This is a genomic window from Kitasatospora arboriphila, assembly GCF_039528095.1.
Taxonomy (GTDB): Bacteria; Actinomycetota; Actinomycetes; order Streptomycetales; family Streptomycetaceae; genus Kitasatospora; species Kitasatospora arboriphila.
The window spans coordinates 56,920-112,696 of record NZ_BAAALD010000009.1 but is presented as its reverse complement, the minus strand read 5'-3'; the positions used below and the strand labels follow the sequence as shown (position 1 = coordinate 112,696).

Genomic DNA, 55,777 nt, shown 5'->3' with positions numbered 1-55,777 from the left:
AACGTCCGCTCAGTCCGCCGCCGCCTCCCGCTCGGCACGGAACCGCGCAACCGCGGCCTCCGTCCTCGGCAGCCCTGCCAGCGGCTCGCCGACCACCCGGCCGGCCAGCTGCACCGCCGACACCACCACGTCCTCGCGCAGCTCGGCCTCGGCGATCACCCGGCTCGCCGCCAGCTGCACCTGCGCCGCGACGACGAGCTCCTCGCGCTCCCGCAGTGCCTGTGCCCGGGCGGCCGCGACCAGGGCCGCGCCCTCCTCGGCGGCCTCCTGCCGGATGCGGGCCGCCTCGTGGCGGGCGGCGTCCAGCTGCGCGCGGCGCTCCTCGTCGAGCTCCAGGGCCTCGTGGCGGATCCGTTCGGCCTCGGCGAGCCGCCCGCCGGTGGCCGCCTCGCGCTCCGCGAGGGTCCGTTCGATCCGCGGCAGCACGCGCCGGCCGAGTATCCCGAACAGGACGAAGAAGCAGATCAGACCAATGACGAATTCCACCGGGTTCGGCTCTAGAGGTCCCATGCCCCCAGACCTACCCATGTCCCGCACGGGCATGCGGTTGACCGCCCGTCAGGAACGGCCGGCCGCCGCTGCGGGAGGCCCGGCCCGGGGCCGCCGGCACCGCCCCGGCCGGGACCTGCCCGACCGCCGGTGTCCGGCGTGCGTGGCCTGACCTGCGTCCGGCCGGTTCCGGGGCATCATGTCCCCAGGCGAAGGGAGAGCCCCGTGTCGCAGCAGACCGACGCCCCCGACCCGTGGTGGCACCGCATCGTACCCGCCGCCCCGGGCCTCCCCGTGCTCCGGCACTACCGGCGCGACTGGATCCGGGGCGACCTGCTGGCCGGTGCCACCGTGGCGGCGTACCTGGTGCCCCAGGTGATGGCCTACGCCAGTGTCGCGGGCCTGCCGCCGGTGGCGGGCCTGTGGGCGATCCTCCCGGCGATCCTGGCGTACGCCGTCCTCGGCTCCTCCCGCCTGCTCTCCGTAGGCCCGGAGTCCACCACCGCGCTGATGACCGCCACCGCGATCGGGCCCCTCGCCGCCGGGGACAGCTCCCGGTACGCCGTCCTCGCCGCGGCCCTCGCCGTGGTCGTCGGTCTGCTCTGCGTGGTGGCGTGGGTGGCGCGGCTCGGCTTCGTCGCCGACCTGCTGTCCCGGCCCGTCCTGATCGGCTACCTGGCGGGCGTCGCCCTGATCATGATGGTGGACCAGCTGACCAAGCTCACCGGCGTGGAGACCGAGGGCGAGGGCTTCTTCCCCCAGCTGGTGTCGTTCTTCGAGAACATCTCCGACCTCCACGCGGCCACCGTGGTGTTCAGCGCGGCCGCGCTGCTCTTCCTCTTCGTCGCGGGCCGGTTCCGCGGCGTCCCGGGCCCGCTGCTGGCACTGCTGCTGGGGACGGCCGTGGTGGCGGCCTTCGGCCTGGAGGAGCACGGCATCAAGGTGATCGGCGCCATCCCTCCCGGCCTGCCCAGCCCGGACTTCCCCAGCCTCTCCGACCTGTCCCAGCTGGTGCTGCCCGCCCTGGGCGTGCTGCTGGTCGGCTACACGGACGTGATCCTCACGGCCCGCGCCTTCGCCACCCCGGGCGACGGCACCCGGCTGGACGCCGACCAGGAGCTGCTGGCGCTCGGCGCGGCGAACGTCGGCGCCGGTGTGCTGCACGGCTTCCCGGTGAGCAGCAGCGCCAGCCGCACCGCGCTCGCCCAGTCCGCGGGCGGCCGCACCCAGGCGTACGCGCTCACCGCGGGGCTGGCCGTGGTGGCGGTGCTGCTGTTCTTCAGCTCACTGCTCAGCCACACCCCGACGGCCGTCCTCGGCGCCCTGGTCGTCTACGCGGCCGTCCGCATGATCGACGTGTCGGGGTTCCGCCGGCTGCTCTCCTTCCGCCGCGGGGAGTTCCTGCTGGCACTCGGCTGCCTGGCGGGCGTCCTCGCGCTGGACATCCTCTACGGCGTGCTGGTCGCGGTGGGCCTGTCCATCGCCGAACTGCTGGCCCGGGTGGCCCGCCCGCACGACGCCGTCCTCGGCACGGTGCCGGGGGTCGCCGGCATGCACGACGTCGACGACTACCCGGCCGCGCAGACCGTGCCCGGCCTGGTGGTCTACCGCTACGACTCGCCGCTCTTCTTCGCCAACGCCGAGGACTTCCGCCGCCGCGCGCTGGCCGCCGTCGACGACCAGCACGAGCCGGTGCACTGGTTCGTCCTCAACGCCGAGGCCAACGTTGAGGTGGACATCACCGCCCTGGACTCCGTGGACTCGCTCCGCCGGGAACTCGCCGACCGCGGCATCGTCTTCGCCCTCGCCCGGGTCAAGCAGGACCTCCGCGAGGAACTCGACGCCTACGGCCTCAGCGACTCCGTCGGCGAGGACCGCATCTTCCCCACCCTCGCGACCGCCGTCGCCGCCTACCGCACCCGGTTCGGCACCGCCGAAGACTAGGGCCGGGGCCATGCCGGTCGGCCGCTCCCGCCGCGCTACCGGGGCGATACGTCGATCATGAAAGCCTGGGGCGGTGGGAGTGCGCCGACGTGCCGGTGTCCCGGCCGGTGGCCGGGACACCGGCACGTCCTCCCGTCCTGACCGCGGCAGCCTCGCCCACCGTGGTCGTCGGCCTGTGGGCTCCCGGCCGCGGTCATCGTTCCTCGTTCCCGGCCTCGGGGCTCCGCGGTCCCGCCCTGCGCTGCCGGCCGCGCTGGACCGCGCCGACGATGACCTTGATGCCCAGGCCGAGGACCACCAGATCGGCCAGCATCTGGACGGTGACGACCAGCCGCGCGGTGTCGGTCCTGGCGGTGATGTCGCCGAATCCGACGGTGGAGAACACGGTCACCGTGAAGTAGATCCCGTCGGAGTGGGACAGGGGCTCGCCGAAGCTGTCGGGGGACAGCGCGGCCAGCGCGACGTAGGTGGCGGAGAAGAGCAGCAGGAAGAACGGGACGCAGATGGACAGCGCCTCGGCGGCCCGCAGTCCCGGGTGCCGGGAGCGGATGATCGAGCGGACCTGGAGGGCGACCAGCACGATGAACCCCGCCAGTCCGACGAGGAGCATGGTGACGGTGGCCGACGTGGACGAGTGGTCCAGCGGCAGCCCGTAGTACAGGGCCCCCAGGGCGACGACCGAGCCGACCACGCGGAGCAGCGTCCAGGCGATCCTCCTGGCCGAGGGCCGGCCCTGGGTCTCGCCGCCGGGCGCCGTCCCGGTGCCGGCGGTCATGACGGGCTCCGCGGTCCGGTGACCGTGCCGCAGAGGACGAAGAAGTGGAAGACGATCAGCATGCCGGCCGCGACCGCGCACAGCAGCGACCTACGCCGGGCGGCCCGTCGGGTCGGCGGGAACCACATCGCGAACCGCCGGAAGGCCGTGCACACGAGGATGCCGAAGGCACCACCGCGATCGGCCGGCACAGCGCCCTCGACCCGTCCCGTGCGCCGGGCACCGCGCTCAACTGCCTTCCGGCTCGGGCGTCTTACCCCCGCCGCGCCACGGGCCCGTGTCTCCCGCCCGTCCCGCGGCCTTCCCGGTGTCCTGTCCGTCGCCCGCATGGCACATCCTCCAGGGGCCGATCGCCCGGATCGGCTGCGGCCCGTCGCGCGGCGACCGCGCACGTGCTCCGGGCTGCGGTCCCGCATCCACCACCGTCGCACGACACCCGGCCCGTGTCAGGGCCGGGCGGCGGTCGGTGCGCCGCCGGTGTCGGATCCGGATGCCGAAAAGCCCCGGACCGGGAAGGGTTCGGGGCTTTCGTGGTGTTCACTGCCGGTGGGCGCAGACGGTTTCGAACCGCCGACATCCGCCTTGTAAGGGCGGCGCTCTACCGCTGAGCTATGCGCCCGTGCCGCGGCACACGGGGTCCCCGGGTGCACGACGGAGGCCTAGCGTACCTGGTCCGGGGGTTGCCCGCCGCCACCGTCCGGATGGCGTCGGACGGCGGGTCCCGGGCGGTGGGGGCGATCGGGAAGAATGGGCCTGGATCAGGCGTACGAGCAGCAGGGAGCGCGTGGTGAGGGTGGCCGGCGGTGGCGGCGGGCGGGGCGGCTGGTGGCGTCGGGGCGAGGGAGCGCGGGCCGAGGCGGTGGCCGCCCGGGATGCGGCGCAGCAGACCTTCTACGAACTCGACTCGGCGCAGCGCGACGCCCAGCTCGCCCTGGAGACGATCCGTTCCGCGGAGGACAGTGCCGCGGCGGGCCGGGCGCAGGCCGATTTCCAGGCGCTGACGGGACGGATCAACGAGGTGACCGTCGGCTACCTGTCGGCGCTGGACGCGTACGACCTGGAGGATCCGGAGCTGGACTCCTCCGCGGCCGGCCGGGCCCGCCGGCAGCTGGACCAGGCCAAGCGGGACCTGGAGGCGCAGCGGTCGGAGCTGGACTCCTTCGTCCAGCGGCTGCAGCCGCTGGTGCAGCACGCGGAGTCGCAGCTGATCCGGGTGACGCCGGCGGTGGAGAAGGCCCGGCAGGCGCTGCTGGCGGCGACGACGGCGCTGGAGCAGGTGCGGGCGGCCGGGCTGAAGGCGGACGACCTGGCGGCGCGGCTGGCGGAGCTCGGCCCGGAGCTGACCCGGATGAACGAGGGTGTGGCCCGGCACGGGGTGCAGGCGACCCTGCAGCGGGCGGAGGAGATGGCGCGGCGGGCCGGGGTCGTCCGCGACCAGGCGGAGCAACTGCCGCAGCGGGCGAAGGAGATCGACCGCCGGGTGGCGAGCCTGCGGACGCGGGTGCAGGCGCTGGAGACGCGCGGGGGCACGGTGGAGCCGGCGCTGAGCGAGCTGCGGCGGCGGTTCTCGGTCTCCTGCTGGCAGGACCTGCAGCGGGTGCCGGCGCAGACGGCGGAGGCGGTGGCGACGGCCTCGCGGAAGCTGGACGAGGCGGCGCGGGCCCGCGACGAGCAGCGCTGGGCGGACGCGACCGGCGCGATCGGGACGGTGCGCGCGGTGCTGGAGACGGCGGAGGGTTCGGTGACGGCGGTCAACGACCGGCTGCGGCAGCTGAACGAGGTGTCGCACGACCCGCACAAGGAGATCGAGCGGACGCGGTTCGCCCTGCGGGACGCCCAGCGCCTGGCCATGACGGGACGTCAGACCCCGGACCCGCGGCACGCGGCGCCGCTGGACGCGGCGGTGGCACGGCTGGACCGGGCGGTCGCGGCACTGGAGGAGGCGGGCCGGCACCCGGACTACTGGCACTTCCTGACCGAGCTGGCGGCGGTGCGGGAGACCGCGGCCGGGGTGGTGGCGATGATCCGGGGGCCGCGCTGACGGACCCGCCGAGGGCGTGACCCAGGACACATTACCGGCCAGTAACTTAGTGCTAGAGTCGCGCTCATGGCACGCAAGCGCACGCTCTCCGCAGCCACCTTCCGGCGCGGCATCAACCTCTGGCCGCCGTTCCTGTTCGCCGGCATCAAGGTGCTGGCGGTCGACGACGCCTTCCGCAGCGCGAAGGTCCGGCTGCGGCTCGGGCGGCTGAACCGCAACTGGGTCGGCACCCACTTCGGCGGCTCCATCTTCGCGATGACCGACCCGTTCTGGATGCTGCTGGTGATGCAGAACCTCGGCCCGGACTACTACGTGTGGGACAGCGCCGCGGAGATCGACTTCGTCTCCCCCGGCCGCGGCGACATCACCGCCGAGTTCGTGCTCACCGACGAGCGCCTGGCGGAGATCCGCGAGCTGACGGCCGACGGCAGCAAGGCGCTGGTCTGGTTCGACACCGAGGTGCTGGCACAGGACGGCTCGGTGGTCGCCCGGGTCCGCAAGCAGGTCTACGTCCGGCCCAAGCCGGAGCGGGCCCGGCCGGAAACCACCGGGCGGACCGGGCAGGACGAGCGGGGCGGGCGGCCCGAACCGGTCGCTACTGCCGTCTGAGCTGCCGCCTCGGTACCCTGCCGCTATGCCTCGCTACGACTTCCGCTGCCGCTCCTGCGGAGCCACCTTCGAACTCCGCCGCACGATGGCCCAGGCCAACGACCCGGCCGTCTGCCCGGAGGGCCACGCCGACACGGTGAAGCTGCTCTCCGCCGTCGCCGTGACCGGCACCGCGGGCGGCGGCGCCGCCGCGGCTCCCGCCCCGAGCGGTGGCGGCGGCGGGTGCTGCGGCGGCGGCTGCTGCGGCTGACCCCCCCGGAACGGAACAAGACCGGACCGGAACAAGACCGGAACGGAACGGGGCCCGGCACACGGCCGGGCCCCGGGCACGATGCTCAGGCGCGGACGGCCGCCCCGGCCCGCACCCGCTCCAGCATCCGCCGGACGATCTCCTCGCCCGCCGCGACACCGACCTGGGTGAGCGCGGTGACGCCGGGCGCCGCCCAGCCGGTGTCGGCGAGTTCGCCGTGGCCGGGCCGCCAGCCCGCGTCGGCGGCGAGCAGCAGCTCGGCGTCGAGCAGCGAGTCGCCGGCGGTCAGCACGGTGGCCGCACCCGTCCGGCGCTCGACCTCGGCGAGGGCCTCGCTCTTGGTGAGCGGGGCCGGCACCGCGTACACCTTGCGGCCCTGCAGCGAGACCGTCCAGCCGCGCTCGGCGCACCAGCCGGTGAGCTCCTCCAGCCAGCCCTCGGGCAGGTCGGCGCGCTCGACGACGAGGTAGGCGAAGAGGTCCTCGGCGACCCGCCGCTTGTGCGTCCACTCCGGGTCGGCCGAGATGGCCAGGTGCTCGACGACCTCGGCGAGCGGGGCGCTGGCGGCGGCGAGCCGCGAGCGCACCTCGGCGTGCCAGTCGCGGTCCCAGACGCCGTCGACCAGCACGTGGCCGCCGTTGGCGCAGATCGCGTACTTCGGGATCCACCCCGGCGTCGGGCCGGGCAGGTTGACCCGCTCGTACTGGGCCCGGGTGCGGGTGGTGGCGGGCACGAACACGGCGAGCCGGGTCAGTTCGACGAGCAGCTCGGCGGCCTGCTCGGTCATGAACGAGAGCGCCCGGCCGTCGTTGACCTCCACCGAGAGCAGCCGGGGGGCGAGCCGGTCCGGCACGTCCAGGGCGAGCGCCCGGTTGGAGTAGATCAGGGTGCGGTCGAGGTCGCTCGCGACCAGGAACTGACTCGGCTGCTGATTCGGCATCAACTTTCCTTCGTGAGAACTTCGCCGCCCTCGGCGGTGTGCACCGCCGTGCCGTCGGCGCCGGTCGCCCCGCGGGTGTAGCGGGGGTGGATCAGGCCCACGCAGGAGTACGGCAGGTCGTCCACCTCCTCCACCGGGACGCCGCGCTGTGCGGCGAGCAGCCTGACGTGGTCGAGGTCGGCTCCGGCACCGCGCCGGGCCAGCACTCGCCAGGGCACCCGGCGGAGCATGACGCGGGTGGTCTCGCCCACCCCCGGCTTCACCAGGTTGACGTTGTCGATGCCGTACTCGGCGCTGATCCGCTCGACGGCCGCCCAGCCCTCCCAGGTGGGGGTGCGGTCCTCGGCGGCGAGGGCGTCGGCGGCCGCGACGGCCGCGGCCCGGACGGCCGGGAAGTGCGCGGCGACGGCGGTGAGGAAGTCGTTCGAGACGTCGGCGACGGCGAGCTCGCGGTAGAACTTGGCGCCGTGGAAGTCGTCCGGGCCGATCAGGTCGGGGCGCAGCACGGTGCGCGAGATCAGGCCGGAGACGGTGGAGTTGAGGCAGGCGGACGGGATGAGGAAGTCGTCCCGGGTGCCGTAGGTGCGCACGCAGCGGCCGGGGTCGGCGAGCACCGCGAGGTCGGGGTCGAAACCGCTGCCCTGCAGCGCCTCGGAGAGTTCGCGGGTGATGGCGCCCTTGCCCGTCCAGCCGTCGACGAAGACCACCGAGCCGGCGTCGTGGTGGGCGGCGAGGTGGCGCAGCGCCACCGGGTCGATGCCGCGCCCGCGCACGATGGAGACGGTGTAGTGCGGGACGTCGAGGCCGTGGGCGAAGCCGAGCCAGCGGCGGATCAGCACGCCGACCGGGGTGCCGGCCCGGGCCAGCGAGGCGAGCACCAGGCCGCGGCCGCGCTCGCGCAGCAGCGTCTCGGCGACGGTGCCGACGGCCAGCGCGATCCGCTCGCCGGAGGCGGCGAGCGCCTGCTTGTACAGCTCCTGGTACTCGGGGCTGGGCTGGTACTCGATCGGCAGCGACTCGGCGTAGTGGGCGCCGCCGGACTGCACGGCCTCCTCGCGCTCCTCGGTCGGCGCCTCCAGTGCCACCCCGGAGAGGTCCTTGAGCAGCCAGATCACGTCCTCGGCCGAGTACGAGGAGAACGCGGGGCCGAACAGCGGCGCGGGCAGGGTGGTCGTCATGGTCGCCTTACGTGGGGAGGTGCGCTGTCGATGGTGGGGGACGGAGGCGTCAGCGGGGTGACCCGGGCCGGTACGCGGGGAGAACGGCGAGCACCACCTGGTCGGTGACGGCCCGCAGCTGGCGCAGCAGGGCCTCGTCGCCCTCGTGCAGGGCGGCGGTGTCGCCGGGGGTGTCGACCACCAGGACGATCGCGTCGAAGCGGCGGGCGGGGTCGCTGCCGGGGGCGACGTTGTAGGCGTACCGCTCGGTGGAGCGGTCGGCGGGGTCGTCGTGGGCCGGGAAGGCCAGCCGGGTGCGGATCGCGTAGCCCGGGTCGTCCACGGCGAGCACCGGCGAGCGGGTCGTCGTGGAGAAGCGTACGCGGTCGCCGCCGAGCCGGTCGGCGAGCGCCCCGGCGAGGCGCAGCGGCGCGTACATCAGCTCCTCGAAGCCGAGGACGAGGACGCGGCGGCGGTCGGCGAGCTGCTCGGCGAGCGGGGCGGCGAGGTCGGGCAGGGCGGCGTCGAGGCGGCGGCGGTGGTCGGCGGTGAAGCCGTGCCGGCCGCCGTCGGGCAGGTCGGCGGGCCAGTCGAGCTCGGCCCGGTGGACGGGGGCGAGCGGAGCGTCGGGCAGCGGTGCGGGCGCGGGCTGCGCGTCGACGATCTCCTGCGCGCGGGCCAGCACGTCGGCGGGCAGCCGGACGCCCCCGACCGCGCCGGCGACCAGGTCGAGGCGGGCGCCGAGCTCGGCGGCGGCCTTGTCGAGGCGCTCCCGGTCGGCCCCGGTGCGCAGGTCGACCAGGGCGACCACCACGTAGCGGTCCCGGGGGTGCGCGGCGTGCAGCGCGCGGACGGTGTTGAGCACGGTGTTGCCGGTGGAGAACTCGTCGTCGACCAGGACCAGCGGCCCGTCGCCGGCGAGCAGCGCCGGGTCCTCGGGCAGCAGCAGGTGCGAGGTGGCGTGCGAGTGCTCCTCCTCGAAGCCGCCGACCGGCTCGACGCCGTCGACCGGGCGGCGGGTGGAGTGCAGGTACGGGGCGTCCAGGCCGTCGGCGACGCTGTGGCCGAGCGCGGTGGCGGTCTCCGCGTAGCCGAGGACGACCGCCCGGGCGGCGTCCTCGGGGCCGAGCAGCTCGCGGACCCGGCGGCCGAGCTCCAGCCCGGCGCCGTGCACCACGGCGGGGAGCTGCGGCACGTGCTTGCCGAGCACGTGGGAGACCAGCAGGTGGGCGCGGCGCGGGTTGCGGCGCAGGGCGAGCCCGATCAGCTCCCGCAGCTCCGGCGAGCCGGTGAGCCCGATGCCGAGCCGGTCGGTGACCCACTGGCCGGTCCACGGCGCCGGGGCGGGGTGCTGTGCGGTCAAGACTCCTGCTTTCGGTGGTGCGGTCGTGCAGAGGTGCGGTCGTGCGGTCGTGCGGTCGTGCAAAGGTGCCCAGGGTACGCACGGGTGCCCGGGGATGCGGCGGGTCAGCCGCAGAGGCAGGCGCCCAGCAGCTCGGCGAAGCTGACGTCCTCGCGGGCCACCCCGAAGACGTCGGCGCGCAGCAGCACCCGCTCCGCCCAGGCCCGGTGCGGCTTGGCCTCGTTCATCTTGTTGGTGTACGCGGAGCGCAGCACCCCGCCGCCGTCGCGGCTGAGGATGTCCTGCGCGTCGGAGTACTCCTCGTGCGTGACCACCGAGAGGGCGTGCACGGCGGGCACGTGGCTGGGGTGGATACAGGTCTTGCCGAGCAGGCCGTTGGCGCGGTCGAGCTCGATCTCGCGGATCAGCCCGTCCAGGTCGTGCTCGATGATGCGCTGCCGGACGCCGTCGGCCGGCGGGTGCGCCTCGGCGAACGGGGTGCGGCGCAGCTGCGGCTTGAACATGCGCTCCTGCACCGGGAAGTACTCCCAGACCGGGCCGGTCACGGTGAACCCGGTGCCGTCGGCGCGGCCGAGCACGTTGACCACGTCGCCGATGACGCCGGCGACCAGGGCCACGTCGTAGGCGGTGAGGTCGGGCGAGCGGCGCAGTCCGTACGCGGAGCACAGGTCGGTGACACCGAGCCGGACGGCGAGGATGCGCTCGCGGTGCTTGTCGAGCAGCCGGGCGACGGCGAAGAGCTGCTCGCGGCGGGTCTCCAGGTGGGCGAGCTCGGGCGACTCCAGCACCGGCATGGCGAACAGCCGCTGGCCGGAGCGCTCCTCGGCGGCGGTGAGCGCCTCCAGGAAGGCGCCGCCGCTCTCCTCGGTGAACTTGGGCACCACGTAGCCGGCCAGCAGCCGCACCGCGGGGCCGAGCCGTGCGGTGAGGTCGGTGATCTGCGCGGCGGCGCGGACCCGGACGAACAGCAGCGGCAGGCCGGTGGCGCCGGTGGCGGCGAGCTCGCCGAGCTGGGCGACGAGGTTCTCCTCGGCGGCCGGCACCTCGTGGTCGGCGATCGCGTCCTCCAGGCAGAGCACCATGGAGACCACGCCGCGGGCGGCCTGCTTGCGGATGTCGGCGGCCAGCGTGCTGCGGGTGGCGGGGCTGTAGAGGGTCGCGCCGAGCGCGGTGGAGAGCACGGAGGGTGCGCTGCCGAGGTCGAAGTCGACCGGCTGGTGCAGGAAGAGCCGTTCGCGGACGTCGTCGGCGAGGTGGCCGAAGTGGCGCAAGCTGCACTCCCTGCAATCGTGGTGGCGGCCCGGTCACCGGGCGGGATTGGGCTGACGTCCCGACAACAGGGACGAACAGCGGGGCCCGATGGTTTCGCGGGTAAAGGCGGCGCGGTCGCCCTCGCGTCCGCCGCGTCGCGTTCGCCGAGGTGGGTGGTGTACCGGGAGCCGTTGGCCGCTAATCGTACGGTCCTTCAGGGCTTTGCAAAGACCTGAAACATCGAATTCTCGGAAGGTTACCCGGTGCGACACAAAACCCCCCTCCGGGGTGGTGGCGGCCCGCATTGTCCGCGGAGGGCGGGGCCGGGCAGGATTGGGGCATGACGCACGTGATGGCGAAGGGCGCCAACATCCCGCTGACGGCCGCCGCCGTCCGCGCCGTGCTGCGCTGGTCGGCGACGCCCGGCGCACCCGACGTGGACGTCTCCGCGCTGCTGGTCGCCGCCGACGGCAAGGTCCGTTCGGATGCCGACTTCGTCTTCTACAACCAGCCGAGGCATCCTTCGGGCCTGGTGCGCCACCTGCCCAAGCAGCAGGCCGGCGCCGGGGACGAGGTGTCGGACGCGGTCGAGATCGACCTCGGCAGGCTGGCCGAGGACGTCGACCGGGTGGTGATGGCGGGCTCCTCCGAGGAGGGTTCCTTCCCGTCGGTGCCGCGGCTGCGGGTGCTGGTCTTCGACGTCGCGGCCGGCGAGGGCGCCGATCCGCTCGCCGAGTTCCCCGTCACCGACAGCGGCGACGTCACCGCGCTGGTGGCCGGCGAGTTCTACCGGCGGGCGGGCGGGTGGAAGTTCCGGGCGATCGGCCAGGGCTACGCCACCGGCCTGAGCGGGCTGGCCACCGACTACGGCATCGCGGTCGAGGACGGCGAGGAGGTCGCGGACGCGCTGCCGCCCGTGGACGGCCCGCCGGCGCCCGAGCCTGCCGTGCCCGCGGCCGACCTGCCGGAGGAGCCGGACATCTACACGCTGGCACCGGCCGCTCCCCAGGCGGCCCCTGCGCCACCGCCGCCCAGCGCCCCGCCGACGGTGGGCACCCCGGCGGCCCCGGCGCCCGCCGGGTACGGCTACCCGCAGCCGTCCGCCGCGCAGGCCGGCGGGTACGGCTACCCGCCCCAGCAGCCCCAGCCCCAGCAGCAGCCCCAGCAGTCGCCCCAGCCCGGTGGCTACGGCTACCCCCAGCAGCAGCCGGGGTACGGCTACCCGCAACAGCAGCAGCCGGCGCCCGGCTACGGGTACCCGCAGCAGCAGCCCGCCCCGCAGGCCCAGCCGCAGGCCCAGCAGGCCGCCCAGCAGCCGGCCCCGCAGCCGACGGGTGCGCCCGGATTCGCGCTGCCGCCGCAGGGCCCGCAGTTCCAGCCGCGCTGACCGCCGGGGCGCGCCGTCCGCACGGCGCGCCCCCGGAAACGTCCGGCCGGATCAGGCCGGATCAGGCCGCCGGCCCGGCCGGGCCCTTGTAGCCGCGCTGCCACTGCATGCCGAAGCCGTACAGCCGGTCCAGATCCGACTGGAACCCGTGCACGTAGCGCACCTCGCGGCGGACGGTGAGCTGGCCGTCGCCGGAGTTCTCGATCAGCACCACCGCGCAGGAGCGCGCGGCCGGCGCCCGCTCGTCCAGCTTGATCTCGATCCGCGGACCGGTCTGCGGCACGATCGTCACGGTGGCGTGGGTGTGGCCGAACGCGGGCGTGTCGTCGTAGATGTAGACGAAGATCAGCAGCCGCCGGAACTGGTCCTTCTTCTCCAGGTTGACGTACATCGTCTCGCCGGACGGGGCGCCGTAGACGTCGTCGCCGCTCAGCTTGATGTACGGCGGCCGGTTGAGGTCGCCGAAGTAGCCGCCCAGCGGCTGGACGACCCCGCGGCTGCCGTCGGCCAGCTCGTACATGCAGGCCAGGTCCAGGTCGACGCTGACCGGCGCCCGGTCCAGCGACTGCGGCGCCATCGGACGCAGGTTCCGCAGGTCGAACAGGTTGCGCAGACCGCCACCCCCGGACGGACGATCCGCCGAACGGGTGGTCCAGTGCAGGTTGACGTACAGATACCCGGTGGTCGCCGCCGCACCGGTCAGCGCGTGCTGCGGTTGGGACTTGGTCAGCGTGACCTTGAACTGCCCCCCGGAGTCCACTCCCCTGCGGTCCCCCTTGAGGAACTCCCAGACCGAGACCATGGCGTCCGCCCTCCCCCTCTCCCGGCCGTCCGGCCGGTGATCGCCCTCCGTCGTGCACCGTGCTCGTATCGTCCCATCAGAGCCATACCCCACCGACGACGATGAGCCACCGTCAGTCCTCCGCCTGGCGGCCGATCGCCGCCTCCCGTACCATGCCGGGCCGTTGGACGCGATATCGTCGGTGCCGCACAGGAGTCCCCGACGTCCCGTGCGGCGGCGTCCACGACGCCCCGTCAGGATCCCGACCCGCCCGGGCCGCCTCCTGTGCCCGACCGCGTTCCATCCCCCTGTCCTGCGGAAATTCGAGGCCCGACCCACGATGAACCTCTCCTCCATACAGCTGGTATGGGCCGTCATCGGCGGCGCAGCCCTGCTGTTCACCGCCGTCCTGGTGGCCGTGCTGCGCGTCAAGAACAACAAGACCGACGAGAACACCGACTCCTGGGAGCGCAGCGAGGAGCGCCGCCGCCGCAAGGAGGCGGTCTACGGCGGCGCCTCCTACGTGCTGCTGTTCTGCTGCGCCGGTGTCGCGGCCGCGCTCTCCTTCCACGGCCTGGTCGGCTTCGGCCAGGAGAACCTGGGTCTGTCCGGCGGCTGGGAGTACCTCGTCCCGTTCGGCCTCGACGGTGCCGCGATGTTCTGCTCGGTGCTCGCCGTGCGCGAGGCCAGCCACGGTGACGCGGCGCTCGGCTCGCGCCTGCTGGTCTGGCTGTTCGCGGTGGCCTCGGCCTGGTTCAACTGGGTGCACGCCCCGCGCGGCGGTGCCCACGACGGCGCCCCGCAGTTCTTCGCCGGCATGTCGATCTCGGCCGCGGTGCTGTTCGACCGGGCGCTGAAGCAGACCCGCCGGGCGGCGCTGCGCGAGCAGGGCCTGATCCCGCGGCCGCTGCCGCAGATCCGCATCGTCCGCTGGCTGCGGGCGCCCCGCGAGACCTACGCGGCGTGGTCGCTGATGCTGCTGGAGAACGTGCGCAGCCTGGACGAGGCGGTCGACGAGGTCCGCGAGGAGCGGCAGGCCAAGCAGGAGGCGAAGCTGCGGGCCCGCTCGGCGGACCGCCGCGAGCGCGCCGAGCTGAAGGCGATCGCCCGCTCGCAGGGCGGGGTGCTCTCCCGGGCGCGCGGCGGCCGCGAGGTGCCGGCGCTGACCGCGGCCGGTGCGGGCGAGTCCTCCGCTACGGAGCCTGCTCTAGCCGACGAGGACCCGATGGCCAAGGTCGGCCCCTCCGCGCTGGAGCCCGCCGCCCTCACCGCCGGCCGGCGCCCCCGCGCCGCCGTCGGCAGCTCCTCCAGCATCGACCTGACGCTGGACGAGGACACCCTGTCGATGCCGAAGCTGGACTCGCTGGAGCGCAAGCTCCGCGCGATCGAGCAGCAGCTCGGCTGACCCCGGCGACGCCGTCCCCCCGGCGACGCACCGGCGACACGAAGGGGCCCCGCACACCGAGGTGTGCGGGGCCCTTCGCCGTGACCGCGCCCGGATCAGACCGAGGTCGTCTCCGGTTCGGAGGTCTCCAGCGCCTGCTCGCGCCGGTTGCGGACCACCGAGGAGGCGAGCGCCGCACCGATGAAGCCGACGCCGATCAGGCCGGTGACCAGCTCCGGGATGTGGTACTCGATCGAGGCCAGCAGGATCAGCGCCAGCGCGCCGATCGCGTAGTGGGCGCCGTGCTCCAGGTACACGTAGTCGTCCAGGGTGCCCTTGCGGACCAGGAAGACGGTGAGCGAGCGGATGTACATGGCGCCGATGCCCAGACCCAGGGTGATCATGAAGATGTCCTGGGAGATGGCGAAGGCGCCGACCACGCCGTCGAAGGAGAACGACGCGTCCAAGACCTCCAGGTAGAGGAAGAGGAAGAACGCGGCCTTGCCGCCGACCTGGACGATCGACTTGCCGGTCTTCTCGGCCTCCTCCTCGGCCTCCTCCTGCGCCTCCAGGCCGGACTCGAAGACGCCCGAGAGGCCGTTGACGGCGAGGTAGGTGGCGAGGCCCATCAGGCCGGCCAGCAGCACCGTCTCGGCGTGCTCGGCGGCGAAGAGACGGGCGGACACGGCCAGCACGACCAGCGCGATGACCGAGGAGAGGGCGTCCAGCTTGCCGATCTTCTCGAGCGGCTTCTCCAGCCAGCGCAGCCAGTTGAAGTCCTTCTCCTCGAAGATGAAGTCGAGGAAGATCATCAGCAGGAAGATGCCGCCGAAGGCCGCGATGGCCGGGTTGGCCGCCTCGAGGTAGTCGGCGTAGGTCTGGCCGTTGTAGGTCTTGGTGGAGTCCAGGGCCAGCTCGATGACCGTGCCCGGCGCGAGGTGGGCCGTCAGGCCGACCACCAGCAGCGGGAAGATCAGGCGCATGCCGAAGACGGCGATCAGGACGCCGACCGTCAGGAAGATCTTCTGCCAGAAGGCGTTCATCCGCTTCAGGACGGTGGCGTTGACGACGGCATTGTCGAACGAGAGGGAGATCTCGAGGATCGAGAGGATCAGCACGACGCCGAACCCTTCGGCCCCCCAGATCAGGCCGGCTGCGATGAGGCCGACGATCGTGATGGCGAAGGACCATCCGAATGTGCGGAGGAACACGGGGTCAGTTACCTTTCGATTTCATGTCCACGGGCGTGTTTTCGGCGGCGGACTTTACTGGACGTTTACGCCGAAATCCAGGGCGATGCCGCGCAGGCCCGAGGCGTAGCCCTGGCCGACGGCGCGGAACTTCCACTCGCCCTGGTAGCGGTAGAGCTCGCCGAAGATCATCGCGGTCTCCGTGGACGCGTCCTCGGTGAGGTCGTATCGGGCGATCTCGCGCCCGTCCGTCAGGTTGACCACGCGGATGTAGGCGTTGGACACCTGCCCGAAGTTCTGGATCCGGGCCTCGGCGTCGTAGATCGACACCGCGAAGACGACCTTGTCGACCTGGACGGGCACCAGGTCGAGGTTGACCTGAACGACCTCGTCGTCCCCGTCGCCGTCGCCGGTGAGGTTGTCGCCCTGGTGCTCGACCGACCCCTCGGGGCTGCGCAGGTTGTTGTAGAAGACGAAGTACTCGTCGCCGAGCACCCGGCCGCCGCCGCAGAGCAGCGCACTGGCGTCCAGGTCGAACGGCGCGCCGGTGGTCGAACGGGCGTCCCAGCCCAGCCCGATCTGCACCTGCGTCAGGTTGGGCGCGGCCTTGGTCAGCGAGACGTTGCCGCCCTTGGCCAGCGTGACACTCATCTGGATTTCCTCCCAGTCCCCCCGTCCCCGGGGCCTCTCTGCCGGGCCGGCTCGGGCCTGCGACCGGCACGACGGGACGTACCCCAGATCTACGCCCCCGCACCGTCGCGCGATCCCGCACACCGGCCTGAACTTCCTGAACTACCTGCCCGCACCGCCGCGGACACGCAGCGGCCGGGGCCGGTACGGGAATGCACCCGTACCGGCCCCGGCCAAGAGTATGCAGCCGCCCCGGTCAGACGTTCACGCCGAAGTCCTGCGCGATGCCGCGCAGGCCGGAGGCGTAGCCCTGGCCGATGGCGCGGAACTTCCACTCCGCGCCGTTGCGGTAGAGCTCGCCGAAGACCATCGCCGTCTCGGTGGAGGCGTCCTCGGAGAGGTCGTACCGGGCGATCTCGGCGCCGCCGGCCTGGTTGAGCACGCGGATGAAGGCGTTGCGCACCTGGCCGAAGTTCTGCTGGCGGTTCTCGGCGTCGTAGATCGACACCGGGAAGACGATCTTGGCGACCTCGGCCGGAACGCCGGCGAGGTTGACCTTGATCTGCTCGTCGTCGCCCTCGCCCTCGCCGGTGAGGTTGTCGCCGGTGTGCTCGACCGAGCCGTCCTGGCTGGTGAGGTTGTTGAAGAAGACGAAGTCGGCGTCGGAGCGGACCTTGCCCTGGTCGGTGCAGAGCAGGGCGCTGGCGTCCAGGTCGAAATCGGTGCCGGTGGTGGTGCGGACGTCCCAGCCGAGGCCGACGATCACGGCCGCCAGGCCAGGGGCCTCCTTGGTGAGGGAGACGTTGCCGCCCTTGCTCAGGCTGACACCCACTAGTCCTCCAAAGGTGCGGGAGGCACGTGCTGGTGCCCCCGGTGGTGCGGGTCCGGGCCACCCCGTGCGGGGCACCCGTCCTGCCAACGGCCCGATCGTAGTGCCGGGTTCCCCACCGGTCCGCCAGGAAAACCCGGCGCGTCGGACAACCGTCCGAACGCGCCGGGCCCGGGCGGGGCGCCCCCGACGATCAGAGCGCGCCGAGGGCGGCCAGGTATTCCTGCTCGTCGCGGGCGTCCGGCAGCCCGTTGACCACGGACCAGCGGACGGCGCCGGCCTTGTCGATCACGAAGGTGCCGCGGACCGCGCAGCCCTTGTCCTCGGCGAAGACGCCGTAGGCGCGGGAGACCTCGCCGTGCGGCCAGAAGTCGGACAGCAGCGGGTAGTCCAGCCCCTCCTGGTCGGCGAAGACGCGCAGCGTGAACGGCGAGTCGTTGGAGACCGCCAGCACCTGGACGTCGTCGTTCTGCAGGCGCGGCAGCTCCTTCTGGATCGCGCACACCTCGCCGGTGCAGACACCGGTGAAGGCGAACGGGTAGAAGACCAGGACGACGTTCTTCTCGCCCCGGAAGTCGGAGAGCTTCACGAGCTCGCCGTGCTGGTTCTTGAGCTCGAAGTCCGGAGCCTGGGTGCCGACCTCGATGGCCATGGATGGGACCTTCCTCGTCGTGGTGCCGCGGCCGCGGAGCGCGGCCTCGGGACAGGGGCATCCTCGCATCCGTCCGGGTGGTTTCGGCCGTTCGGGTGAGATGGGCGGAGGCCCGGCCCCATGGTTTCGCCCTCGGTGAACATCCGCACCGGCGGCAGCCACAACATGGCGGGGCATGCCGAAGGGCCCCGCTGGAGGATGCTCCAGCGGGGCCCTCGACGGTCGTTCCGTAGGTCAGCGCTTCCCGGAGCGTGCGGCCTTCGGGGTGGCCAGGCGGGTGCCGGCCCAGTCCTTGGCGATCGCGACCGAGCTGGTCTGCGACAGGCCGGCCGTCTTGGCGGCGTCGGCGATCTCGTGCGCCTCGACGTGGCCGTCACGGCCGGTCTTGGGCGTCAGCAGCCAGATCAGACCGCCTTCGGCGAGGTACTCCAGCGCGTCGACGAGGGCGTCGGTGAGATCCCCGTCCTCCTCGCGGTGCCACAGCAGGACGCCGTCGGCGACGTCGTCGTAGTCCTCGTCGACGAGATCGCTGCCAGTGATGGACTCGATGCCCTCGCGGAGCTCCTGGTCACTGTCTTCGTCGTACCCGAGCTCCTGGATGATCTGGCCTTCTTCGAAGCCGAGACGAGCTGCCGGGTTGGACTTGTCCGCGGGGTCCGCGGTCGCGCTCACGGGAATAACCTCCAGTATTCGGCTCGGCGTCCATGCCGAGGCTGTGGGCGTAGTCCACACGTGCGCGGCGGTTCGCGCAAGTACCCGACACCCGATCCCACCCAAAGGTTGACGTGGGGAAGGGGGACACGCCGAGTGATGTGTTGGGAATCACACCCGTTTGCCCTTTTCTGCCCCGACCAATCATGCTTCGACCCCTGGCCCAGGTCCAGCACCGGCCGCACACGTGCCCGAGATGCGAACGGCATTCGGGGTCACCGCTCCGGCGGGCGTAGAGTCTCCTGTTGGCCCTCAGCCCGACCGCCCTTCCGGGCGGGAGGGACCCAGGTCGGACCACCTCTTCGTAACACCACAACCGGGGGTGCGCAGGACGGGCGACGACGCCCCCCGCACCACCCCCCGACCGGCCCGCCCACCAGGCGGAACGGTTACCGATCGGTAGAGATGACGGATCTCCGAGTCGCGGTACACGATGGAGGCGGCGCGACACACCTCAGTTTCGACCGACAGTGAAGGAACAGCGTGGCTTCCGGATCCGATCGCAACCCGATCATCATTGGCGGCCTTCCGAGTCAGGTCCCGGACTTCGATCCCGAGGAGACCGCGGAATGGCTGGAGTCGCTCGACGCGGCCATCGACGAGCGGGGGCGTGAGCGCGCCCGCTACCTGATGCTCCGCCTGATCGAGCGCGCCCGCGAGAAGCGTGTCGCCGTGCCCGAGATGCGCAGCACGGACTACGTCAACACCATCGCGACCAAGGACGAGCCGTTCTTCCCCGGCAACGAGGAGATCGAGCGCAAGATCCTCAACGCGACCCGCTGGAACGCGGCCGTGATGGTCTCCCGGGCGCAGCGCCCGGGCATCGGCGTCGGCGGCCACATCGCCACCTTCGCCTCCTCCGCGTCCCTGTACGACGTGGGCTTCAACTACTTCTTCCGCGGCAAGGACGCCGAGGGCGAGTCCGGCGACCAGATCTTCTTCCAGGGTCACGCCTCCCCCGGCATCTACGCCCGCGCGTTCCTGCTGGACCGACTCACCGAGCAGCAGCTCGACGCGTTCCGCCAGGAGAAGTCGAAGGCCCCCTACGGCCTCTCCAGCTACCCGCACCCGCGGCTGATGCCGGACTTCTGGGAGTTCCCGACCGTGTCGATGGGCCTCGGCCCGCTCGGCGCGATCTACCAGGCCCGGATGAACCGGTACCTGGAGCACCGCGGCATCAAGGACACCTCCGACAGCCACGTCTACGCCTTCCTCGGCGACGGCGAGATGGACGAGCCCGAGTCGCTCGGCCAGCTGTCGCTCGCCGCGCGCGAGGGCCTGGACAACCTGACCTTCGTGGTCAACTGCAACCTGCAGCGCCTCGACGGCCCGGTCCGCGGCAACGGCAAGATCATCCAGGAGCTGGAGTCGCAGTTCCGCGGCGCCGGCTGGAACGTGATCAAGCTGGTCTGGGACCGCAGCTGGGACCCGCTGCTCGCGCAGGACCGCGACGGCGTCCTGGTGAACAAGCTGAACACCACGGTGGACGGCCAGTTCCAGACGTACGCCACCGAGACCGGCGCGTACATCCGCGAGCACTTCTTCGGCGGCGACCTGCGCCTGCGCGCCATGGTCGAGAACATGTCCGACCACGAGATCCAGCACCTGGGCCGCGGCGGCCACGACCACCGCAAGGTCTACGCCGCGTTCAAGGCCGCCCGCGAGCACAAGGGCCAGCCGACGGTCATCCTCGCCCAGACGGTCAAGGGCTGGACGCTCGGCCCGAACTTCGAGGGCCGCAACGCGACGCACCAGATGAAGAAGCTGACGGTCGAGGACCTGAAGCGCTTCCGCGACCGCCTGCACCTGCCGATCACCGACAAGCAGCTGGACGAGGGCTACGCGCCCTACTACCACCCGGGTCGCGACTCGGAGGAGATCCAGTACATGCACGACCGCCGGCGCGAGCTCGGCGGCTACGTGCCGACCCGCAAGGTGCGCCCGCGCAAGCTGGAGCTGCCCGGCGACGACGCGTACAAGGCGGTCAAGAAGGGCTCCGGCAACCAGACCATCGCCACCACCATGGCGTTCGTCCGGCTGCTCAAGGACCTCATGCGGGACAAGGGCATCGGCAACCGCTTCGTGCCGATCGCGCCGGACGAGTACCGCACCTTCGGCATGGACTCGCTCTTCCCGTCCGCCAAGATCTACAACCCGCTCGGCCAGACCTACGAGTCGGTCGACCGCGAGCTGCTGCTGGCGTACAAGGAGTCCCCGACCGGCCAGATGCTGCACGACGGCATCTCCGAGGCGGGCTGCACCGCCTCGCTGATCGCCGCCGGCTCGTCCTACGCGACGCACGGCGAGCCGCTGATCCCGGTGTACGTCTTCTACTCGATGTTCGGGTTCCAGCGCACCGGCGACCAGTTCTGGCAGATGGCCGACCAGCTGGCCCGCGGCTTCGTGCTCGGCGCCACCGCCGGCCGCACCACGCTGACCGGCGAGGGCCTGCAGCACGCCGACGGCCACTCGCACCTGCTGGCCTCGACCAACCCCGCTGTCGTCGCGTACGACCCGGCGTACGGCTACGAGATCGCCCACATCGTGCAGGACGGCCTGCGCCGCATGTACGGCTCCAGCGCGGAGTTCCCGACCGGCGAGGACGTCTTCTACTACCTCACCGTCTACAACGAGCCCATCAAGATGCCGGCCGAGCCGGAGGGCGTCGACACCGACGGCATCCTCAAGGGCCTGTACCGGCTCAAGGGCGGCGAGGCCGGCGCGATCCCGGCGCAGATCCTCGCCTCCGGCGTGGCCGTGCCGTGGGCCCTGGAGGCCCAGCGCATCCTCGCCGAGGAGTGGAACGTCAAGGCCGACGTGTGGTCCGCGACCTCGTGGAACGAGCTGCGCCGCGACGCCGTCGAGGTGGAGGAGTTCAACCTGCTCCACCCGGAGGAGCCGCAGCGCGTCCCGTACGTGACCGCCAAGCTCCAGGGCGCCGAGGGTCCGTTCGTCGCGGTGTCCGACTGGATGCGCGCGGTGCCGGACCAGATCTCCCGCTGGGTGCCGGGCACCTGGCAGTCGCTGGGTGCGGACGGCTTCGGCTTCGCCGACACCCGCGGTGCGGCCCGTCGCTTCTTCCACATCGACGCGCAGTCGGTCGTCCTCGCGGTGCTCACCGAGCTCGCCAAGCAGGGCAAGGTCGAGCGCAGCGTGCTGAAGTCCGCGATCGACCGCTACCAGCTGCTCGACGTGGCCTCGGCCGACCCGGGTGCGGCCGGCGGCGACGCCTGATCCGCTGGATCCGGTCCGGAGGGCCGGCCGCCCCGCAGGGGGTGGCCGGCCCTCCGGCGTTCCCGGCTCACGCCGTCCGGTTCACGCCACGTCGTTCACGTCACGGTGAAGGTGTTCAGGACGGTGGAGAACTGCTGCCGGGCGACCGTCCAGTCCTCCTCGGGCGAGGCCGCGTAGATCGCGTACTCGGTGCCGTCCGGGGCGATGAACGCCTGGTCGATCGCGTGCCGCGGGTTGCCCTGCTGGTCGGTGGAGGTGAACTCCCAGAGCGCGCCCTCGCGGCCCTGGTAGACGTTCGGCTGCAGGACGACCCGGGTGTAGTCGGGCTGGGCGGAGACGGTCTGCTCCAGCTCCAGGAAGTGCGCCTCGGGTGACTGGGCGGCACCCGGTGCGACGCCGAAGCGCAGCAGGTGCAGGCCGCCGTCCGGGGAGTAGTCGATCTGGCCGCCCGACTCGCTGCGGGTCCAGCCCTGCGGCACGGCCACCCGGAATCCCGCCGGGTCGTCGCTCCACCGGAAGCCTGCCGGGGCCGGGGTGCCGGCCGGCGTGGGCGTGGGGGTGGGCGTCGGGCTGGGTGTCGGACTCGGCGTGGGCGTCGGCGTGGGGGTGGGCGTCGGGCTGGGCGTCGGCGTCGCGGTGGGGGCGGCCGTGGTCGGGGAACCGGCGGCCGAGGAGGTGTTGGGCTCGTCCGAGCCGCCGAGCAGGGCGAAGGCCACGCCGCCGGCCAGTGCCGCCGCCACCAGCACGCCCGCGGCGATCAGCCAGGCCCGGCGTCGGCCGCGCGCCGGCCCGGCCCCGTCGGCGGGCTCCTGCGGCGGTTCCGCGGCCGTCGGCTCCCCCGGCGGCGGGGCGGCCGCGGACAGCGCTGCCGGGGCGGGGACGGGCGTCGGCGGCGTCGCCACGGTGGGCACGCCGAGGACGGGAGTGGCCCGCTCGGTGGGCGCCTGCACGGCCCGCGGCCGGCCTCCCGCGAGCTCGTGCAGCATCGCCAGGGCCTCGGGGGCGGTGGGCCGCTCGGCCGGGTCCTTGCGCAGCAGCGCCTCCAGGACGGGCGCCAGCGGGCCTGCGTTGCGCGGCTCCGGCAGCGGGTCGGCGACCACCGCCTGCAGGGTGCTCATGGTGGTCGTCCGGTGGAACGGGGACTGACCCTCGACCGCCGCGTACAGCGTCGCGCCGAGCGACCAGAGGTCCGACTCGGGGCCGGGCCGGTGGCCGGTGACCCGCTCCGGGGCCACGTAGTCGGGCGAGCCGACGATGTCGCCGGTGCGGGTCAGGCCGGGGGCGCCGGCCAGCACGGCGATGCCGAAGTCGGTGAGGACGGCCCGTCCGCCGCGCTCCAGCAGGATGTTGGCGGGCTTGACGTCGCGGTGCAGCACGCCGTTCCGGTGCGCCTCGTCGAGGGCGGCGAGCACCTGCTCGCCGATCCGGGCGGCGTCCTTGGGCAGCAGGGTGCCCTCCTCGGCGACGACCTCGGCGAGCGAGCGGCCGTCGATCAGCTCCATGACGATCCACGGCCGGCCGGCCTCCTCCAGCACGTCGTACACGGTGATCACACCGGGGTGCTTGAGCATCGCGGCCGCGCGGGCCTCCTGCTCCATCCGCGCGCGGACGGCGGCGAGGTCCTCCTCGGGCAGGCCCGCGACGCTCAGCTCCTTGACCGCGACCCGGCGGGCGAGCTTGTCGTCCCGGGCCACCCAGACCGTGCCCATGCCGCCGCGGCCGAGCCGCCGCCCGAGCCGGTAGCGCCCCGCGAGCAGACGGCCGTCGGCGCCGCCCGCGTCACCCGTGCCGTGCGTGCCGTTCGAGTCGTTCGAGTCGTTCGAGTCGTCCGCCCCGCCGTCCGCCGGGGGCCCGCCGCTGTCCGCTGGGTCCATCGCCGTCCCCTGTGCCCCGTCAGAAAGTCCGTCCCGCCGCTCCGGCCGGACGGCCCCGCCCGGCTCCCAGTCTGGGCCCGGTGCCCCGGCCCGGCGACCGGGAGCGGCGGGACGGCGACGCAGCGCACCCGGCCGGGAGCGGACTCCCGACCGGGTGCGTGGGTGGTGCGACGGGCCGTGGTGCGCGGGCTGCGCGGGCGTCAGATGTGGACGGCCGGACCGGCGTCGTTGGCGCCGCGCTTGGTGAGCAGGCCGAGGCCGGCGGCGGCGAGCGCCACCACGGCGGCGACCACGAAGGCGAGCGACATGCCGCTGACGAAGGAGGTGTGGACGGCGTTCGCCATCGCGTCCACCGCCTGCTGCGGGGTACCGGCCGGGGCGGGCGGGGCGATGCCGAGCTGGGCGGCCTGGTTGAGGCCCTCGGCCTGGGCGCCCCGGACGGGCGGCAGACCGGCCTTCGCCCAGTTCTCCGGCAGCACGTCGGTGACCTTGGAGGCCATCACGGCGCCGAGCACGGCGGTGCCGAGGCTGCCGCCGACCTGCATGGCCGCCTGCTGCAGGCCGCCGGCCACGCCGGACAGCTCCAGCGGGGCGTTGCCGACGATCACCTCGGTGGCGCCGACCATGACCGGGCTCAGGCCCAGGCCCATCAGCACGAACCAGAGCGACATCACGCCGGTGCCGGAGTCGGTGGAGAGGGTCGACATGCCGAGCATGGCGGCGGTGGTGAAGAGCATGCCCGCGACGATCGGGATGCGCGGGCCGAGCTTGCCGATCGCGGCACCGGCGACCGGGGCGCCGACGATCATCATGCCGGTCATCGGCAGCAGGTGGACACCGGCGTCGACCGGGGCCATGCCGTGCACGTTCTGCAGGTAGAAGGTGACGAAGAAGACGCCGCCGAAGAAGGCGAAGGCCATCAGCACCATGAGCAGGGTGCCGGCCGACAGCGGCACCGAGCGGAACAGGCTGAGCGGGATCAGCGGCTCCTTCGCCTTCGTCTGCCAGAAGGCGAAGACGGCCATCGCGAGGACGGCGCCGCCGAGGAAGACCAGGGTCGCCGGGTCGCCCCAGCCCCAGACCGGGGCCTTGATGATGCCCCAGACCAGCATGAACATCGCCCCGGAGAGCAGCACGATGCCGGGGATGTCGAAGGACTTCGCGGCGTTCTCGGTCTTCACGTCGCGCAGGATCCACAGGCCGAGCGCCAGGGCGATCAGGCCGACCGGGATGTTGATGAAGAAGACCGACTCCCAGTTGACGTGCTCGACCAGCAGGCCGCCGACGATCGGGCCGGCCGCGGTGGAGGCGCCGATCACGCCGCCCCAGATGCCGATCGCCATGTTCAGCTTCTCGGCCGGGAAGGCGCCGCGCAGCAGGCCGAGCGCGGCGGGCTGCAGCAGCGCGCCGAACAGGCCCTGCAGCACGCGGAACAGGATGACGGTCTGAATGCTGCCGGCGAAGCCGATCGCGGCGGAGGTGGCGGCGAAGCCGGCCGCGCCGACCAGGAAGGTCGACTTGTGGCCGAACCGGTCGCCGATCTTGCCGGCGGTGATCAGGAAGACCGCGAGCGCCAGCAGGTAGCCGCTGGTCACCCACTGGATGTCGGCGGGCGAGGCGCCGAGGTCGGCCTGGATGGCCGGGTTGGCGATGGCGACGACGGTGCCGTCGAGGGCCACCATCATCACGCCGACCGCGACGGTCAGCAGGGTCAGCCAGGGGTGGCCCTGGAGGCCCCGGGAGCCGGTCGGCGGGGTGCCGGCGGACCGCGACGGCGCGTCCGCCTTCCCGGTCTTGACGACGGACGAACTCATGCGTGCCCTCCGGGCTTTCGGACGAGACGAGGGTGACGTGCTGCGGACGTGGCGAGGTGGCGCCGCGGGCCCACCCGTCCCCACGGCTGTCCGGCCCCGGCGGCGCCACTCGCGGGAACATTATGTCAGCTACTGACATTCGGCAATTCATGTCGTACGTCTGGCGCTGACATTTGGCAGAACCGCTATCGTGGTATCCGTCCCGCTCTGCCAGGAAAGGCGCCCTGCATGGCCCTGCCGCTCACCCCCTCCCGCACCGGACAGCCGGCCTCCGACTGCCGGGTCCTCGGACTGCGCGAGCGGAAGAAGCAGCGCACCAGGGACTCCCTCGTGGCGGCCGCCCACGGCCTCTTCCTCCGGCAGGGCTACGCCCGCACCACCGTCGACGAGATCGCCGCCAACGTGGACGTCTCGCAGCGCACCTTCTTCCGGTACTTCGCCAACAAGGAGGAGGTCGCGCTGGCCGTCCTCGCCGACGCCGAGGACTACTTCGTCGAGTGCCTGCGGCGCCGGCCCGCCGAGGAGACGCCGCTGCAGGCCATGCGGGCCTCCATCACCCAGACCTGGCAGGTGATGAGCCGGGACGAGGGCAGCGGACCGGGCGGCGTGCAGGCCGCACTGGAGCTGATCGACCTCATCGAGTCCACGCCGATGCTGCTCGCCGCCCACCTGCGGCGCACCATCGAGCAGGAGGGCGTGGTCACCGCGATCCTCGCCGAACGCGAGGGCCTCGACCCCGCCACCGACGTCCGGCCGCGGGTGCTCGCCGCCGCCTTCGGCGCCGTCATCCGGGTCTCCCACCTGTCGTGGACGGCCGACACCGCCGCCCACGCGGCCGGCCCCGACGGCATGATCGCCATCATCGAGCGCCACCTCGACCAACTCGGCCCCGCCCTCGCCGGCCCCTGGCGCAGCTGAGGAGTCACGAGCACCTCACCCAGGGGCGCGAGGGCCCGAGCAGCGCTCAGGGGCGTGTCACCCGGCACCTCCGGGCTTGCGGCACGGTGACGTTCGATCAGTTCCTGGAGACGGGCCTCGCCCTGCCCTCGGCGACCGAGCGGCTCACCCGGGAGACCGAGGTGACCCTGCGGGTCGGTGAGAAGACCTTCGCCATGGGCACCCCCGACTCCGGCCGGGTCTGCGCCAGGGCGCCCGAGGAGGAGCAGGCGGCCCTGCTCGCCGCCGATCCGGACACCTGTACTGTGGCCCCGTACATGGGCCGGCACGGCTGGTTGCCGGTCGAGCTGGGCCGGGCCGGTGCGGACGAGCCGCGTGAGCTGGTCACCGAGGCCCGGCGCAGCACCGCGCCCGAGCGACCGGTCCGGACGTTCGACGCCGAACGGGCAACCTGACGCCACGCCAGGTCCCTCTCCTGTGTGACTCATCACACGGTTTAGACTCTGCTCACCCCCAGCTCGGGCGTTCTACCCTGGCTGGCACAGCAGTCGTACCACCGTCGGGCCCCGCCCGCTGTCACGGTCACCGGCCCGAGGGAGAGTACGCCTATGCAGCGCAGGCGGGTCAAGCGGATGCTGATAGGCGCCTTCGCCGCCTCCGCCGTCCTGCTGGACGCCGGAGCGGCCGCCGCCCAGGCCGCCGCCTCGAACGAGCAGGTGGCGATCACCACCCCGCCGGCCGGCAGCGCCGCCTGGGTCGAGGACGAGTCGCTCGGCCGCGCCCTGCCCGACCCGGCCACCGCGGACGCGCCCGCCGTCGCCGCCTTCTTCGCCGGCCTGAGCGAGGCCGAGCAGGACCGCCTCGCCGAGGTGTATCCGCTGGTCGTGGGCAACCTCGACGGCGTCCCGGTGGCCCTGCGCTACCGCGCCAACCGGATCGCGGTCAGCGAGGAGGTCGAGCGGGCCCGCGAGCGCGCCGCCGACCACCGCCTCTCCCCGGTCGAGCGCGCGGCCGCCTCCGTCCGCGCCGACGACACCGAGCGGCTGCTCAAGCCGGGCCGGCAGATCCTCGCCTTCGACCCGCGCGGCCGCGGACTGGTCAGCGAGGCGTACGGCGACCTCGCCACCGCCGACCGGATCTCCGTGCTGGTGCCCGGCTCGGACGCGGACCTCGCCCACTTCGACCAGACCACCGACCCGCTGCGCTCGGTGACCGGCATGGCCCGGGCCCTGCTCGCCGAGGAGCACCGGCAGTCCCCCGGCACCCGCACCGCCGTGATCGCCTGGACGGGTTACGTCACCCCCTCGGGGCTCGGCCCGGACGCGGTGACCTCGCGGCTGGCCGAGGCCGCGGCGCCGCGGCTGCTGCGGCTGCTGGCCGGGCTGCGGGAGACCGGCAGCGCCACCCTCCCGCCGACGCTGTTCTGCCACTCCTACGGCTCGGTGGTCTGCGGCACCGCCGCCCCGTCGATCCACGGCTCGGCCCCGGCCGACGTGGTGGTCTTCGGCAGCCCGGGCATGGGCGTGCAGACCTCGGCCGAGCTCGGGCCGGGCGTGCGGGTGTGGGCCACCCGCAACCCCACCGACTGGATCGGCAACGTGCCGTACCTGGAGTTCGGCGGCTTCGGCCACGGCGCGGACCCGACGACGCAGGAGTTCGGCGCCGTGGAGGTCTCCTCGCTGGGCTCCAACGGCCACACCGGCTACTTCGCGGACGGCACCCAGAGCCTCCACAACTTCGGTTCGATCGCCCTCGGCGACTACGGCGACGTCACCCGCCGCCAGCCCTAGCTCGGCGGGTGACGTCCGCGGGCCGGGCTACTCGCGGCCGGCCGAGGTCGAGGACATGTCGGCGTAGCGGTTGCCGGTCACCAGGCCCGCGATCGGCTCCAGCTCGGCGAGCTCCTCGGCGGTGAGCCTCAGTCCGGCCGCGGCCGTGTTCTCGGCGAGCCGGCTGCGCTTGCGGGTGCCGGGGATCGGCACCACCGTCAGCCCGTGGACCTCGGCCCGCTGGTGCACCCAGGCCAGCGCGACCTGCGCGGCCGTGACGCCGCGCTCCGCGGCGATCTTCTGGATCGGCGCCACCAGGGCCGCGTTGCCCGCGGCGTTGGCACCGGAGAACTGCGGGTGGTAACGGCGGTAGTCGTCCGTGCTCAGCTGCTCGGCGGCGGTGAACGCGCCGGTCAGGAAGCCGCGGCCGAGCGGCGAGTACGGCACGAAGGCGACCCCGAGCTCGGCGGCGGCGGGCACCGCGGTGCGCTCGACGTCCCGCGAGAAGATCGACCACTCGGACTGCAGGGCGGCGATCGGGTGCACCGCGTACGCCTCGCGCAGTTCGGCGCCGGTGACCTCGGAGAGTCCGAGGTGGCGGACCTTGCCGGCCTGCACCAGCTCGGCCATCGCGCCCACCGACTCGGCGAGCGGCACCTGCGGGTCGCGGCGGTGCATGTAGTAGAGGTCGATCACGTCGATGCCGAGGCGCTGCAGCGAGGCGTCGACCGCGCTGCGGATGTACGCCGGGTCGTTGCGGACGCCCCGGTACGTCGGGTCGTCCGCGCGCCGCTCGATGGCGAACTTGGTCGCCAGCACCACGCGGTCGCGGTTGGCGCGGACGAAGGGGCCGACCAGTTCCTCGTTGTGGCCGGAGCCGTAGATGTCGGCGGTGTCGAACAGGGTGACGCCCAGGTCGAGGGCGGCGTCGAGGGTGGCCAGCGCCTCCTCGGTGTCGGTCGGACCGTAGAACTCGCTCATTCCCATGCAGCCGAGGCCCTGGATGCCGACGACGGGGCCGTTGGTGCCGAGCGGTGCGGTGGGGAGGGTCATGCGCTCTTCTGCTTCCTGCCGGGCGCGTCCGCGGCCGCGGCGCCGGCCGAGGGGCCGGTCGCGCCGTCGCCGGGGAGGCTGGACGAATAGATGTCGATCTTGTGGTCGAGCACGGCGAGCGTGGCGTGCAGATCGGCGATCCGCTGCCGGACCTCCTCGCGCTGCGCGACGAGGATGTCGTGCCGCTCGCCCATGGTGTGGTCGCCTTCCCGGACCAGCTCCACGTAGCGCAGCATGTCCGCCACCGGCATCCCGGTCAGCCGCAGCCGGCCCAGGAAGGCCAGCCGGGCCAGGTCGGCGCCGTTGTAGCGGCGCTGTCCCGAGTGCGAGCGGTCCACCGGGTCGAGCAGGCCGATCCGCTCGTACCAGCGCAGGGTGTGCGCGGTCAGACCGGTGGTCGCGGAGACCTCGCTGATCGTGTGCCATTCGCTGCGCACGGGCTCGGCCGGCTCGTCCTCGTGCGTGCAGGCGAGCGGATCGGCGAGAACGGACGCGGAGCGGACGGGCGGTGCCACGGAGGCCTCCTCGGTGGTCGGCGACGGCTACGACGCTACTGAGTTGGAGTGCACTCCAAGCAAGCCTGCCACGCGGCGCCGGCCGGCGGGCGGCTATGGTCGGCGCATGCAGAGCTTGCGGATGATCGAGGACTGGCCGGTGCCGAACGCGGCGGCCGCGGTGGTGCGGGGCACGGACGGGGCGGTGCTCGGCGCGCACGGGACGCAGGAGCACCTCTTCCCGCTGGCGTCGGTGACCAAGCTGCTGTCCGCGTACGCCGCGCTGGTCGCCGTCGAGGAGGGCGTCTTCGAACTCGACGACCCGGCGGGGCCCGAGGGCTCGACCGTCCGTCACCTGCTCGCCCACACCTCGGGGCTGGCCTTCGACGAGCACCGGGTGATGGCGCAGCCCGGCACCCGGCGGCTCTACTCCAACGCCGGCTTCGACGTCCTCGCCGACACCCTGGAGAAGGCCTCCGGCATCCCGTTCGCGCAGTACGCGCAGGAGGCCGTCTTCCGGCCGCTCGGGATGCATGCCACGCTGATCAACACCGCGCACCGGGCGCCGGCCGGCGCGGGCGGCCTGTCGACCGTGGCCGACCTCGCCCTGTTCGCCGCGGAGCTCCAGGCCCCGCGGCTGCTCGACCCGACCACCGTGCAGCGGGCCACCCGCGAGGTCGCCTTCCCCGGTCTCGGCGGCGTCCTGCCCGGCTTCGGCCACCGGCGGCCCAACGACTGGGGGCTCGGCTTCGAGATCCGCGGCGCCAAGGACCCGCACTGGACGGGCACCACCAGCTCGCCCGGGACCTTCGGCCACTTCGGCCAGTCCGGCACCTTCCTCTGGGTCGACCCCGCCGCCGGTGTGGCCACCGTCGCCCTGACGGACCGTGACTTCGGCCCCTGGGCCGCCGAGGTCTGGCCGCTCTTCACCGACGCCGTCCTCGCCGAACTCCGGGGCTGACGGGGCCGTTCCGGGCGCGGGGGCACCCGGCCCGGTGCCCGGAACGGGCCTTGCACGGCCGCGCCCGGCTGCGGTAGATCATCGGTCATGCATTCGACGTCCGTGTCGCGGGTGCGGCAGCTGATGACGGTTCAGGGCTACCGCGGGCCCGTCCTGCTCGCCCTGCTCGTCCTCCTCGTCGCGGCCGTGCCGCGGGCGACCGGGATCGTCGCGGTCGGTGGTGCCGTGGTCGCCGTGTGCCTGGTGGCGCTGGGGGCCCTGGGCTGCGTCGCCGCGCTCGTCGCCGCCGCCATGCCCGTCGCCGCCGCGACCGCCCTGTGGCGTCGCCGCGGTCGGCTCCGCAGGCCGGGCAACTCCGTCCTGGCGGGCTGCGCGGTCCTGGCCGCCGCGGCGCTGCTGGCGTTCAGCCTGCCCGCGGCGGACTGGGCGATGGCCTTCGTGGCGCTCGCGGGGGGTGCCGCCACCGTCGTGCTCTGGTTCGGCTGGCTGTTCTCCGACGCACCCGCCGCCGCCGTGCGGCCGGCCGGCAACTGGCGGTGGGCGGTGTCGCCGCTGCTGCTGGCGGCCACCGCGGTGCTGCTGCACTTCCAGGTGCCGCAGCAGGCCCGGTTCGCGCTGGCCCGTCCGGCGCTGAGCTCCTTCGCCGAACGGGCCGAACACGTGGCGGCCGGCGACGGCCGGCTGCCGCAGCCGTCGCACCTCGGCACGTACCCGGTCGACGACGTGACCGCGGTGGGTGTCCGCGGGTTCCGGTTCACCGTGCCGGGCAGCGGTCTGCTCGAACGCACCGGCTTCGCGTACCTGCCGGACGGGCCTCCGGAGGACGAGGTGTCCTACACCCACCGGTCCGGCCCCTGGTACACCTGGTCGGACCACGAGGACCTGTGAGGACCCCGCGGCCTCAGCCGTAGGTCAGCGGTGAGTGCATCTCCCAGAGCAGGAGTTCGGCGCCGTCCGGGCCGGCGGTGGGGTCGGTGAAGGCGTCGCCGGTGATGCGGACGGCGTCGCCGGGTTCGAGGGAGCGGCCGGCGCCGTGCGGTCCGGGGACGGTCCGGTAGCCGAGCGAGCCGGCGGTCAGGTGGACGTACCGGTAGGGCGCCTCGGGGAGCGCGGGCAGCGGCTGCCACGGGCCGGCGGTGACGAGGTACAGGGCGGCGTCGGAGCGGCGCAGCCGCAGGGCGTCCGACGCGGCGTCACGTTCCAGGCCGGAGGCGAGCAGGGTCAGCCCGTCCTCGGCGGGTTCGACCTTCCGCAGGCCGTACGCGGGCGGGGTGCCGAAGGTGTCGGGTTGCAGCCACATCTGGACGAAGCGGACGGGCACGGCGGAGCCGCCGAGGTTGCGTTCGGTGTGGCCGATGCCGGAGCCGGAGCTGAGGTGCTGGACCATGCCGGGGCGGACGACCCCGGCGTGCCCGTCGTCGTCGCGGTGGGCGAGCGCGCCCTCCAGCACCCAGGTGAGGATCTCGGTGTCGCGGTGGCGGTGCTCGTCGAAGCCGGCGCCGGGGGCGAGGGTCTCCTCGTTGCAGGCGAGCAGCGCGCCGAAGTGGGTGTTCTTCGGGTCGTAGTGCCCGGAGAAGGAGAAGGAGTGCCGGGTCTCGATGCCCTCGGCCGGGGTGGAGCGGTAGCGCTCGGGCGCCCGGCGGAGGTCGGCACGGCCGCGGTCTCGGGTCTCGGTCACCCGCTCACGGTAGCCGGTGCGGCGCGGCGGGCGGCCGGTGCGGTCCGGCGCGCCGGGTTCCCACCGGCGGGGGGTGTGCACGAGCACGGCGTGTGGTGAGGCAGTCTTGTTCCTGTGCCAGCCGCATCAGCAAAGCCCGACAGCCCGAAGCCCGACAGCCCGAAGCCCGAGAGCGCGAGGGCCGACGGCGCGAAGGCCGACAAGAAGGCGGCCGCCCGCAAGGCGGCGCCGGCCGGGGAGCCGCCGCGCCCTCCGCGAGGTGGGCGGCTGACCGCGCAGGAGCGCAGACTGGCCGCCGAGCGGGCCGAGTTGCGCTCGGCGACGCTGAAGCGGCTGGAGAAGTCCTCGGGCAAGCTGGCCACCGCGGCGATCGCCCGGATGGACGACCAGCTGTCCTGGTACCGGCGGATGCCGCCGGAGCACCGGTCGTGGATCGGCCTGGTCGCGCAGGCGGGCATCGCGGCGTTCACCGAGTGGTACCGGCATCCGGAGGCGCCGCAGGCGATCTCCACGGACGTCTTCGGGACGGCGCCCCGCGAGCTGACCCGGGCGATCACCCTGCGGCAGACCGTGGAGCTGATCCGCACCACCATCGAGGTGATGGAGGAGGCCATCGAGGAGGTGGCCGCCCCCGGCGACGAGGCCGGGATGCGCGAGTCGGTGCTGGTGTACGCGCGGGAGATCGCCTTCGCGACGGCCCAGGTGTACGCGCAGGCGGCGGAGGCCCGGGGTGCGTGGGACGCGCGCCTGGAGGCGCTGGTGGTGAACTCGCTGCTCTCCGGTGACGCGGACGAGGGCGTGCTGTCGCGGGCGGCGGCGCTGGGCTGGGGTCAGCCGAGCCAGGTGCGGGTGGTGATGGGCAGCGCCCCGGACGGGGACAGCGAGGCCGTGGTCGAGGCGATCCGACGGGCCGCCAGGTACGCCAAGCTGCAGGTGCTGACGGGCGTGCTGGGCCGCCGGCTGGTGGTGGTGGTCGGCGGCGACAAGGAGCCGGTGCACACCGCGAAGGCGTTGATCGGGCAGTTCGCGCCGGGCCCGGTGGTGGTCGGTCCGAGCGTGCCGGACCTGCTGTCGGCGACGCGCTCGGCGCAGGCCGCGGCGGCCGGGCTGCGGGCGTGCGCGGCGTGGCCGGACGCGCCGCGGCCGGTGCTGGCCGACGACCTGCTGCCGGAGCGGGCGCTCGCCGGGGACCGGGCGGCCCGGCGGCAGCTGGTGGAGGAGATCTACACACCGCTGGACGAGGCGGGGTCGGCACTGCTGGAGACGCTGAGTGTCTACCTGGAGCAGGCGTCCTCGTTGGAGGGCGCGGCCCGGATGCTCTTCGTCCACCCCAACACCGTGCGCTACCGGCTGCGTCGTGTGACTGACGTCACGGGCTATGCTCCGTCCGACGTGCGCTCGGCGTTCACCCTGCGCATCGCCCTTGCGCTGGGCCGTCTCGGAGCCGTCGCCGACCAGGGCTGACCGCGCTGTAGGGACTGCACAACCCGGCGTGCTTTTCTTCGTTGTCGTCGCCTACCCGCCCACGGGTGCCTGGCGAGAGAGGGTTGAACCGTGCTCGTAATCGTCGCCCCTGGACAGGGTGCTCAGACCCCCGGATTCCTCAGCCCCTGGCTCGAGCTGGACGGCGCCGCCGACCGCCTCGGACAGTGGTCCGAGGTCGCCGGTCTCGACCTCGTCCGCTACGGCACCGAGGCCTCCGAGGAAGAGATCAAGGACACCGCGGTGGCCCAGCCGCTGCTGGTGGCCGCCGGCCTGGTGACGGCCGGCGTGCTGTTCGCGGACGGTGACTTCCGCTCGCTGGTCGGCGGCGTGGCCGGCCACAGCGTCGGCGAGATCACCGCGGCCGCGCTGGCCGGCGTGCTGAGCGCCGAGGACGCGTTGGCGTTCGTCCGCGAGCGGAGCCTGGGCATGGCCGAGGCGGCCGCGGCGCGGCCGACCGGGATGACCGCCGTCCTCGGCGGCGAGCCGGACGCCGTCGCCGCGAAGCTCGCCGAGCACGGCGTGACCGCGGCCAACAACAACGGCGGCGGCCAGATCGTGGCGGCCGGCACGCTGGAGCAGCTGGAGGCGCTGAAGGCGGACCCGCCGGCCGGCGCCCGGCTGATCCCGCTGAAGGTGGCGGGCGCGTTCCACACCGAGCACATGGCTCCGGGCGTGGAGCGCCTGGAGAAGTTCGCCCCCGGGCTGGCGGTCTCCGACCCGGCCGTGGCGTACGTCTCCAACAAGGACGGCGGCGTGGTGGGCTCCGGTGCCGAGGTGCTGGCCCGCCTGGTGTCGCAGGTCTCCAACCCGGTCCGCTGGGACCTGTGCATGGACGCGATCCAGCAGCTCGGTGCGACGGCCGTGATCGAGCTGTCGCCCGCGGGCACCCTCACCAACCTGGTCAAGCGCAACCTCAAGGGCGTGGCGACGCTGGCCCTCAAGACCCCTGCCGATCTCGACAAGGCCCGCGGGCTGGTCGCCGAGCACGGTGCTCAGGAGAACAACGGATGACAGCGCCCCAGATCAAGCCGGCCACCGGTGCCGCGCACTCGCGCATCCACGGCGTCGGCGGCTACCGCCCCGTCCGGGTGATTCCCAACGCCGAGGTGCTCAACTGGATCGAGTCCTCGGACGAGTGGATCCGCACCCGCAGCGGGATCGCCGAGCGCCGCTGGGCCGGCCCGGAGGAGTCCGTCGCCGAGATGTCGGTGCAGGCCGCCGGCAAGGCGATCGCCCAGGCCGGGATCGTCCCGGAGCAGATCGGCGGCGTGATCGTGGCGACCGTCTCGCACCTGAAGCAGACCCCGGCGATCGCCACCGAGATCGCGGACCGGCTGGGCTGCGGCACCGCCCCGGCCTTCGACATCTCGGCCGCCTGCGCGGGCTTCGGCTACGGCCTGGGCCTGGCCGACGGCATGGTGCGCGGCGGCAGCGCCGAGTACGTGCTGGTCATCGGCGTGGAGCGGCTCAGCGACCTGACCGACACCTCCGACCGTTCGACCGCCTTCATCTTCGGTGACGGCGCGGGCGCGGCGATCGTCGGTCCGTCCGAGACCCCCGGCATCGGCAAGGTGATATGGGGATCGGACGGCTCGCAGCGCGACGTCATCTCGCAGACCCAGGCCTGGGACACCGCGTTCGCCAAGGAGGACGCCGTCAACGGCGCCGGCGACGAGGCCAAGTGGCCGGCCCTGCGGATGGAGGGTCAGACCGTCTTCCGCTGGGCGGTCTGGGAGATGGCGAAGGTGGCCCAGCAGGCGCTGGACGCCGCCGGGATCACCGCCGACCAGCTCGGCGCCTTCATCCCGCACCAGGCGAACATGCGCATCACCGACGCCATGATCAAGGCGCTGAAGCTGCCCGAGTCGGTGCCGGTCGCGCGCGACATCGCCGAGACCGGCAACACCTCCGCGGCCTCCATCCCGCTGGCGATGGAGCGCATGCTGGAGAGCGGTGAGGCCAAGAGCGGCGACCTCGCCCTCATCATCGGCTTCGGGGCGGGTCTCGTGTACGCCGCCGCAGTCGTTACTCTCCCCTAGGCACCCTCCCCGGGCGCCCGCGCCCCCGAAATCCCGCGACGGTCCGCCGGACCGCTCGCTGTCTACACCCGAAGAGGAGCAGCCGCTATGGCTACCAAGGACGAGGTTCTGGAAGGTCTCGCCGAGATCGTCAACGAGATCGCCGGCATCCCGACCGAGGACGTCGAGCTCGACAAGTCCTTCACCGACGACCTGGACGTCGACTCGCTGTCCATGGTCGAGGTCGTCGTGGCCGCCGAGGAGCGCTTCGACGTGAAGATCCCGGACGACGAGGTCAAGAACCTCAAGACCGTCGGCGACGCGGTGGACTACATCCTCGCCAACAGCTGAACCCGCGGCCGGCCCGTCCGGCTGCCTGCGGTCGGCCGGGGCGTACCCAGCCCCGGCCGGCCGTTCCCCCACGGCCCCTCCGCCACCCCTTGCACACGTGAGAGAAGAAGAACCAGTGACCGCTGAAAACCGCACCGTGGTAGTCACGGGTATCGGCGCCTTCACGCCGCTGGGCGGCGACGCCGCCTCGTTCTGGGAGGGCCTGCTGGAGGGCCGTTCCGGCGTGGGCGCGCTGACCGAGGAGTGGGCCGCGGACCTGCCCGTCCGGATCGCCGCGCGCACCGCGGTGGACCCGGGCGAGGTGCTGCCCCGTCCGCTGGCCCGCAAGCTGGACCGCTCGGCGCAGTTCGCGCTGATCGCCGCTCGCGAGGCCTGGGCCGACGCGGGCTTCGAGACCCCGGCCACCGACGAGTCCTCCAAGCTCGCGCCCGAGCGCCTGGGCGCCGTGATCGCCTCCGGCATCGGCGGCGTGACCACCCTGCTCGACCAGTACGACGTGCTGAAGGACAAGGGCGTCCGCAAGGTCTCCCCGCACACCGTCCCGATGCTGATGCCGAACTCCCCCGCGGCCAACGTGGGCCTGGAGGTCGGTGCGCGCGCCGGCGTGCACACCCCCGTCTCCGCCTGTGCCTCCGGCGCCGAGGCGATCGGCTACGCGATCGAGATGATCCGCACCGGCCGCGCCGACGTCGTGGTGGCCGGCGGCACCGAGGCGGCGATCCACCCGCTGCCGATCGCCGCGTTCGCCAACATGATGGCGATGTCCAAGAACAACGACGAGCCGCAGCGCGCCTCGCGTCCGTACGACAAGGCCCGGGACGGCTTCGTCCTCGGCGAGGGCGCGGGCGTCGTGGTGCTGGAGTCGGCCGAGCACGCGGCCGCCCGCGGTGCCCGCGTCTACTGCGAGGCCGTCGGCCAGGGCCTGTCCTCGGACGCCCACCACATCGCCCAGCCGGAGCCGACCGGTGCCGGTGTCGCCCGTGCGATCGCCGACCTGTTCGAGCACAGCGACCTGGACAAGGCCGAGGTCGTGCACGTCAACGCCCACGCCACCTCGACCCCGCAGGGCGACACCGCCGAGGTGAAGGCCCTCTCCAAGGAGCTCGGCGAGCACCTCGGGCACGTGGCCATCTCGGCCACCAAGTCGATGACCGGCCACCTGCTGGGCGGCGCCGGCGGCATCGAGACCGTCGCGACCGTGCTGGCGCTGCACCACCGCACGGCCCCGCCGACCATCAACGTGGACGACCTGGACGACGAGATCGAGGCGGACATCGTCCGCGGCGGTCCGCGCGACCTGCCCGCCGAGGGCCGGATCGCGGCGCTGAACAACTCCTTCGGCTTCGGCGGCCACAACGTGGTCCTCGCCTTCCGCACCGTCTGAGAATCGCTCACTCGGCACCGGTAGCGGTACCAAGGAGGGGCGCGGGGAACCGCGCGACCGGCGGGGCACGGCATCCGCCCCGACGGTCGCGCAGTCCCCGCGCCCCTTTCGCGTGCGCGGGCCCGGCCGGTCAGACCACCTGGTGCAGCCAGCGGACGGGCGCGCCCTCGCCGGCGTAGCGGAAGGGTTCGAGTTCGTCGTCCCAGGGCTTGCCGAGCAGCCGGGCGAGTTCGGCCTCCAGGTCGCCGCCCTCGGTGCGGGCGCGCAGCAGCACCGCGCGGAGCCGGTCCTCGGGGATCAGGATGTCGCCGTGGATGCCGGTGACGGCGTGGAAGATGCCGAGGCTCGGGGTCGAGCTGTAGCGCTCGCCCTCCGCGCTCGCGCAGGGGTCGCTGGTGACCTCGTACCGGATGAGCTGCCAGCCGCGCAGGGCCGAGGCCAGGCGCGAGGCGGTGCCGGGCTCGCCCTGCCAGGAGAGCTCGGCACGCCAGTGCCCGGGCGCGGCGGGCTGGCGGATCCAGTCGAGGCTGACCCGCACGCCGAGCACACCCGCGACCGCCCACTCGACGTGCGGGCACAGCGCGCGGGGCGCGGAGTGGATGTACAGGACACCACGTGTCGTCACCGGGACCTCCAGGCTGTGGACGAGGGTCGCCTTCCCCAGCTGCCTCGTGCCACCTGCCGGCAGGTACTGCCTACCACCGTGACGCTCAACTTACTCGACATTAGGTAATCAAATTGAGCAAAACGGACAAGCTTTCACCCAATGCTAGTCGAATCCCCCATCAGGTCCACCCCCTTGCAAGTGCTCTCCCCCGAACGGACCTATTCCGTCCGCAGGCGCACCGTCACCCGCCGCGGCGACCGGCGCTGACGCCCCGTCGACGCCGCGACCAGGCCGTTCGCCGATCCGCCCGTACGCGGACCACCCCCGCGGGCAGCGGCCCGCGGGGGTGGTGGTGACACGGCGTCAGCAGGTCAGAGCTCGACGACCATCTTGCCGGTGTTGTCGCCGCGGAGCAGGCCGAGGAAGGCCTCGGCGGTGTTCTCGACGCCCTTGACCACGGTCTCGTCGTAGCGCAGGCTGCCGTCCTTCAGCCAGCCGGCCACCTCGGCGACGAACTGCGGCTGCAGGGCGGCGTGGTCGCGCACCAGCATGCCGCGCAGGTTCAGCCGCTTGCCGATGGCGAGGGCGAGGTTGCGCGGGCCGGCCGGCGCGGAGGTCTCGTTGTACTGGGCGATGGCGCCGCACAGGGTGACCCGGCCGTGCGGGTTGAGGGCGCCGATCGCGGCCTCCAGGTGGTCGCCGCCGACGTTGTCGAAGTAGACGTCGATGCCCTCGGGGGCGGCCGCGGCGAGCTGCTCGGCGACCGGGGCGTCCTTGTAGTTGAAGGCGGCGTCGAAGCCGTACGAGCCGGTCAGGGTGGCGACCTTCTCGGCGGAGCCGGCGGAGCCGACGACGCGGGCGGCGCCCTTGAGGCGGGCGATCTGGCCGACCAGCGAGCCGACCGCGCCGGCCGCGCCGGAGACGAAGACGGTGTCGCCCTCCTTGAAGGAGGCGACCTCCAGCAGGCCCGCGTAGGCGGTGAGACCGGGCATGCCGAGCACGCCGAGGTAGTAGGAGAGCGGGGCGAGGGCCGGGTCGACCTTGACGCCCTGCGCGGCGGGCAGGGTCGCGTACTCGCGCCAGCCGAGGCCGTGCAGCACGGCGTCGCCGACCTCGAAGCCCTCCGCGGCGGAGGCGACGACGTAGCCGACCGCGCCGCCGTCCATGGGCGCGCCGATCGCGAACGGCGGGACGTACGACTTGACGTCGTTCATCCGGCCGCGCATGTACGGGTCGACCGAGAGGTAGGCGTTGCGGACCAGGACCTCGCCCGGGCCGGGCTGCCGGACGGGCGCCTCGACCAGTGCGAAGTCGCTCGGAACGGGCCGGCCGACGGGGCGCGCCGCCAGGTGCCACTCGCGGCCGGTGGTGGGGATCGCCTGCTCTGCCATTGCTGCCTCCGTGGTGCATCCACCTGAAAGGTTGAGTTACTGAAGCAATCGTGGACACGAATAGTTCATGTTGTCAAATGTTCAGGTACAGTGGACGGCATGGAGACGCAGCAGCCGCCCACGGACCCGGTCACGCTGGAGGTCACCGACCTCATGGCGAACCTGGTCGGAATCTTCCACCGCGAGTACGAGGAGGCCGCCGCCGCCCGCTCGCTCACCGGCGCCCAGGCCAAGGTGCTCGCCCTGCTGCGGCGCGGACCGATGCCGATGCGCCACATCGCGCAGACCCTGAGCTGCGAGCCGTCCAACATCACCGGCATCGTCGACCGGCTGGAGTCCCGCGGCTTCGTCACCCGCGAGGCCGACCCGCAGGACCGCCGGGTCAAGCTGGTCGCCGCCACCGGCACCGGCACCGCCGCCTCCGTGGAGCTGCGCGAGTCGCTGCACTTCGCCCGCGAGCCGCTCGCCGCCCTCGACCCCGAGGAGCGGATCCAGCTGCGCGACCTGCTCCGCCGGATGCTGGCCGGCGCCGTGCCGCCCGCCTGACCGGCGGAGCGCGACACAGGGGGCGATCGGATCGGATCCGGGCCGGAAGAGCCCGTATCCGATCGGGTCCGCATGTAACCGAACGGCCCGCCGGGCCGTCTTTCTGGTGGGGGCACACAGGAGTGCCGGCCAATTCCCTTCCGGGCCGGGCACGGCCGTACAGAGAGCAACTGTGTGATGACCGACAAGAGCGGGTCCGCCGCGTCCTCCCGCGGGACGGGCCGCCGCCTGGCGCGGATCGCCGGCGCCACCGCCGCCGTCCTGGTGCTGGCGACCGCCGGCGCCGGCGCCTGGTTCTACCACCGCCTCGACCAGAACATCAGCACCTTCTCCGCGGACGGCATCGCCACCAGCCGCCCGCCGGCGGGCCCCACCACCAAGGGCGGCGGCCGTCCGGTCAACATCCTGCTGCTCGGCTCCGACACCCGCTCCGACGGCAACGGCGACCTCGGCGGCGGCGAGGAGGGCGTCGGCCACTCGGACACCGCGATCCTGCTGCACGTCTACGCCGACCACCGGCACGCGGTGGGCGTCTCCATCCCCCGCGACACCCTGGTCACCGTCCCCTCGTGCAAGCTGCCGAACGGCACCTGGACGAGCGAGCGCACCAACCAGATGTTCAACTCGGCCTTCACCGTCGGCCTCTACCCGCAGGGCAACCCGGCCTGCACCCAGAACACCGTGGAGGCGCTCACCGGCCTGCGGGTGGACCACACGATCGTCGTCGACTTCAAGGGCTTCGCGGCCATGACCGACGCGGTGCACGGCGTCGACGTGTGCGTGCCCAACGACGTCGACTCCTACGGCATACGCCTCACCAAGGGCCGCCGGACGCTCAGCGGCCAGCAGGCGCTCGACTACGTCCGGGCCCGGCACGGCTTCGGCGACGGCTCCGACATCGGCCGGATGAAGCGCCAGCAGGCCTTCCTCTCCTCGCTCATCAAGAAGGTCCAGGGGCAGGGCTTCGACCTCACCACCCTGCTGCCGCTCGCCGACGCCGCGACCCGCTCGCTCACCGTCGACGAGGAGCTCGGCAGCGCCATGAAGCTCGCCACCTTCGCCCAGTCGCTGCAGGACATCAAGCTGGCGGACATCTCCTTCGTCACCGTGCCCTGGGAGTACGCGGGCGCCCGGGTCGCGCTCGTCCACCCGGACGTCGACACCCTCTGGGAGCTGCTCCGCCAGGACCGCACCCTGGACGGCCAGGCCACCGCCCCGGCCGGCACCGCGACGCCCTCCGCCCCGGCCGCGCCGACGCCGTCGGGCACCGCCTCGCCGTCCGCCGGGGCCTCGCCCTCCGCCACCCCCGGCCAGACCCGCGCCGCCGAACCGGACGCCACCGCCGTGCCGGTCACCGTGCACAACGCCTCCGGCGCCACCGGCACCGCGGGCCGCGCCGCGACGGCGCTCAAGGCGCACGGCTACCGCGAGGTCGTACTCGGCGCCAACACCAAGGGCCGGAACACCACCACGGTCGGCTACTCCCCCGGCCACAAGGCCGCGGCCGAGCAGCTCGCCGCGCTCTACCCGGGCGCCACCGTCCGGCCCGACGCCGACGCCGACGGACTCGTCCTGACCCTCGGCCAGGACCACGCCTCCGGCGACACCTCCGGCCCGGTCGCGCTGCCGAGCGGCATCCCCACCGGCATCTCCTCGAACACCCGGCCCGCCGACAGCGACCTCTGCGCCGACCTCAGCTACGGCTGAGGCCGGTCCCGGCGGCCCCCGGACCCGCCGGCAGCCCGGTGACCACCAGCGTCACCCGGCTGCCGGGCGGCAGCGCCGCCGTCCCGGCCAGCCCGTACACCGCCTGCAGCGCCTTGGCCACGTACCGGCGCTCCACACCGATCCCGTGCCGCTCGCCGAAGCCGGCCGCGAACTCCTCCAGCGCGGCGGGCACCTTCCCGTAGCCGCCGCCGTGGTGGCCGTGGTCGATCCGCCAGTTCGCGAAGGTGCGTCCGTACGCCGCCCGGTGCAGTGCGGCCACCTCCTCCTCCAGGTAGCCCTCGCCGCGCAGCACCGCGACGCCGAGCGCCCGTGCCCCCGGCGGCAGTCCGGCCGCGATGCCGGCCAGGGTGCCGCCGGTGCCGACCGCGCAGCAGACGGTGTCCCGCCCGTCCAGGTCGCCCAGTTCGGCCGGCAGCGCGGCGGTGCCGCGCACGGCGAGCGCGTTGGAACCTCCCTCGGGGAGCACCAGGCACCGCCCCCAGCGCTGCGCGAGCGGCCGGCCGAGGTCGCGGACGAGCTCGCGGTAGGCGCCGCGGGCGACGAACTCCAGCTGCATGCCGTCGGCCTCGGCCGCCGCCAGCGAGGGGTTGCGCGGCCGGTCGGCGAGCTCCTCGCCGCGGACGACGCCCACCGAGGAGAGCCCGAGCACCCGGGCCGCGGCGGCGGTGGCCCGCAGGTGGGTGGAGTAGGCGCCGCCGAAGGTGACCAGCCGGGTGTGCCCCTCGGCGAGTGCGTGTTCCAGGTTGGGGGTGAGCTTGCGCCACTTGTTGCCCGGCACCGTCGGGTGCAGCAGGTCGTCGCGCTTCAGCCGGAGTTCGACGCCGGCCCGGGACAGCACCGGGTCCTGGATCGGGGTGAGCGGGGTCGGCAGGTCGGCGGGCAGCGGCATCCCGCCATGGTAGGGGCCTGCGTCAGGCCGGCCGGGTGGAGCTGAGGTGGGCGAAGACCACCACGTTGTCGGCGTAGTCGTGGGTGGCCCGGTTGTACTCGCCTGCGCAGGTGATCAGCCGCAGCTGGGCGTCAGGGGTGTCTCCGTAGACCAGCTGGTCGGGGAAGGCGTTCTTGGCGAAGGTCTGCACCGAGTCGACGGTGAAGACGGCGACCGAGCCGTCGGCGCGGGTGACCTCGACGGGGTTGCCGGGGCGCAGCACGTACAGCATGAGGAAGACGGCGGGGCCCTTGGTGGTGTCGACGTGCCCGGCGACGACCGCGGGGCCGCGTTCGCCGGGGGTCGGGCCGTCCTTGTACCAGCCGACGAGGTTGCGGTCGTCGGCCGGCGGGGCGGCGAGGCCGCCGGTCGGGGTGAGGCCGAGCTCGGTGAAGGGGGCCTCGACGAAGAGCTGCGGGATGCGCAGCTTCACCGGCTTGGAGCGGGACATCGCGGGGACGGCCGGGGTGGTCCGGGAGGGCGGTGCGGTGGGCACCGGGCTCGCACTCGCGACGGCCGCCGGGCCGCCGTCGGTGGAGGTGGGGGCGGCCGGGGTGGTCTCCACGGACTGGTACATCACGAAGACCCCGACGGCGGCGAGGCCCATCGCCCAGCGCAGCGGGCTGCGGCCGGGGTCCTTGCCCGCGGGCCGTTCACCGGTGCCGGATGTCTGCTGGCCCATGGCGGCCGCCTCTCACGGGGTGCTGCGGGTCCTGCGGATCCTCTGGGGAAGACGCGTCCGGCCGTGCCCGGCTTCCGGGGCGGGTACGGCCGGACGCGGCCGGTGGGCGGCGCGGTCCCCGGGGACGGGACGGCGCCGCGGGGGTGGTGCCGGCGGGTCGGGATCAGGCCTCGGAGCCGCGGCGGCGGCGCAGCGCGACCGTGCCGACGCCGAGACCGCCGGCGAGCAGCGCCGCGCCGGTGGCCAGGCCGCTGCCGGAGACGGCGATCCCGCCGCCGCCGGTGTGGACGCCGCCGTGCGGGGCCTTGTCCGCCCAGGAGCCCTCGGCCTTGGTCTCCTTGCCGGAGTCCTTGCCCTCGGACTTGCTCTCCGACTTGCTCTCCGACTTGCTCTCGTAGGTCATGTCGGACGTGCTTCCGGACTTGGTGTCCGACTTCGTCCCGGCCTTGTGGTCCTCGGGGGCGGACTTCTGCTCGGCGGTCGAGCCGGGCGCCTTCTCCGGGGCCTTGTCGGCGGGGGCCTGCTCCGTCCACACCCTCTGGTCGTCGCTCCCGGGACCAGTGGGCGGATCGGCGTAGGCGGCCGGGATGGCGATGGCCAGGGCGGCGGCGCCGGCCGCTCCGGCGAAGAGGATGCGCTTGGGCAGCATGGGGGTTTCCTTCCGACGCCTCCGTGCGACAGCCGGCCTCGGTGCCGGCGCAAGGGATCGCGGATGCGCCGTGACCACCGTGGTTCACACCCCGTCAGGCCGCCACCGCAGGTCATCGCCCGTGCGGGGGACGTGGCGGCGGACGGTCCGGGCGTCCCGCCAGCGTGCGTCGGAGTGTCGCGGCCCCGGCCGCGACGGTCCGCCCGGGGCGGGCGCTGGGCCGTTGGAGTGTAGCTGCGGGAATCGGCGCGCCATCGCTGCAGCCTCGGGCATGCATCCGTCATGCTGTCACATCATCAGATCATGTCCCGTCGGCTGTTGCTGAGCGTCGCCGGGATGGGCCTGCTCTCCGCAGCCGGGTGCCAGCTGGCCTCGCACGACGGCGGCGACGGAGCAGCACCGGGCGGCCTCCTGCCCTCCGACCCGGCCTCTCCCCCGGCGTCGTCCGCACCGCCCGCGGCCTCGTCCGCCCCCGCCGCGGCGAGCCCCGCCTCCGGGCCGGTGCCGCCGCAGCCCCGCAAGGTGAGCAACCCGCTCTTCTCGCTCGCCTCCGACGACCGGCTGGTCGCCCTCACCCTCGACGACGGCCCGGACCCGGTGCACACCCCCATAGTCCTGTCCGTCCTGGAGCAGTACCGGCTGCGCGCCACCTTCTTCCTGATCGGCGAGAACGCCGAACGGCAACCCGCCCTCGTCCGCGAGATCGCCGCCCACGGCCACCACATCGCCAACCACACCTGGAGCCACCCGGACCTGCGCGGCATCACCGACGCCAAGGTCCGCGACGAACTGCTCCGCACCTCCGACCTGCTCGGGACCACCACCGGCCGGACCCCCACCTGGTTCCGCGCCCCCGGCGGCGACTGGTCGGACGCCTCCCTGCGGATCTGCGCCGAACTCGGCATGCGCCCCATGGGCTGGTCCGTCGACCCCCAGGACTGGGCCCGCCCCGGCACCTCGCTGATCACCCAGCGCGTGCTGCAGACCATCGGCCCCGGCTCGATCGTCCTCAACCACGACGGCGGCGGCGACCGCTCCCAGACGATCGCCGCCCTGCGCACCTACCTCCCCGTCCTCCTCGACGAGGGCTACCGCTTCACCGCGCCCCAGTAGGCACCCGCGGTCGGTGCCGATCGGTCGCCCACCAGGTACTCCACCGCGGACACCAGGAAGTCGCCGTAGCCGTAGACCGCACCCTGCCTGTCCATCGCCTCGTACACACGGGCGGGGACGGGGTGGTCGGAGCCGAGGAGGCTGCGGACGGCAAGGCGCAGCGCCAGCTCCGGGCAGACGTTCCCGGCGATGTCGTTCCACGCGGCGAGGAACGCGCCCGGTGGAACCCCGGGCCGCACGAAGCCGCCACCCGCTGCCGCTTCCCCGATCCAGCTCGTCACCAGGACCGGGAGCGGATCGTGCCGGCAGTCCGGCGGGGCCCCGGGCTCGGCTCCGGTGCGCTCGACGAGCCGGCTCCGGGCGATGTCGGAGATCCGGAGCAGCCAGTCCCTGCCGTCCTCGCCGAAGAGCCCGGCCGGACCGCCGGAGGGGACACAGGTGTTCCATAGGACTTCCGTCGACGCCGCCGACAGGCCCGATCCGAGAATTCTCCGAGCGTCGTCGAGAAGGCGGGACACCTTTCCGTGCGCGACTCGCCGAGGTCGCCGATCCAGGCGAGGACCAGACCTCCGGGCGTTCTTGCGGAGTTGCGCCAGTCCTGGTGGAACTCGCCTGCCAGTCGGGTGATGCCGAAGTCGAACTCGGCCACTTCGGCCGTCCCGTCAGCCATTTCCCCGGATGCTCCCACTTCGGTACTCGCCGGCACGGCACGGGCGGAGACTCGCGGGTGACGGTCCGCCAGCCGATTCGGATCCCTGTCCGGCAGCGGCCCGGAGCGACCTCCACGGGCGGGTGAATCCCGGCGTGGTGCGCGGCTCGCGGGCCGCGCGGTGCTCTAGAGTGGGAATCACCGGCTTGGGCGTTTTGGCTGGTCAGATGCCCTTCTGGGCTGACAGGCCGTCGGGCCGGAGGTAGGGCGGGTGGGACTCGAACCCACGACCAAGGGATTATGAGTCCCCTGCTCTAACCGGCTGAGCTACCGCCCCCCGATCCGGCCTGCCGCAGCGGCGCGAAGGCCCTTGCAGCAGCAGACGGCCCCTCAGGGCCGTCACCGGCAGCATAGCCGGTCGATCAGTCGGAATGCGCGCCGGGTGCGCATCCGGGTACGCCCGCGCACTCCCGCCGTCGGCGCCCGCCGCCCGTCCCGGCCGCCGGCCGGCCCCGCCGCCATCTCTGGCGCGGCTCCGGAGGGTCCTGATTAGATCTTGCGGGGGCCCGCATCCGCGGCTCGGCGGCGAGGGAAGCGAGACAGGCTGATGGCAGGCAGGCGGCGGACGGGTGCCCTGGCACTGCTGCTGGCGGCCGTCGGCTGGGCGACCGCCTCCTGCGCCTGGCCCGGCGGCGGCCCCGACACCCCCGGCTCCCACCCGGCCCCGCGGAACACCGCGAGCGACCGGATCGGAGCGCTCTTCCTCGGCAGCGCGGACGGCCCGCGGATGTGCACCGCGAGCGTGGTCAGCAGCCCCCGGCACAACCTGCTGGTGACCGCCGCCCACTGCGTGGAGACCCTCGACCGGGGCCGCGAGGAGGGCCTGGTCTTCGCCCCGGGCCTGCGCGACGGCCGGACCCCGTACGGCGTCTGGCCGCTCACCGGGATCACCGTGGACGAGCACTGGACGGACTCCGAGGATCCGGAGTACGACGTGGCCTTCCTCACCGTCGCCGACGTCGACGGGCAGGAGATCGAGGACGTGCTCGGCGGCAACCGGCTCGGCACCGGCCGCGGCTTCGGCCTGCCGGTCTCGGTCACCGGCTACCCGAACGACAGCGAGGAGCCGATCACCTGCGCCACCCGGACGGCCTCGCAGAGCCCCACCCAGGAGAGTTTCCGCTGCACGGGCTACAGCGTGGGCACCAGCGGCAGCCCCTGGCTCACCGCGGACGGCGCGGTGATCGGCGTGATCGGCGGCTACCAGCAGGGCGGCTACGAGGACGAGGTCTCGTACAGCGTGACCTTCGACGACCGGGTGTCCGCGCTCTACCGCCGGGCGACGGCCTGACCCCCGGCCTGCCCGGCCGCCCGACGGCGGCGCAACGGCCCGGGCAACACGAAGGCCCCCCGGCTGTGCCGGAGGGCCTTCGCTCTGCGCTGATCACCCAGTACTCCGGGTGAAGCTCCCCCAATTGGACTCGAACCAATAACCTGCCGATTAACAGTCGGCTGCTCTGCCAATTGAGCTATGGGGGACTGCTGTTACCGCAAACGAACGGGCGGCCACGAGGACCGTCCGGAGCTCCCCCAATTGGACTCGAACCAATAACCTGCCGATTAACAGTCGGCTGCTCTGCCAATTGAGCTATGGGGGATCGAGCTTCCGCCCCGGCTCCCGGTTCTCCCGGGCCCGTGGCGCTCGCTGCGGGACATACATTAGCGCACTGAGGGGGGTGGTCCGCCAATCGCTTTCGCCCGGCCCCCGCGCCCGGCCCCCGCGGCCGGGCCCCGCCGCCCCCGCCCGGCGCGCCCCGCGCGCGGCCGACCGGCCCGCCGGGGATGCTGGTGCCACGGCGGCGCCCCCGCCAGGCGGGCGGCCGCCGCCCGGGCGGTTCGCCGCCGGGCACGACGGGTAGGCGCAACGCGGCAGACGACCGCGTGGAAGGGCGGAGAGCAGAGCATGTGGAAGGTCACGTTCATCGTGGGGGTCGGGGTCGGCTACGTCCTCGGCGCCAAGGCGGGCCGGCAGCGGTACGAGCAGATCGCCCGGACCGCCCGGAAGGTCTCGCAGAACCCGAAGGTCCAGGACGCCGCGGGCAAGGCCAAGCAACAGGCGGGCGCGGTGGCCGGCAAGGCGGCCGGCGCGGTCGCCGACAAGGTCGGCGACAAGCTGCCGAACGCCGTCACCGACCGGGTGTCGGCCTTCCAGCGCAACCACGCGACCGACGACAGTTGGGGCACCGTCCGTCCGTAGCGGAAGGACGCACACCGGACCTCCGCGGGTCCTGTACCGACTGGGCAACACTTGACGCGGCGGGCCACGAACGGGCCGTCCGCTGAGGCATGATCGCATCATGGCCATCGTTGCGGGCATCGACAGCTCCACCACTCGCACCAGGATCGTCGCGTGCGACGCCGAGACCGGCGCCGTCCTCCGGGACGGCAAGGCGCCGCACCCGCTCCCGGAGGGGGCCGATGCCCGCGGCACCGAGGTGGACCCTCAGACCTGGCTGCACTCGCTCGGCGAGGCGGCCACCGGCGGCCTGCTGGAGGGCGTCACCGCGATCGGCGTCTCGGCCCAGCAGCACGGCCTGATCGGACTCGACGCCGGCGGCGTGCTCGTCCGGCCCGCACTGCTGTGGAACGACCCCCGCTCGGCCGGTGCCGCCGCCTCGCTCATCGACGCGCTCGGCGGCCCGGCCCCGTGGGTGGAGGCGATCGGCTCGGTGCCCTCCCCCACGTACACGATCGCCAAGCTGCGCTGGCTGGCCGAGTTCGAGCCGGTCTCGGCCAAGCGGATCGCCGAGGTGCTGCTGCCGCACGACTGGCTGGTCTGGCAGCTGCTCGGCCACCCCCGGCGGCGCACCACCGACCGGGGCGACGCCTCCGGCACCGGCTACTGGTCGCCCGTCACCGGTGAGTACCGGCAGGACCTGATCAAGCTCGCGCTCGGCCACGAACTGCACGTCCCGGACGTGCTCGGCCCGGCCGAGGCCGCCGGGCACACCCCCGAGGGCCTGCTGATCTCGGCCGGCACCGGCGACAACATGGCCGCCGCCCTCGGCCTCGGGCTGCGCCCCGGCGACGCGGTGGTCTCGCTCGGCGGCAACGGCACCATCTTCGCCGTGCACGAGCAGGCCGTGGTCGACGTCACCGGCGCCGTCTCCTCGTTCGCCGACGCCACCGGGCGCCACCTCCCGATGGCCGGCACCCTGAACGCCGCGCAGGTGCTGCGCTCGACCGCCGCGATGCTCGGCTGCGACCTGGAGGCGCTCAGCGACCTCGCCCTGCAGTCCTCCCCAGGCTCGTACGGCCTGGTGATGCTGCCGTACCTGGACGGCGAGCGGACCCCGAAACTGCCGCACGCGGCCGGTACCCTGACGGGCCTTCGGGCCGAGTCGATGGGCCCTCAGCACCTGGCCAGGGCCGCCGTCGAGGGCATGCTGTGCAACGTCGCCGAGGCGCTGGACGTGCTGCGCACGCACGGCGTCCCGGTCGGCCGGGTGTTCCTGCTGGGCGCGGTCGGACGGCTGCCGGCCGTCCGGGAGGTGGCCCGACAGCTGTTCGGGGTGCCGGTGCTGATCCCGCCGCCCGGCGCGCACGCGGCGCGGGGCGCCGCCCGGCAGGCCGCGTGGGCGCTGGCCGGCACCCCGGAGCCCCCGGAGTGGGAGCTGCCGGAGGTGGTCGTGCTGACCCCGGACCCGGACCAGGACCTGCCGATCGGCAACGCGGTGCGCCAGCAGTTCAAGGCCGTCCGCGAGCAGATCCACCCGGAGACGGCGGCCGGCTGAGCGCGGGCCTGCCAGCCGGGGCCACCGGCGGTCAGTCGAGGTAGGCGCGGAGCTGCTCGGCGTAGGCGTGCGCGCGGAGCTTGCCGAGCGCCTTGGACTCGATCTGCCGGATGCGCTCGCGGGTGACGCCGAACAGCGTGCCGATCTCCTCCAGGGTGCGCGGCCGGCCGTCGTCCAGCCCGTAGCGCAGCCGGGCCACCTGGCGCTCCCGCTCGCCGAGGGTGGCGAGCACGGCGTCCAGGTGCTCGCGGAGCAGCAGCAGGGCGGCGCTCTCCGCGGGCGAGGCGGCGTCGGCGTCCTCGATCAGGTCGCCGAGCGCGACGTCGTCCTCCTCGCCGACCGGGGTGTGCAGCGAGACCGGCTCCTGGGCCAGCCGCAGCACCTCGCGGACCCGCTCCTCGGGGAGCTGCACGGCCAGCCCGACCTCCGCCGCGGTGGGCTCCCGGCCGTTCTCCTGCAACATCGTGCGCTGCACCCGCAGCACCCGGTTGATCTGCTCCACCACGTGCACCGGGACGCGGATGGTGCGGGCCTGGTCGGCGAGCGCCCGGCTCATCGCCTGGCGGATCCACCAGGTCGCGTAGGTGGAGAACTTGTAGCCGCGGGCGTAGTCGAACTTCTCGACGGCGCGGATCAGGCCGAGGTTGCCCTCCTGGACGAGGTCCAGCAGGGTCAGGCCGCGGCCGACGTACCGTTTCGCCACGGACACCACCAGGCGGAGATTGGCCTCGATCAGGCGGCGTTTGGCGATCCGTCCGATCACCACCAACCGGTCGAGGTCGCCGGCGAGGGTGCCGTCCAGCGGTTCGCCGTCGGCGGCGGCGCGGTCCAGGGCCTCCTCGGCGAACAGGCCGGCCTCGATCCGGCAGGCCAGCTCGACCTCCTCCGCGGCCGTGAGCAGCCGGACCCGGCCGATCTCCCGCAGGTACTGGCGGAGCAGGTCGGCGGCGGGCCCGGTGGCGTCGTCGAGCGACGGGAGGCGGGCTCCGGGGTCGGACTCCTCGGCGTCGGGCTGCTCGCCATTGGGCTGTACGGCGTCGGGCTGCTGGGCGTCGGGCTGCTCGGCCGGCCCTCCGTCCGCGGCGGCCGGCCCGGGTGCGCGGGGGGCGGCCTCGGCACCGGGCGGGCCGGCCTGCGGGGGCACCCTGTTCCCGGCGTCCGGCGGGCCGGCGGCGCGGTCGTGCACGGTGCCGTCGTCGCGGGCGACGGCCTGGGGCCGGCGGGCTGCTGCTAGCTCCACGGGAATCCCTTCGGGCCGCGCGCGGCAGCTGGGGGACGCCGCGCCACACGGGACTGGGATACCCACGAGTGTGGGCCGCGCCACACGCGGGGCGCCGGCATTCCTGGAGATGTACGGACAGCCGGGCCGTCGGCCCCGCCACGAGGGGCCCGTCCAGGCCCTCTCTTTCGGATCTTGTCGGATCGGCGTGCGGCGGTGGGCGCCCGCCTGGGCGTGCCGGCGGATCGTCCTCGTACCGGACCGTACGTGGACGATTCGCCGGTGCGTCCAGACTGGGGGCACCTCCCGGCCCCCTCGGGGCTGGGGGAGATGCCCGGCGTCGCGCGCCCGGCAAGATCCGAAAGGGAGGGCCTAGAGCGCCGCAGCGCCGCGGGAGCGGAGCTGGTGGCCGTACTGCTGGAGGGCGTACAGCTCGCTCTGCACGGCGTTGAGCTCCTCGGCGGAGGCGCGGCTGCCGAGCCGCTGGAGGTAGCCGCGGGCCTCGGTGACGCGCCGGTCGACCGCCTGCAGGCGGAGCTTGACGAGGAACTCGCCGGCGTAGATCTCGTCGGCCTTCCGGCGGGAGCGGATCGGCTCCACGGTCAGCTCCAGGACGAGGCGGCGCACCTCGTCGTCGGGGCAGGCCTCGCGGACGGCACCGGTGAAGTCGGGCAGCGCGGCGCCGTACGCCGTGCCGCCGGCCTGGCCGATCGCCCGGCGGACGGCCCGGTACGGCGGGGTGGGGAACTCGTCCTCGCCGTACTGGTCGAAGGTGGGGCTGACCAACTCGGGGTGCTGGAGGGCGAGTTTGATCAGCTCGCGCTCGACGAACTGGGCCGGGTCGCGCGGGTTCAGCCGGTAGGCGGGCGCGGCCGGGCGGACGGGCTGGGGGGCGGCCTCGGCGCGGCGGGCGCCCGGCCGGGTCCGGTCGTTCTGCTGGTTCTCGCGCTGCCAGCGGGCGAGCTGGCCGATCCGGCGGACGACGAACTGCTCGTCGAGGATGCCGAGCATGCCGGCCAGTTGGACGGCGTACTCGTGCTGGATGGAGCGGTCCTTGATCCGGACGATGATCCGGGAGGCCTCCTCCAGAGCGGCGGCCCGGCCTTCGGCGGTGTCCACCCGGTGCCGGGCGACGGCCTGGCGGAGGGCGAACTCGAAGAGCGGGACGGGGTTCTCGATCAGCTCGCGGACGGCGTCGTCGCCCTTGGCGAGCCGCAGTTCGCACGGGTCCATGCCGCCGGGGGTGATGGCGATCGAGGTGCGGGCGGCGAACTTCTGGTCGTCCTCGAAGGCGCGCAGCGCGGCCTTCTGCCCGGCGGCGTCGCCGTCGAAGGTGAAGACCGTCTCGCCGCGGTACTGCGAGGTGTCCATCAGGAAGCGGCGGATGACCTTGATGTGCTCCTCGCCGAAGGAGGTGCCGCAGGTGGCCACCGCGGTCTCCACACCGGCGAGGTGACAGGCCATCACATCGGTGTAGCCCTCGACGACCACCGCCCGGCCGGACTTGGCGATCTCCTTGCGGGCCAGGTCGATGCCGTACAGCACCTGGGACTTCTTGTAGAGCGGTGTCTCGGGGGTGTTGAGGTACTTGGGGCCGTTGTCGTCCTCGCGCAGCCGGCGGGCGCCGAAGCCGATGACCTCGCCGGCGGTGTCCCGGATCGGCCAGATCAGCCGGCCGCGGAAGCGGTCGATCAGGCCGCCGCGCTGGCCCTTGGAGGCCAGGCCGCCGAGCAGGATCTCCTTGTCGCTGAAGCCCTTGCCGCGCAGGTACCGGACGAGGTGCTCCCAGCCGGCCGGGGCGTAGCCGACGCCGAAGTGCTTGGCCGCGGCCTCGTCGAAGCCGCGCTCGGCGAGGAAGCGGCGGCCGATCTCGGCCTCCGGGGAGGCGAGCTGCTCCTCGTACCAGGCGGCGGCGGCCTTGTGGGCCTCGACCAGGCGGGTCCGCTCGCCCTGCTGGTGGCGCGGCGAGTAGCCGCCCTCCTCGTAGCGCAGGGTGATGTTGGCCTGGGCGGCCATCCGCTCGACGGCCTCGGCGAACGAGCAGTGCTCGATCTTCATCAGGAAGGAGATGGTGTCGCCGGCCTCGCCGCAGCCGAAGCAGTTGAAGACGCCCTTGCCGGGGTGCACGTAGAACGAGGCGGACTTCTCGTCGTGGAAGGGGCAGACGCCCTTCAGCTGCGCACCGCCACCGTTGACGAGCTGCACGTAGTCGCCGACGACGGCGTCGATCGGCAGTGCGCTGCGCACCGCCTGCACGTCCTCGTCCCTGATCCGCCCGGCCACCCGTGAAGTGTAGGCGACCGGGCGCGACCGGCGGGGTCAGCGGTGCTGGACGAGTCTGGCGTGCAGGGCGAGCGCGGAGGCGTCGGTGAGGGTGGCGATCTGGTCGATCACGGCGCGCAGCGCGGCCCGGTCGTCCTCGGCCTCCTCGTGCACGGCGGCGAAGACCGGGTCGAGGCCGTGCGGGGCGCTGCGGGTGAGGGCGTCGGCGAGCTCGGCGATGACGATCCGCTGCCGGGAGCGGAGCTGGGCCTGCTCGTCGCGCTGCATCACGTAGCGGACGGCGACGGCCTTGAGCACCGCGCACTCCAGCCGGACGGGGCGCGGGACGACCAGCTCGGCGCCGTACCGGGTGAGCCGGCCGGGGCCGTAGCGGGCCCGGGTGGCCTGCTCGGCGGCCAGGCAGAACCGGCCGATGAGCTGGGAGGTGAGGTCCTTCAGTCCGGCCCGGGCGCGGGCGCTGCCGTCGTAGCTGCGCGGCCACCACTCCTGCGCCTGGAGGCGGTCGAGGGCCTCGGCGAGTTCGGCGGGGGCGGCGTCGGGGGCGTACCGCTCGGCGATCTTGAAGAGTTCGGCGCGCTCCTCGGCGGAGCGCAGCGCGTTCGGGTCGATGTGGCCGGCCTGCAGGCCGTCCTCGACGTCGTGGGTGGAGTAGGCGACGTCGTCGGACCAGTCCATCACGGTGGCCTCGAAGCACTTGCGGCCGTCCGGCGCGCCGGCCCGCATCCAGCGGAAGACCGGCAGGTCGTCGCCGTAGACGCCGTACTTGGTGGAGGACGGGTCGGCGGGGTGCCGGCCGCGCGCCCACGGGTACTTGGTGGCGGCGTCGAGGGCGGCGCGGGTGAGGTTGAGGCCGACGCTGCGGCCGGGCCGGGGGGCGAGCCGGGTCGGGCTCTCGTCGGCCGGGGCGAAGCGCTTCGGTTCGAGGCGGGTGAGGATGCGCAGCGACTGGGCGTTGCCCTCGAATCCGCCGCACTCGCGGGCGGCCTGGTCGAGGGCCTCCTCGCCGGTGTGGCCGAACGGCGGGTGGCCGATGTCGTGGGCGAGGCAGCCGGTCTCCACCAGGTCCGGGTCGCAGCCGAGGGCGGCGCCGAGCTCGCGGCCGACCTGGGCGCACTCCAGGGAGTGGGTCAGTCTCGTCCGCGGAAAGTCGCTCTGCAGCGGGGCGACCACCTGGGTGGTGCCGGCGAGCCGGCGGATCGCGGCGGAGTGGAGCACCCGGGCGCGGTCGCGCTGGAAGGCGGTGCGGCCGGGGCGCTTGTCCGGCTCGGGCACCCAGCGGGCCTCGGCGTTGGGGTCGTACGGCGTGGTGTCGTCCATATACCCGCCACGGTACGCCCGCTGACCGACATCCAGGGATGCGCCGCGCTACGGCCGGGCGGCCACCAGACGGCGCCACCGGGGCCGCTCGGTGACCAGGCAGGCGGCGGCGAGCACGGTGACCGGGACGGCGGCCCAGACGGGCCAGGCCGCCCAGGCGCCGGCGACCGCGGCGACGAGCTGGAGCAGCACCAGGCCGACGGTGACGTACCCGGGGACGGGGACGATGGCCTGCTTCTTGTCTCCGGGGGTGGCGAGGACGGTCGGCAGGCCGATCAGCAGCAGGAGCGCGGCGGCGGAGAGCCAGGGCGAGATGCCGGCGAGGGCCCAGGGGGCGGCGACCCAGGCGACGAGCTCGGTGAGGAAGCGCAGCACGTCGGGGAGCCGGACGGGGTCGGCGGGGCTGTCGGGTGTGGCAGGGCTGTCGGGTGTGGCGCTCCGGGGGTCGGCCATGCGGCCAACTCTGGCACAGCGGTGGGGAGTCACGCACCGAAGAATGTTGCAGAGGAGTCTTTGCAGAGACTCCTCTGCACTGTACGGTGGAGCCATGACCGCACCCGAGAACCAGCGTCGGATCGACGCCCGGAGCCTGCGCGCCCTCGCCCACCCGCTGAGGGTCCGCATCCTCGACGCACTCGCCGCCGAGGGCCCCGCCACCTCCGCCCGGCTCTCCGAGCGCCTCGGCGAGAGCACCGGCACCATCAGCTGGCACCTGCGCCTGCTCGCCGAACACGGCTTCATCGAGGAGGACACCGCCCGCGGCACCCGCCGGGAGCGCTGGTGGCGCCGGGTCCGCAGCAGGAACGTGCTCAGCACCACCGACTTCGCCGACGACCCCGAGTCGCGCGACGCCGCCGCGGTCTACCTCCAGGAGATGCTGCGCGGACAGTTCCGGCGGGTCTCCGACTCGCTGGCCGCCGAGTGGACGGGCGCATGGCGCGACTCCGGCTCCGTCAGCGACTGGAACAACCTCGTCCTGACCCCCGACCAGCTCCGCGCCCTCAGCGAGGAGTTGTCGCAGGTGGTGGCACGGCACACCCCCGACCCGGACGCCGAACCCGACCCGTCGGCCCGGCCCGTCGTGGTGCAGATCCAGGCCGTCCCGCGGGCCGAGGGCGGTGCCGCATGAGCACCGCCGACGACCGCCGCCGCGGCGGACTGCTGCGCCGCCACCGCGACTTCCGCCTGCTGTGGGGCGGCGAGACCGCCAACCGCTTCGGCTCCGCCGTCACCGGGCTCGCGATGCCGCTGATCGCCGTCACCGCCCTGCACGCCACGACCTTCCAGGTCGCGCTGCTCGGTGCCGCCGGCTGGCTGCCCTGGCTGGTCCTCGGCCTCCCCGTCGGCGTCTGGGTGGACCGGATGCGGCGACGGCCGGTGATGCTGGCCTCCTCCGCCGTCTCACTGGCCCTGCTGCTCACCGTGCCGGCGGCCGCCGCGGTCGGCGTGCTCACGCTCGCCCAGTTACTCGCCGTC

The 55,777-nt window shown here is 73.5% G+C and carries 51 protein-coding genes, 4 tRNA genes and 1 pseudogene (1 of these 56 cut by a window edge); 25 read left to right on the top strand and 31 right to left on the bottom strand.

The window, feature by feature from the left end; translation table 11 throughout:
* Positions 1-9: 9 nt before the first annotated feature.
* On the bottom strand, positions 10-486 hold the full coding sequence (locus ABD353_RS07610) for a F0F1 ATP synthase subunit B family protein (protein WP_344622703.1): 477 nt from the start codon (positions 484-486) through the stop codon (positions 10-12).
* Positions 487-714: 228 nt separating this feature from the next.
* On the opposite strand from ABD353_RS07610, the gene ABD353_RS07605 reads away from it, so the two are divergent.
* Positions 715-2,433, top strand: a complete 1,719-nt coding sequence (locus ABD353_RS07605; protein WP_344622702.1) for a SulP family inorganic anion transporter — start codon at positions 715-717, stop codon at positions 2,431-2,433.
* A gap of 193 nt (positions 2,434-2,626) precedes the next feature.
* Here the strand turns inward: ABD353_RS07605 and ABD353_RS07600 are convergent, their stop codons facing one another.
* The 3 genes from ABD353_RS07600 to ABD353_RS07590 all read right to left on the bottom strand — a co-directional run bounded on the left by ABD353_RS07600 (position 2,627) and on the right by ABD353_RS07590 (position 3,827).
* Complete coding sequence (locus tag ABD353_RS07600; RefSeq protein WP_344622701.1) at positions 2,627-3,208, bottom strand: potassium channel family protein; 582 nt, start codon at positions 3,206-3,208, stop codon at positions 2,627-2,629.
* Complete coding sequence (locus tag ABD353_RS07595; protein WP_344622700.1) at positions 3,205-3,399, bottom strand: hypothetical protein; 195 nt, start codon at positions 3,397-3,399, stop codon at positions 3,205-3,207. The genes ABD353_RS07600 and ABD353_RS07595 overlap by 4 nt, the downstream gene beginning before the upstream one ends.
* A 356-nt stretch (positions 3,400-3,755) precedes the next feature.
* Positions 3,756-3,827 (bottom strand) — tRNA-Val (locus ABD353_RS07590).
* Between the two features lie 240 nt (positions 3,828-4,067).
* On the opposite strand from ABD353_RS07590, the gene ABD353_RS07585 reads away from it, so the two are divergent.
* The 3 genes from ABD353_RS07585 to ABD353_RS07575 all read left to right on the top strand — a co-directional run bounded on the left by ABD353_RS07585 (position 4,068) and on the right by ABD353_RS07575 (position 6,108).
* Positions 4,068-5,249, top strand: a complete 1,182-nt coding sequence (locus ABD353_RS07585) for a hypothetical protein (RefSeq protein WP_425555094.1) — start codon at positions 4,068-4,070, stop codon at positions 5,247-5,249.
* Between the two features lie 66 nt (positions 5,250-5,315).
* Positions 5,316-5,858: a DUF4442 domain-containing protein gene (locus ABD353_RS07580; protein WP_344622698.1), complete on the top strand. Its 543-nt coding sequence runs from the start codon at positions 5,316-5,318 to the stop codon at positions 5,856-5,858.
* A gap of 25 nt (positions 5,859-5,883) precedes the next feature.
* Complete coding sequence (locus tag ABD353_RS07575; protein ID WP_344622697.1) at positions 5,884-6,108, top strand: FmdB family zinc ribbon protein; 225 nt, start codon at positions 5,884-5,886, stop codon at positions 6,106-6,108.
* 85 nt (positions 6,109-6,193) lie between these two features.
* Here the strand turns inward: ABD353_RS07575 and ABD353_RS07570 are convergent, their stop codons facing one another.
* From ABD353_RS07570 to ABD353_RS07560, 3 genes and pseudogenes are all read right to left on the bottom strand, one after another.
* Positions 6,194-7,048: an HAD family hydrolase gene (locus ABD353_RS07570; RefSeq protein WP_344622696.1), complete on the bottom strand. Its 855-nt coding sequence runs from the start codon at positions 7,046-7,048 to the stop codon at positions 6,194-6,196.
* Positions 7,048-9,568: pseudogene (locus tag ABD353_RS07565) on the bottom strand (phosphoribosyltransferase). Before ABD353_RS07565 ends, ABD353_RS07570 begins: the two are co-directional and overlap by 1 nt.
* Before the next feature lie 104 nt (positions 9,569-9,672).
* Positions 9,673-10,839 carry an HpcH/HpaI aldolase/citrate lyase family protein gene (locus ABD353_RS07560; RefSeq protein ID WP_344622695.1) on the bottom strand — a complete coding sequence of 389 codons (1,167 nt, stop codon included), beginning with the start codon at positions 10,837-10,839 and terminating at the stop codon, positions 9,673-9,675.
* A 320-nt stretch (positions 10,840-11,159) separates the two neighbouring features.
* On the opposite strand from ABD353_RS07560, the gene ABD353_RS07555 reads away from it, so the two are divergent.
* Entirely contained in the window at positions 11,160-12,206 is a 1,047-nt protein-coding gene (locus ABD353_RS07555) for a TerD family protein (RefSeq protein WP_344622694.1), read from the top strand.
* A gap of 61 nt (positions 12,207-12,267) precedes the next feature.
* On the opposite strand, the gene ABD353_RS07550 is transcribed toward ABD353_RS07555, so the two are convergent.
* Complete coding sequence (locus ABD353_RS07550) at positions 12,268-13,008, bottom strand: Tellurium resistance (RefSeq protein ID WP_344622693.1); 741 nt, start codon at positions 13,006-13,008, stop codon at positions 12,268-12,270.
* 319 nt (positions 13,009-13,327) lie between these two features.
* Here ABD353_RS07550 and ABD353_RS07545 point away from each other — a divergent pair, with 319 nt between their 5' ends.
* The gene (locus ABD353_RS07545; RefSeq protein ID WP_344622692.1) at positions 13,328-14,392 is read left to right on the top strand and encodes a DUF2637 domain-containing protein; all 1,065 of its coding nucleotides are present in this window, start codon (positions 13,328-13,330) and stop codon (positions 14,390-14,392) included.
* Between the two features lie 95 nt (positions 14,393-14,487).
* Here ABD353_RS07545 and ABD353_RS07540 read toward each other — a convergent pair whose 3' ends face one another.
* From ABD353_RS07540 to ABD353_RS07520, 5 genes are all read right to left on the bottom strand, one after another.
* Positions 14,488-15,582 carry a DUF475 domain-containing protein gene (locus ABD353_RS07540; protein ID WP_344622691.1) on the bottom strand — a complete coding sequence of 365 codons (1,095 nt, stop codon included), beginning with the start codon at positions 15,580-15,582 and terminating at the stop codon, positions 14,488-14,490.
* 54 nt (positions 15,583-15,636) lie between these two features.
* Positions 15,637-16,212, bottom strand: a complete 576-nt coding sequence (locus ABD353_RS07535; RefSeq protein ID WP_344622690.1) for a TerD family protein — start codon at positions 16,210-16,212, stop codon at positions 15,637-15,639.
* A 235-nt stretch (positions 16,213-16,447) separates the two neighbouring features.
* Entirely contained in the window at positions 16,448-17,023 is a 576-nt protein-coding gene (locus ABD353_RS07530; protein ID WP_344622689.1) for a TerD family protein, read from the bottom strand.
* Between the two features lie 190 nt (positions 17,024-17,213).
* The gene (locus ABD353_RS07525) at positions 17,214-17,672 is read right to left on the bottom strand and encodes a peroxiredoxin (protein ID WP_030267523.1); all 459 of its coding nucleotides are present in this window, start codon (positions 17,670-17,672) and stop codon (positions 17,214-17,216) included.
* Positions 17,673-17,906: 234 nt separating this feature from the next.
* On the bottom strand, positions 17,907-18,344 hold the full coding sequence (locus ABD353_RS07520; RefSeq protein WP_030267527.1) for a DUF3052 domain-containing protein: 438 nt from the start codon (positions 18,342-18,344) through the stop codon (positions 17,907-17,909).
* A 522-nt stretch (positions 18,345-18,866) separates the two neighbouring features.
* On the opposite strand from ABD353_RS07520, the gene aceE reads away from it, so the two are divergent.
* Positions 18,867-21,617 carry a pyruvate dehydrogenase (acetyl-transferring), homodimeric type gene (gene aceE, locus ABD353_RS07515; protein ID WP_344622688.1) on the top strand — a complete coding sequence of 917 codons (2,751 nt, stop codon included), beginning with the start codon at positions 18,867-18,869 and terminating at the stop codon, positions 21,615-21,617.
* 95 nt (positions 21,618-21,712) lie between these two features.
* Here aceE and ABD353_RS07510 read toward each other — a convergent pair whose 3' ends face one another.
* Together ABD353_RS07510 and ABD353_RS07505 are read right to left on the bottom strand one after the other, a co-directional pair.
* Positions 21,713-23,491 carry a serine/threonine-protein kinase gene (locus tag ABD353_RS07510; RefSeq protein WP_344622687.1) on the bottom strand — a complete coding sequence of 593 codons (1,779 nt, stop codon included), beginning with the start codon at positions 23,489-23,491 and terminating at the stop codon, positions 21,713-21,715.
* 200 nt (positions 23,492-23,691) lie between these two features.
* Positions 23,692-25,305, bottom strand: coding sequence for an MFS transporter (locus ABD353_RS07505; protein ID WP_344622686.1), 1,614 nt, complete (start codon positions 25,303-25,305; stop codon positions 23,692-23,694).
* Positions 25,306-25,533: 228 nt separating this feature from the next.
* On the opposite strand from ABD353_RS07505, the gene ABD353_RS07500 reads away from it, so the two are divergent.
* The 3 genes from ABD353_RS07500 (at position 25,534) to ABD353_RS07490 (ending at position 27,992) form a co-directional block, all read left to right on the top strand.
* Positions 25,534-26,223 carry a TetR/AcrR family transcriptional regulator gene (locus tag ABD353_RS07500; RefSeq protein WP_344622685.1) on the top strand — a complete coding sequence of 230 codons (690 nt, stop codon included), beginning with the start codon at positions 25,534-25,536 and terminating at the stop codon, positions 26,221-26,223.
* 86 nt (positions 26,224-26,309) lie between these two features.
* Entirely contained in the window at positions 26,310-26,657 is a 348-nt protein-coding gene (locus ABD353_RS07495; protein WP_344622684.1) for an MmcQ/YjbR family DNA-binding protein, read from the top strand.
* 153 nt (positions 26,658-26,810) lie between these two features.
* The gene (locus ABD353_RS07490; protein WP_344622683.1) at positions 26,811-27,992 is read left to right on the top strand and encodes an alpha/beta hydrolase; all 1,182 of its coding nucleotides are present in this window, start codon (positions 26,811-26,813) and stop codon (positions 27,990-27,992) included.
* Between the two features lie 27 nt (positions 27,993-28,019).
* Here the strand turns inward: ABD353_RS07490 and ABD353_RS07485 are convergent, their stop codons facing one another.
* Positions 28,020-29,024 (bottom strand): aldo/keto reductase, encoded by a 1,005-nt coding sequence (locus ABD353_RS07485; RefSeq protein WP_344622682.1) that lies wholly within the window; start codon positions 29,022-29,024, stop codon positions 28,020-28,022.
* Complete coding sequence (locus tag ABD353_RS07480; RefSeq protein ID WP_425555093.1) at positions 29,021-29,539, bottom strand: MerR family transcriptional regulator; 519 nt, start codon at positions 29,537-29,539, stop codon at positions 29,021-29,023. The genes ABD353_RS07485 and ABD353_RS07480 overlap by 4 nt, the downstream gene beginning before the upstream one ends.
* Positions 29,540-29,645: 106 nt before the next feature.
* On the opposite strand from ABD353_RS07480, the gene ABD353_RS07475 reads away from it, so the two are divergent.
* The gene (locus ABD353_RS07475) at positions 29,646-30,479 is read left to right on the top strand and encodes a serine hydrolase domain-containing protein (protein ID WP_344622681.1); all 834 of its coding nucleotides are present in this window, start codon (positions 29,646-29,648) and stop codon (positions 30,477-30,479) included.
* A gap of 87 nt (positions 30,480-30,566) precedes the next feature.
* Entirely contained in the window at positions 30,567-31,367 is an 801-nt protein-coding gene (locus ABD353_RS07470) for a hypothetical protein (RefSeq protein WP_344622680.1), read from the top strand.
* A gap of 13 nt (positions 31,368-31,380) precedes the next feature.
* Here ABD353_RS07470 and ABD353_RS07465 read toward each other — a convergent pair whose 3' ends face one another.
* Entirely contained in the window at positions 31,381-32,157 is a 777-nt protein-coding gene (locus ABD353_RS07465) for a pirin family protein (RefSeq protein WP_344622679.1), read from the bottom strand.
* 267 nt (positions 32,158-32,424) lie between these two features.
* Between ABD353_RS07465 and ABD353_RS07460 the strand changes: the two genes are divergently transcribed.
* The 5 genes from ABD353_RS07460 (at position 32,425) to fabF (ending at position 37,395) form a co-directional block, all read left to right on the top strand.
* Positions 32,425-33,621, top strand: a complete 1,197-nt coding sequence (locus ABD353_RS07460; protein WP_078660900.1) for a PucR family transcriptional regulator — start codon at positions 32,425-32,427, stop codon at positions 33,619-33,621.
* A gap of 90 nt (positions 33,622-33,711) precedes the next feature.
* Positions 33,712-34,653, top strand: a complete 942-nt coding sequence (locus tag ABD353_RS07455) for an ACP S-malonyltransferase (protein ID WP_344622678.1) — start codon at positions 33,712-33,714, stop codon at positions 34,651-34,653.
* Positions 34,650-35,681 carry a beta-ketoacyl-ACP synthase III gene (locus ABD353_RS07450; protein WP_344622677.1) on the top strand — a complete coding sequence of 344 codons (1,032 nt, stop codon included), beginning with the start codon at positions 34,650-34,652 and terminating at the stop codon, positions 35,679-35,681. Before ABD353_RS07455 ends, ABD353_RS07450 begins: the two co-directional genes overlap by 4 nt.
* A gap of 87 nt (positions 35,682-35,768) precedes the next feature.
* Positions 35,769-36,011: an acyl carrier protein gene (locus ABD353_RS07445; RefSeq protein ID WP_030267568.1), complete on the top strand. Its 243-nt coding sequence runs from the start codon at positions 35,769-35,771 to the stop codon at positions 36,009-36,011.
* A 115-nt stretch (positions 36,012-36,126) separates the two neighbouring features.
* Positions 36,127-37,395: a beta-ketoacyl-ACP synthase II gene (fabF, locus tag ABD353_RS07440; RefSeq protein WP_344622676.1), complete on the top strand. Its 1,269-nt coding sequence runs from the start codon at positions 36,127-36,129 to the stop codon at positions 37,393-37,395.
* A gap of 130 nt (positions 37,396-37,525) precedes the next feature.
* Here fabF and ABD353_RS07435 read toward each other — a convergent pair whose 3' ends face one another.
* Together ABD353_RS07435 and ABD353_RS07430 are read right to left on the bottom strand one after the other, a co-directional pair.
* Complete coding sequence (locus ABD353_RS07435) at positions 37,526-38,020, bottom strand: DUF3145 domain-containing protein (protein ID WP_263105508.1); 495 nt, start codon at positions 38,018-38,020, stop codon at positions 37,526-37,528.
* A 353-nt stretch (positions 38,021-38,373) separates the two neighbouring features.
* Positions 38,374-39,393: an NADP-dependent oxidoreductase gene (locus tag ABD353_RS07430; protein WP_344622675.1), complete on the bottom strand. Its 1,020-nt coding sequence runs from the start codon at positions 39,391-39,393 to the stop codon at positions 38,374-38,376.
* Positions 39,394-39,492: 99 nt separating this feature from the next.
* Here ABD353_RS07430 and ABD353_RS07425 point away from each other — a divergent pair, with 99 nt between their 5' ends.
* Both ABD353_RS07425 and ABD353_RS07420 read left to right on the top strand, forming a co-directional pair.
* Positions 39,493-39,939: a MarR family winged helix-turn-helix transcriptional regulator gene (locus ABD353_RS07425; RefSeq protein ID WP_344622674.1), complete on the top strand. Its 447-nt coding sequence runs from the start codon at positions 39,493-39,495 to the stop codon at positions 39,937-39,939.
* Between the two features lie 177 nt (positions 39,940-40,116).
* Positions 40,117-41,646 carry an LCP family protein gene (locus ABD353_RS07420; protein ID WP_344622673.1) on the top strand — a complete coding sequence of 510 codons (1,530 nt, stop codon included), beginning with the start codon at positions 40,117-40,119 and terminating at the stop codon, positions 41,644-41,646.
* Here ABD353_RS07420 and ABD353_RS07415 read toward each other — a convergent pair.
* From ABD353_RS07415 to ABD353_RS07405, 3 genes are all read right to left on the bottom strand, one after another.
* The gene (locus tag ABD353_RS07415; protein WP_344622672.1) at positions 41,633-42,556 is read right to left on the bottom strand and encodes a 1-aminocyclopropane-1-carboxylate deaminase/D-cysteine desulfhydrase; all 924 of its coding nucleotides are present in this window, start codon (positions 42,554-42,556) and stop codon (positions 41,633-41,635) included. The two genes, ABD353_RS07420 and ABD353_RS07415, sit on opposite strands and share 14 nt — an antisense overlap.
* Before the next feature lie 22 nt (positions 42,557-42,578).
* Positions 42,579-43,277, bottom strand: coding sequence for a class F sortase (locus tag ABD353_RS07410; RefSeq protein WP_344622671.1), 699 nt, complete (start codon positions 43,275-43,277; stop codon positions 42,579-42,581).
* 163 nt (positions 43,278-43,440) lie between these two features.
* Positions 43,441-43,926 (bottom strand): hypothetical protein, encoded by a 486-nt coding sequence (locus ABD353_RS07405; RefSeq protein WP_344622670.1) that lies wholly within the window; start codon positions 43,924-43,926, stop codon positions 43,441-43,443.
* A gap of 303 nt (positions 43,927-44,229) precedes the next feature.
* Here ABD353_RS07405 and ABD353_RS07400 point away from each other — a divergent pair, with 303 nt between their 5' ends.
* Positions 44,230-45,039: a polysaccharide deacetylase family protein gene (locus ABD353_RS07400; RefSeq protein ID WP_344622669.1), complete on the top strand. Its 810-nt coding sequence runs from the start codon at positions 44,230-44,232 to the stop codon at positions 45,037-45,039.
* Here ABD353_RS07400 and ABD353_RS07395 read toward each other — a convergent pair.
* On the bottom strand, positions 45,015-45,557 hold the full coding sequence (locus ABD353_RS07395) for a hypothetical protein (protein ID WP_344622668.1): 543 nt from the start codon (positions 45,555-45,557) through the stop codon (positions 45,015-45,017). The genes ABD353_RS07400 and ABD353_RS07395 overlap by 25 nt on opposite strands.
* A gap of 394 nt (positions 45,558-45,951) precedes the next feature.
* Positions 45,952-46,025: transfer RNA gene (locus tag ABD353_RS07390), tRNA-Ile, on the bottom strand.
* Between the two features lie 270 nt (positions 46,026-46,295).
* Between ABD353_RS07390 and ABD353_RS07385 the strand changes: the two genes are divergently transcribed.
* Entirely contained in the window at positions 46,296-47,039 is a 744-nt protein-coding gene (locus ABD353_RS07385; protein WP_344622667.1) for a trypsin-like serine peptidase, read from the top strand.
* Between the two features lie 115 nt (positions 47,040-47,154).
* Here ABD353_RS07385 and ABD353_RS07380 read toward each other — a convergent pair.
* Together ABD353_RS07380 and ABD353_RS07375 are read right to left on the bottom strand one after the other, a co-directional pair.
* Positions 47,155-47,227: transfer RNA gene (locus tag ABD353_RS07380), tRNA-Asn, on the bottom strand.
* A 46-nt stretch (positions 47,228-47,273) separates the two neighbouring features.
* Positions 47,274-47,346 (bottom strand) — tRNA-Asn (locus ABD353_RS07375).
* 305 nt (positions 47,347-47,651) lie between these two features.
* On the opposite strand from ABD353_RS07375, the gene ABD353_RS07370 reads away from it, so the two are divergent.
* Positions 47,652-47,945, top strand: a complete 294-nt coding sequence (locus tag ABD353_RS07370; RefSeq protein ID WP_344622666.1) for a hypothetical protein — start codon at positions 47,652-47,654, stop codon at positions 47,943-47,945.
* 100 nt (positions 47,946-48,045) lie between these two features.
* A complete protein-coding gene (locus ABD353_RS07365; RefSeq protein WP_344622665.1) occupies positions 48,046-49,482 on the top strand; it encodes an FGGY family carbohydrate kinase in 1,437 nt (478 codons plus the stop codon).
* 31 nt (positions 49,483-49,513) lie between these two features.
* Here ABD353_RS07365 and ABD353_RS07360 read toward each other — a convergent pair whose 3' ends face one another.
* From ABD353_RS07360 to ABD353_RS07345, 4 genes are all read right to left on the bottom strand, one after another.
* Positions 49,514-50,728: an RNA polymerase sigma factor gene (locus tag ABD353_RS07360; RefSeq protein WP_425555097.1), complete on the bottom strand. Its 1,215-nt coding sequence runs from the start codon at positions 50,726-50,728 to the stop codon at positions 49,514-49,516.
* 345 nt (positions 50,729-51,073) lie between these two features.
* Entirely contained in the window at positions 51,074-52,984 is a 1,911-nt protein-coding gene (gene dnaG / locus ABD353_RS07355) for a DNA primase (protein WP_344622663.1), read from the bottom strand.
* 36 nt (positions 52,985-53,020) lie between these two features.
* On the bottom strand, positions 53,021-54,301 hold the full coding sequence (locus ABD353_RS07350; protein WP_344622662.1) for a deoxyguanosinetriphosphate triphosphohydrolase: 1,281 nt from the start codon (positions 54,299-54,301) through the stop codon (positions 53,021-53,023).
* Positions 54,302-54,349: 48 nt separating this feature from the next.
* Positions 54,350-54,754: a hypothetical protein gene (locus tag ABD353_RS07345; RefSeq protein WP_344622661.1), complete on the bottom strand. Its 405-nt coding sequence runs from the start codon at positions 54,752-54,754 to the stop codon at positions 54,350-54,352.
* Between the two features lie 94 nt (positions 54,755-54,848).
* On the opposite strand from ABD353_RS07345, the gene ABD353_RS07340 reads away from it, so the two are divergent.
* Positions 54,849-55,430: an ArsR/SmtB family transcription factor gene (locus ABD353_RS07340; RefSeq protein WP_344622660.1), complete on the top strand. Its 582-nt coding sequence runs from the start codon at positions 54,849-54,851 to the stop codon at positions 55,428-55,430.
* Positions 55,427-55,777, top strand: the 5' portion of a protein-coding gene (locus ABD353_RS07335) for an MFS transporter (RefSeq protein WP_344622659.1). 951 nt of this gene lie beyond the right edge of the window; only the first 351 of its 1,302 coding nucleotides appear in the window; the start codon lies at positions 55,427-55,429; the stop codon falls past the right edge of the window. The genes ABD353_RS07340 and ABD353_RS07335 overlap by 4 nt, the downstream gene beginning before the upstream one ends.

Coding starts and splice junctions, on each gene's coding strand:
- ABD353_RS07600 (WP_344622701.1), bottom strand. CDS start 3,208: ATGACCGCCGGCACCGGGACGGCGCCCGGCGGCGAGACCCAGGGCCGG.
- ABD353_RS07580 (WP_344622698.1), top strand. CDS start 5,316: ATGGCACGCAAGCGCACGCTCTCCGCAGCCACCTTCCGGCGCGGCATC.
- ABD353_RS07575 (WP_344622697.1), top strand. CDS start 5,884: ATGCCTCGCTACGACTTCCGCTGCCGCTCCTGCGGAGCCACCTTCGAA.
- ABD353_RS07570 (WP_344622696.1), bottom strand. CDS start 7,048: ATGCCGAATCAGCAGCCGAGTCAGTTCCTGGTCGCGAGCGACCTCGAC.
- ABD353_RS07555 (WP_344622694.1), top strand. CDS start 11,160: ATGACGCACGTGATGGCGAAGGGCGCCAACATCCCGCTGACGGCCGCC.
- ABD353_RS07550 (WP_344622693.1), bottom strand. CDS start 13,008: ATGGTCTCGGTCTGGGAGTTCCTCAAGGGGGACCGCAGGGGAGTGGAC.
- ABD353_RS07545 (WP_344622692.1), top strand. CDS start 13,328: ATGAACCTCTCCTCCATACAGCTGGTATGGGCCGTCATCGGCGGCGCA.
- ABD353_RS07535 (WP_344622690.1), bottom strand. CDS start 16,212: ATGAGTGTCACGCTGGCCAAGGGCGGCAACGTCTCGCTGACCAAGGCC.
- ABD353_RS07525 (WP_030267523.1), bottom strand. CDS start 17,672: ATGGCCATCGAGGTCGGCACCCAGGCTCCGGACTTCGAGCTCAAGAAC.
- ABD353_RS07510 (WP_344622687.1), bottom strand. CDS start 23,491: ATGGACCCAGCGGACAGCGGCGGGCCCCCGGCGGACGGCGGGGCGGAC.
- ABD353_RS07505 (WP_344622686.1), bottom strand. CDS start 25,305: ATGAGTTCGTCCGTCGTCAAGACCGGGAAGGCGGACGCGCCGTCGCGG.
- ABD353_RS07500 (WP_344622685.1), top strand. CDS start 25,534: ATGGCCCTGCCGCTCACCCCCTCCCGCACCGGACAGCCGGCCTCCGAC.
- ABD353_RS07490 (WP_344622683.1), top strand. CDS start 26,811: ATGCAGCGCAGGCGGGTCAAGCGGATGCTGATAGGCGCCTTCGCCGCC.
- ABD353_RS07485 (WP_344622682.1), bottom strand. CDS start 29,024: ATGACCCTCCCCACCGCACCGCTCGGCACCAACGGCCCCGTCGTCGGC.
- ABD353_RS07475 (WP_344622681.1), top strand. CDS start 29,646: ATGCAGAGCTTGCGGATGATCGAGGACTGGCCGGTGCCGAACGCGGCG.
- ABD353_RS07470 (WP_344622680.1), top strand. CDS start 30,567: ATGCATTCGACGTCCGTGTCGCGGGTGCGGCAGCTGATGACGGTTCAG.
- ABD353_RS07450 (WP_344622677.1), top strand. CDS start 34,650: ATGACAGCGCCCCAGATCAAGCCGGCCACCGGTGCCGCGCACTCGCGC.
- ABD353_RS07445 (WP_030267568.1), top strand. CDS start 35,769: ATGGCTACCAAGGACGAGGTTCTGGAAGGTCTCGCCGAGATCGTCAAC.
- ABD353_RS07430 (WP_344622675.1), bottom strand. CDS start 39,393: ATGGCAGAGCAGGCGATCCCCACCACCGGCCGCGAGTGGCACCTGGCG.
- ABD353_RS07425 (WP_344622674.1), top strand. CDS start 39,493: ATGGAGACGCAGCAGCCGCCCACGGACCCGGTCACGCTGGAGGTCACC.
- ABD353_RS07420 (WP_344622673.1), top strand. CDS start 40,117: ATGACCGACAAGAGCGGGTCCGCCGCGTCCTCCCGCGGGACGGGCCGC.
- ABD353_RS07415 (WP_344622672.1), bottom strand. CDS start 42,556: ATGCCGCTGCCCGCCGACCTGCCGACCCCGCTCACCCCGATCCAGGAC.
- ABD353_RS07410 (WP_344622671.1), bottom strand. CDS start 43,277: ATGGGCCAGCAGACATCCGGCACCGGTGAACGGCCCGCGGGCAAGGAC.
- ABD353_RS07405 (WP_344622670.1), bottom strand. CDS start 43,926: ATGCTGCCCAAGCGCATCCTCTTCGCCGGAGCGGCCGGCGCCGCCGCC.
- ABD353_RS07400 (WP_344622669.1), top strand. CDS start 44,230: ATGTCCCGTCGGCTGTTGCTGAGCGTCGCCGGGATGGGCCTGCTCTCC.
- ABD353_RS07385 (WP_344622667.1), top strand. CDS start 46,296: ATGGCAGGCAGGCGGCGGACGGGTGCCCTGGCACTGCTGCTGGCGGCC.
- ABD353_RS07370 (WP_344622666.1), top strand. CDS start 47,652: ATGTGGAAGGTCACGTTCATCGTGGGGGTCGGGGTCGGCTACGTCCTC.
- ABD353_RS07365 (WP_344622665.1), top strand. CDS start 48,046: ATGGCCATCGTTGCGGGCATCGACAGCTCCACCACTCGCACCAGGATC.
- ABD353_RS07350 (WP_344622662.1), bottom strand. CDS start 54,301: ATGGACGACACCACGCCGTACGACCCCAACGCCGAGGCCCGCTGGGTG.
- ABD353_RS07345 (WP_344622661.1), bottom strand. CDS start 54,754: ATGGCCGACCCCCGGAGCGCCACACCCGACAGCCCTGCCACACCCGAC.
- ABD353_RS07340 (WP_344622660.1), top strand. CDS start 54,849: ATGACCGCACCCGAGAACCAGCGTCGGATCGACGCCCGGAGCCTGCGC.